The sequence below is a fragment of the Hymenobacter roseosalivarius DSM 11622 genome (assembly GCF_900176135.1).
In the GTDB taxonomy this organism is placed as follows: domain Bacteria; phylum Bacteroidota; class Bacteroidia; order Cytophagales; family Hymenobacteraceae; genus Hymenobacter; species Hymenobacter roseosalivarius.
Genome location: NZ_FWWW01000064.1, coordinates 1 through 57,308 on the forward strand (window position 1 = coordinate 1; position 57,308 = coordinate 57,308).

Annotated in this window: 52 protein-coding genes and 1 pseudogene (1 of these 53 running past the window's edge); 27 read left to right on the forward strand and 26 right to left on the reverse strand. The window is 55.1% G+C overall.

From position 1 onward, the window contains the following. The first annotated feature begins 273 nt into the window (after positions 1-273). Positions 274-690: a response regulator gene (locus tag B9A24_RS09275; RefSeq protein WP_084444893.1), complete on the forward strand. Its 417-nt coding sequence runs from the start codon at positions 274-276 to the stop codon at positions 688-690. 106 nt (positions 691-796) lie between these two features. Here B9A24_RS09275 and floA read toward each other — a convergent pair whose 3' ends face one another. The 3 genes and pseudogenes from floA to B9A24_RS23365 form a co-directional block, all read right to left on the reverse strand. Further along, complete coding sequence (gene floA, locus B9A24_RS09280) at positions 797-1,798, reverse strand: flotillin-like protein FloA (RefSeq protein WP_084444894.1); 1,002 nt, start codon at positions 1,796-1,798, stop codon at positions 797-799. A gap of 77 nt (positions 1,799-1,875) precedes the next feature. After that, on the reverse strand, positions 1,876-2,139 hold the full coding sequence (locus B9A24_RS23360; protein ID WP_449404355.1) for an NfeD family protein: 264 nt from the start codon (positions 2,137-2,139) through the stop codon (positions 1,876-1,878). Next, positions 2,137-2,373 (reverse strand): annotated as a pseudogene (locus B9A24_RS23365) (hypothetical protein); the annotation flags it as partial. The gene B9A24_RS23360 and the pseudogene B9A24_RS23365, both read right to left, overlap by 3 nt. A 90-nt stretch (positions 2,374-2,463) precedes the next feature. Between B9A24_RS23365 and B9A24_RS09290 the strand changes: the two are divergent. Then, positions 2,464-2,718 (forward strand): hypothetical protein, encoded by a 255-nt coding sequence (locus tag B9A24_RS09290; RefSeq protein WP_084444896.1) that lies wholly within the window; start codon positions 2,464-2,466, stop codon positions 2,716-2,718. A gap of 73 nt (positions 2,719-2,791) precedes the next feature. Here B9A24_RS09290 and proS read toward each other — a convergent pair whose 3' ends face one another. Continuing rightward, positions 2,792-4,267, reverse strand: coding sequence for a proline--tRNA ligase (proS, locus tag B9A24_RS09295; RefSeq protein WP_084444897.1), 1,476 nt, complete (start codon positions 4,265-4,267; stop codon positions 2,792-2,794). 193 nt (positions 4,268-4,460) lie between these two features. Here proS and B9A24_RS09300 point away from each other — a divergent pair, with 193 nt between their 5' ends. Further along, complete coding sequence (locus B9A24_RS09300; protein WP_084444898.1) at positions 4,461-5,765, forward strand: hypothetical protein; 1,305 nt, start codon at positions 4,461-4,463, stop codon at positions 5,763-5,765. 61 nt (positions 5,766-5,826) lie between these two features. Then, a complete protein-coding gene (locus tag B9A24_RS09305; protein ID WP_084444899.1) occupies positions 5,827-7,341 on the forward strand; it encodes an OmpP1/FadL family transporter in 1,515 nt (504 codons plus the stop codon). Positions 7,342-7,434: 93 nt separating this feature from the next. On the opposite strand, the gene B9A24_RS09310 is transcribed toward B9A24_RS09305, so the two are convergent. Then, a complete protein-coding gene (locus tag B9A24_RS09310) occupies positions 7,435-8,400 on the reverse strand; it encodes a hypothetical protein (protein WP_084444901.1) in 966 nt (321 codons plus the stop codon). Between the two features lie 185 nt (positions 8,401-8,585). On the opposite strand from B9A24_RS09310, the gene B9A24_RS09315 reads away from it, so the two are divergent. Both B9A24_RS09315 and B9A24_RS09320 read left to right on the forward strand, forming a co-directional pair. Beyond that, complete coding sequence (locus B9A24_RS09315; RefSeq protein WP_084444903.1) at positions 8,586-10,808, forward strand: S9 family peptidase; 2,223 nt, start codon at positions 8,586-8,588, stop codon at positions 10,806-10,808. Positions 10,809-10,948: 140 nt separating this feature from the next. Next, on the forward strand, positions 10,949-12,436 hold the full coding sequence (locus tag B9A24_RS09320; protein WP_084444905.1) for an energy transducer TonB: 1,488 nt from the start codon (positions 10,949-10,951) through the stop codon (positions 12,434-12,436). 23 nt (positions 12,437-12,459) lie between these two features. Here B9A24_RS09320 and B9A24_RS09325 read toward each other — a convergent pair whose 3' ends face one another. Next, positions 12,460-13,461 (reverse strand): glycosyltransferase family 2 protein, encoded by a 1,002-nt coding sequence (locus B9A24_RS09325; protein WP_084444907.1) that lies wholly within the window; start codon positions 13,459-13,461, stop codon positions 12,460-12,462. Positions 13,462-13,593: 132 nt separating this feature from the next. After that, positions 13,594-15,897 (reverse strand): DUF6311 domain-containing protein, encoded by a 2,304-nt coding sequence (locus B9A24_RS09330; protein ID WP_084444909.1) that lies wholly within the window; start codon positions 15,895-15,897, stop codon positions 13,594-13,596. A 178-nt stretch (positions 15,898-16,075) separates the two neighbouring features. Between B9A24_RS09330 and B9A24_RS09335 the strand changes: the two genes are divergently transcribed. The 3 genes from B9A24_RS09335 to B9A24_RS09345 all read left to right on the forward strand — a co-directional run bounded on the left by B9A24_RS09335 (position 16,076) and on the right by B9A24_RS09345 (position 18,880). Beyond that, positions 16,076-16,603, forward strand: a complete 528-nt coding sequence (locus tag B9A24_RS09335) for a carbohydrate binding domain-containing protein (RefSeq protein ID WP_084444917.1) — start codon at positions 16,076-16,078, stop codon at positions 16,601-16,603. Between the two features lie 214 nt (positions 16,604-16,817). After that, positions 16,818-17,321 carry a carbohydrate binding domain-containing protein gene (locus tag B9A24_RS09340; RefSeq protein ID WP_084444919.1) on the forward strand — a complete coding sequence of 168 codons (504 nt, stop codon included), beginning with the start codon at positions 16,818-16,820 and terminating at the stop codon, positions 17,319-17,321. 110 nt (positions 17,322-17,431) lie between these two features. Beyond that, a complete protein-coding gene (locus tag B9A24_RS09345; RefSeq protein ID WP_084444921.1) occupies positions 17,432-18,880 on the forward strand; it encodes a hypothetical protein in 1,449 nt (482 codons plus the stop codon). Positions 18,881-18,893: 13 nt separating this feature from the next. Here B9A24_RS09345 and B9A24_RS09350 read toward each other — a convergent pair whose 3' ends face one another. Then, positions 18,894-19,616, reverse strand: coding sequence for a glycosyltransferase family 2 protein (locus tag B9A24_RS09350; protein ID WP_084444923.1), 723 nt, complete (start codon positions 19,614-19,616; stop codon positions 18,894-18,896). Between the two features lie 224 nt (positions 19,617-19,840). Here B9A24_RS09350 and B9A24_RS09355 point away from each other — a divergent pair, with 224 nt between their 5' ends. From B9A24_RS09355 to B9A24_RS09390, 9 genes are all read left to right on the forward strand, one after another. Further along, the gene (locus B9A24_RS09355) at positions 19,841-20,596 is read left to right on the forward strand and encodes an FkbM family methyltransferase (RefSeq protein ID WP_084444925.1); all 756 of its coding nucleotides are present in this window, start codon (positions 19,841-19,843) and stop codon (positions 20,594-20,596) included. Positions 20,597-20,711: 115 nt separating this feature from the next. Then, on the forward strand, positions 20,712-21,242 hold the full coding sequence (locus B9A24_RS09360; RefSeq protein WP_084444927.1) for a 3-hydroxyanthranilate 3,4-dioxygenase: 531 nt from the start codon (positions 20,712-20,714) through the stop codon (positions 21,240-21,242). A 48-nt stretch (positions 21,243-21,290) separates the two neighbouring features. Then, positions 21,291-22,580: a kynureninase gene (gene kynU / locus B9A24_RS09365; protein WP_084444930.1), complete on the forward strand. Its 1,290-nt coding sequence runs from the start codon at positions 21,291-21,293 to the stop codon at positions 22,578-22,580. Positions 22,581-22,658: 78 nt separating this feature from the next. Next, positions 22,659-23,318 carry a hypothetical protein gene (locus B9A24_RS09370; RefSeq protein ID WP_084444932.1) on the forward strand — a complete coding sequence of 220 codons (660 nt, stop codon included), beginning with the start codon at positions 22,659-22,661 and terminating at the stop codon, positions 23,316-23,318. A 138-nt stretch (positions 23,319-23,456) separates the two neighbouring features. Next, positions 23,457-23,735: a Riean_0653 family protein gene (locus B9A24_RS09375; RefSeq protein ID WP_084444934.1), complete on the forward strand. Its 279-nt coding sequence runs from the start codon at positions 23,457-23,459 to the stop codon at positions 23,733-23,735. Between the two features lie 15 nt (positions 23,736-23,750). Further along, the gene (locus B9A24_RS22055; RefSeq protein WP_159452007.1) at positions 23,751-23,903 is read left to right on the forward strand and encodes a hypothetical protein; all 153 of its coding nucleotides are present in this window, start codon (positions 23,751-23,753) and stop codon (positions 23,901-23,903) included. Positions 23,904-24,029: 126 nt separating this feature from the next. Next, entirely contained in the window at positions 24,030-24,620 is a 591-nt protein-coding gene (locus B9A24_RS09380) for an alpha-ketoglutarate-dependent dioxygenase AlkB family protein (RefSeq protein WP_084444937.1), read from the forward strand. Between the two features lie 141 nt (positions 24,621-24,761). After that, positions 24,762-26,168 carry an FAD-dependent oxidoreductase gene (locus tag B9A24_RS09385; RefSeq protein WP_084444939.1) on the forward strand — a complete coding sequence of 469 codons (1,407 nt, stop codon included), beginning with the start codon at positions 24,762-24,764 and terminating at the stop codon, positions 26,166-26,168. 324 nt (positions 26,169-26,492) lie between these two features. Continuing rightward, a complete protein-coding gene (locus B9A24_RS09390; RefSeq protein ID WP_084444942.1) occupies positions 26,493-26,915 on the forward strand; it encodes a LytR/AlgR family response regulator transcription factor in 423 nt (140 codons plus the stop codon). A 90-nt stretch (positions 26,916-27,005) separates the two neighbouring features. On the opposite strand, the gene B9A24_RS09395 is transcribed toward B9A24_RS09390, so the two are convergent. From B9A24_RS09395 to rpoN, 5 genes are all read right to left on the reverse strand, one after another. Beyond that, entirely contained in the window at positions 27,006-28,730 is a 1,725-nt protein-coding gene (locus B9A24_RS09395) for a sensor histidine kinase (RefSeq protein ID WP_143434872.1), read from the reverse strand. 7 nt (positions 28,731-28,737) lie between these two features. Continuing rightward, positions 28,738-30,516, reverse strand: a complete 1,779-nt coding sequence (locus B9A24_RS09400) for a PAS domain-containing protein (protein WP_084444946.1) — start codon at positions 30,514-30,516, stop codon at positions 28,738-28,740. Between the two features lie 88 nt (positions 30,517-30,604). Beyond that, the gene (locus B9A24_RS09405; RefSeq protein ID WP_143434873.1) at positions 30,605-31,228 is read right to left on the reverse strand and encodes a hypothetical protein; all 624 of its coding nucleotides are present in this window, start codon (positions 31,226-31,228) and stop codon (positions 30,605-30,607) included. 72 nt (positions 31,229-31,300) lie between these two features. Continuing rightward, positions 31,301-31,789: a copper resistance protein NlpE gene (locus tag B9A24_RS09410; protein ID WP_084444951.1), complete on the reverse strand. Its 489-nt coding sequence runs from the start codon at positions 31,787-31,789 to the stop codon at positions 31,301-31,303. A gap of 46 nt (positions 31,790-31,835) precedes the next feature. Beyond that, entirely contained in the window at positions 31,836-33,398 is a 1,563-nt protein-coding gene (gene rpoN / locus B9A24_RS09415) for an RNA polymerase factor sigma-54 (RefSeq protein ID WP_084444952.1), read from the reverse strand. A gap of 192 nt (positions 33,399-33,590) precedes the next feature. Here rpoN and asnS point away from each other — a divergent pair, with 192 nt between their 5' ends. Beyond that, positions 33,591-34,985 (forward strand): asparagine--tRNA ligase, encoded by a 1,395-nt coding sequence (asnS, locus tag B9A24_RS09420; RefSeq protein ID WP_084444954.1) that lies wholly within the window; start codon positions 33,591-33,593, stop codon positions 34,983-34,985. 184 nt (positions 34,986-35,169) lie between these two features. Here asnS and B9A24_RS09425 read toward each other — a convergent pair whose 3' ends face one another. Beyond that, positions 35,170-36,216, reverse strand: coding sequence for a hypothetical protein (locus B9A24_RS09425; RefSeq protein WP_084444956.1), 1,047 nt, complete (start codon positions 36,214-36,216; stop codon positions 35,170-35,172). Positions 36,217-36,492: 276 nt separating this feature from the next. Beyond that, on the reverse strand, positions 36,493-36,978 hold the full coding sequence (locus B9A24_RS09430; protein ID WP_084444958.1) for a hypothetical protein: 486 nt from the start codon (positions 36,976-36,978) through the stop codon (positions 36,493-36,495). A 401-nt stretch (positions 36,979-37,379) separates the two neighbouring features. Between B9A24_RS09430 and uvrA the strand changes: the two genes are divergently transcribed. After that, entirely contained in the window at positions 37,380-40,304 is a 2,925-nt protein-coding gene (uvrA, locus tag B9A24_RS09435) for an excinuclease ABC subunit UvrA (protein ID WP_084444960.1), read from the forward strand. 99 nt (positions 40,305-40,403) lie between these two features. Here the strand turns inward: uvrA and B9A24_RS09440 are convergent, their stop codons facing one another. Continuing rightward, positions 40,404-40,937 carry a hypothetical protein gene (locus tag B9A24_RS09440; protein WP_084444962.1) on the reverse strand — a complete coding sequence of 178 codons (534 nt, stop codon included), beginning with the start codon at positions 40,935-40,937 and terminating at the stop codon, positions 40,404-40,406. A gap of 398 nt (positions 40,938-41,335) precedes the next feature. Between B9A24_RS09440 and B9A24_RS09445 the strand changes: the two genes are divergently transcribed. Genes B9A24_RS09445 through B9A24_RS09460 form a run of 4 tightly spaced genes read left to right on the forward strand, consistent with a single transcriptional unit; the run spans position 41,336 to position 44,904 of the window. Continuing rightward, positions 41,336-41,863 (forward strand): RNA polymerase sigma factor, encoded by a 528-nt coding sequence (locus B9A24_RS09445; protein ID WP_234997156.1) that lies wholly within the window; start codon positions 41,336-41,338, stop codon positions 41,861-41,863. Next, entirely contained in the window at positions 41,860-42,558 is a 699-nt protein-coding gene (locus B9A24_RS09450; protein ID WP_084444966.1) for an anti-sigma factor, read from the forward strand. The genes B9A24_RS09445 and B9A24_RS09450 overlap by 4 nt, the downstream gene beginning before the upstream one ends. Beyond that, positions 42,555-43,490 carry a DUF4097 family beta strand repeat-containing protein gene (locus B9A24_RS09455; RefSeq protein ID WP_143434874.1) on the forward strand — a complete coding sequence of 312 codons (936 nt, stop codon included), beginning with the start codon at positions 42,555-42,557 and terminating at the stop codon, positions 43,488-43,490. The genes B9A24_RS09450 and B9A24_RS09455 overlap by 4 nt, the downstream gene beginning before the upstream one ends. Before the next feature lie 22 nt (positions 43,491-43,512). After that, a complete protein-coding gene (locus tag B9A24_RS09460) occupies positions 43,513-44,904 on the forward strand; it encodes a hypothetical protein (protein WP_084444971.1) in 1,392 nt (463 codons plus the stop codon). Between the two features lie 142 nt (positions 44,905-45,046). Here the strand turns inward: B9A24_RS09460 and B9A24_RS09465 are convergent, their stop codons facing one another. The 6 genes from B9A24_RS09465 to queA all read right to left on the reverse strand — a co-directional run bounded on the left by B9A24_RS09465 (position 45,047) and on the right by queA (position 49,678). After that, complete coding sequence (locus tag B9A24_RS09465) at positions 45,047-45,757, reverse strand: DUF4142 domain-containing protein (RefSeq protein ID WP_084444973.1); 711 nt, start codon at positions 45,755-45,757, stop codon at positions 45,047-45,049. A gap of 150 nt (positions 45,758-45,907) precedes the next feature. Continuing rightward, the gene (locus B9A24_RS09470; RefSeq protein WP_084444975.1) at positions 45,908-46,087 is read right to left on the reverse strand and encodes a hypothetical protein; all 180 of its coding nucleotides are present in this window, start codon (positions 46,085-46,087) and stop codon (positions 45,908-45,910) included. 89 nt (positions 46,088-46,176) lie between these two features. Then, positions 46,177-46,758 (reverse strand): DUF4142 domain-containing protein, encoded by a 582-nt coding sequence (locus B9A24_RS09475; RefSeq protein ID WP_084444977.1) that lies wholly within the window; start codon positions 46,756-46,758, stop codon positions 46,177-46,179. A gap of 235 nt (positions 46,759-46,993) precedes the next feature. Continuing rightward, positions 46,994-47,773 (reverse strand): enoyl-CoA hydratase-related protein, encoded by a 780-nt coding sequence (locus B9A24_RS09480; RefSeq protein WP_084444979.1) that lies wholly within the window; start codon positions 47,771-47,773, stop codon positions 46,994-46,996. A 66-nt stretch (positions 47,774-47,839) separates the two neighbouring features. Further along, positions 47,840-48,523, reverse strand: coding sequence for a 2-C-methyl-D-erythritol 4-phosphate cytidylyltransferase (locus tag B9A24_RS09485; protein WP_084444981.1), 684 nt, complete (start codon positions 48,521-48,523; stop codon positions 47,840-47,842). 105 nt (positions 48,524-48,628) lie between these two features. Beyond that, positions 48,629-49,678, reverse strand: a complete 1,050-nt coding sequence (queA, locus tag B9A24_RS09490; protein WP_084444983.1) for a tRNA preQ1(34) S-adenosylmethionine ribosyltransferase-isomerase QueA — start codon at positions 49,676-49,678, stop codon at positions 48,629-48,631. Positions 49,679-49,864: 186 nt separating this feature from the next. Between queA and B9A24_RS09495 the strand changes: the two genes are divergently transcribed. From B9A24_RS09495 to B9A24_RS09505, 3 genes are all read left to right on the forward strand, one after another. Continuing rightward, positions 49,865-51,130: an ABC transporter permease gene (locus B9A24_RS09495; RefSeq protein WP_084444986.1), complete on the forward strand. Its 1,266-nt coding sequence runs from the start codon at positions 49,865-49,867 to the stop codon at positions 51,128-51,130. Between the two features lie 199 nt (positions 51,131-51,329). Continuing rightward, complete coding sequence (locus tag B9A24_RS09500; protein ID WP_084444988.1) at positions 51,330-52,193, forward strand: LOG family protein; 864 nt, start codon at positions 51,330-51,332, stop codon at positions 52,191-52,193. Positions 52,194-52,264: 71 nt separating this feature from the next. After that, positions 52,265-53,440 (forward strand): lycopene cyclase family protein, encoded by a 1,176-nt coding sequence (locus B9A24_RS09505; protein WP_159452008.1) that lies wholly within the window; start codon positions 52,265-52,267, stop codon positions 53,438-53,440. Positions 53,441-53,580: 140 nt separating this feature from the next. Here the strand turns inward: B9A24_RS09505 and B9A24_RS09510 are convergent, their stop codons facing one another. The 4 genes from B9A24_RS09510 to B9A24_RS09525 form a co-directional block, all read right to left on the reverse strand. Beyond that, positions 53,581-54,579: an acyltransferase family protein gene (locus B9A24_RS09510; RefSeq protein ID WP_084444992.1), complete on the reverse strand. Its 999-nt coding sequence runs from the start codon at positions 54,577-54,579 to the stop codon at positions 53,581-53,583. A 383-nt stretch (positions 54,580-54,962) separates the two neighbouring features. Beyond that, entirely contained in the window at positions 54,963-55,712 is a 750-nt protein-coding gene (locus B9A24_RS09515) for an ABC transporter ATP-binding protein (RefSeq protein ID WP_084444994.1), read from the reverse strand. Between the two features lie 85 nt (positions 55,713-55,797). Next, complete coding sequence (locus B9A24_RS09520) at positions 55,798-56,019, reverse strand: DUF2795 domain-containing protein (protein ID WP_019948259.1); 222 nt, start codon at positions 56,017-56,019, stop codon at positions 55,798-55,800. Positions 56,020-56,160: 141 nt separating this feature from the next. Next, positions 56,161-57,308, reverse strand: the 3' portion of a protein-coding gene (locus tag B9A24_RS09525; RefSeq protein WP_084444996.1) for a DUF349 domain-containing protein. It continues 157 nt past the right edge of the window; 1,148 of the gene's 1,305 nt are visible here — the last part of the coding sequence; the start codon falls outside the window, past its right edge; it ends in the stop codon at positions 56,161-56,163.

A 57,308-nucleotide genomic window follows, 5' to 3' on the forward strand; every position in this document is an offset into this window, starting at 1 on the left:
CCGACGCGCGNGNGCTTTTTTATGAATCATATTTCTCACACTCTATTGTAAAGCTATCCACTAGAAAAGTGAGTTTGGAGTTTATGATAGTGAGGGGTTTGCGCGATCAGCTAAACTATGGCTTCACTTTTATCGTCTACTTCAACGAGTAACCGTACTTCAAATCAAAAACAAAAAGTCAGTGTATCTCTACACAAACAGGGCATTTGACTGTCTGAAGCGGCAGTAGAGCCACGCTTTCCCTACGCTGAACGCCTGATACTACCTCTACCTGTGGATAAGATTTCCTGCACCCTTTTAGTAGATGACGACCGAATTAATAACTTCCTCAATCAAAGGCTCTTGGAAGGGCTTAACATGACGGAGAAGCTGCTCACGGCCCTGAATGGCAAAGAGGCGCTTTCCTTGTTTGAAAAGGAATGTCGTGAGGCTAAATGCCCGGCGCTGATATTGCTCGATGTGAATATGCCCGTGATGAATGGCTTCGAGTTTTTGGAAGCCTATGACCAGCTTCCGTTTACGTCCAAAACGCCGGTCATCATCATTATGCTTACCACGTCGCTGCACCCGCGCGACGTTGAGCGCGTGCAGCGCTTAGGAATCACTGACTTCGTGAATAAACCGCTTACCAAAGAAAAGGTGAATGATATTCTGAAAGCCCATTTTGATAGGGAATTGCCGCAGGAATAGGTAATAAAATACACTACAAAAGAAAGAGCCGCCTGAACATGTAATGTCCGGGCGGCTCTTTCTTTAGTAAAAGTCAGGCTGCAAAAGCACTGATTGCTGCCGCTTATCAGGTCTGGCGGGTCTCGTCGCGACCAGGCTTGACGCTGCCACTTTGCCCCCCAGGATTCGCAATGGAGTCGCGCATGTCGGTATCCGACTGGATGTTGCGCATTTTGTAATAGTCCATGATACCCAGGTTGCCACTGCGGAACGCCTCCGCCATGGCTTTCGGAATCTCGGCTTCAGCCTCTACTACGCGGGCCTTGGCTTCCTGAGTCTTGGCGCGGTTTTCCTGCTCCACGGCCACGGCCATCGCCCGGCGCTCTTCGGCTTTGGCTTCGGCTACTTTCAGATCGGCAGTGGCCTGGTCGATTTGCAGCTTGGCACCGATGTTTTCGCCAATGTCGATGTCAGCAATATCAATTGACAGGATTTCGAAGGCGGTACCTGCGTCCAGGCCTTTGCTCAGCACCAGCTTGGATATCTTATCCGGGTTTTCGAGCACCTCCTTATGGGAGCGCGACGAGCCGATACTGGTTACAATACCCTCGCCCACGCGAGCCAGAATAGTTTCCTCGCCCGCGCCGCCCACAAGCTGGGTGATGTTGGCGCGCACCGTAATGCGGGCTTTGGCAATAAGCTGAATGCCATCCTGCGCCACCGCCGCCACGTTGGGCGTGTTGATAACTTTGGGATTAACGGAAGTCGTGACGGCCTCGAATACGTCGCGGCCGGCCAGGTCAATAGCGGTGGCCTGCTTAAAGGTGAGTGGAATATTGGCCTTATCAGCCGAGATGAGGGCTTTGATAACGCTGGGAATGTTTCCCCCGGCCAGGTAGTGGGTTTCCAGATCATTCGCGGTCAGCTCCAGGCCCGCCTTTGTGCTCGTAATCAGAGAATTGACGATGAGCGTAGGCGACACCTTGCGCACCCGCATGAGTACGAGCTGAAACAGACTGACCCGCACCCCCGAGAAAATAGCCGTAATCCAAAGACCAATGGGAAAGAAGTACAAGAATACCAGCAGAACGACAGCCGCGATGGCAAGCGGGACGAAGGGAAACTCCATTAAGATGGGACGTTGAATTGAGTGGAAGTAGGGAAAGCCGGCTGGGGGGCTTTTTTAAACCAGCCCAGCTTCAAGGGTTATGCTTGTTCTACGATAATGCGGTTCTGTTCAATGCCCAAGACGCGAACCGGGGTGCCGGCATCCAGAAACTCTCCCCGCGTGGCGGCTTCCCGTCGGTCTTCACCAAACAGCACAGTGCCGGCCGGCCGCAGCGCCGAGAGCGCCCGCCCGGCAGTGCCGGGCTGTACGTCGGGGCGGCGCACGTCGCGCACGCGGCCGTCGTTTACATCGGTGAGGGCAAACCTATGCAGATTTTTCGGCCGGAGGCCTATATATAGCATAACCCCCGCAGCTACTACCGAAAACAGCAGCGTGTAGTGGCCCACGGTCGAACCCAAATCGCGGTAGCCCAGCCATACGCCCACCACCAGCAATCCAAATCCAATCAGCCCGACCAGGGTCGTGCCCGGAATAAAGAGCACCTCAACTACCAGAAACAACAGGCCGAAAAGCAGCAGTAGAATAACGGTAAGCCAGTCCATAGAAAGAAAGGTAGGAAGTGTTCTTAAATATACACAAAAACAACTGCTGCCGCCAGACTACGCCCTGTGCAGCTTTTTCAGGTAATGAGCCGACCTTCCACCTAATGCTTTCGTAGGTGGGGCATGACGAAACAACGTGAAATAACAGACCAAGCAAATACCCTTTGGACCTGCGTGCAGGCCTATGCCGGCCTTGATAGCAAAACCGCCGAGCAAGCTACCAAGCTGGCCGAAACCGAAGATGGAATCGTGACGGTAGTCTGTACGCCCAGCGGCGGCGCCCAGACCGTGCGGCTGGAACTGGATAAAAGCTGGCTGGAAGAAATATCGGATGAAGCGCTGGCTGCTGCTATTGAGTCCGCTGATTCAGGTATTTAGCAGAAACAACGGCCACAAAAAAGCCCCCCGCTAGTACTAATGGGGGGCTTTTTTTAAGAAAGAGCAATACTATTTAATACGCTCGCGCAAAGTGAGCGCGCCGGGTGCTGGGCTTGCCAGTCACGATACAAACACCATCCTCATCCGGCTCGGCAAGGGCCAGGCAGCGGATGGTGGCTTTCGTTTCTTCCTTAATGCGCTCCTCCGTTTCGGAGGTGCCATCGTAGTGAGCTACCACGAAGCCGCCGGGGCCGTCGAGCACCTGCTTGAACTCCTCATAGCTTTCCACGCGGGTGGTGTGGGTATCGCGGAAAGCCGAGGCGCGGCGGTAGATGTTGGTTTGAATATCCTGGAGCAGCAGATCGATGCTGCTGACAATATCGGCCAAGGGCAGATTCAGCTTTTCCTTGGTGTCGCGGCGGGCTACCTCTACGGTGCCATTGTCGAGGTCGCGCATACCGATGGCCAGCCGCACAGGCACGCCTTTCAGCTCCCACTCGGCAAACTTAAAGCCGGGCCGCTCGGTGTCGCGGTCATCGAGCTTTACGCTGATGCCCCGCGCCAGCAAGCCCATCTGAATAGGCCGGATGCGCTCCTTCAGCTCATCAAGCTGGCCCGTTTTGTAAATGGGCACGATGACCACCTGAACAGGTGCCAGCCTGGGGGGCAAAATCAGGCCATCGTCGTCGGAGTGCGCCATAACCAAGGCACCCATCAGGCGGGTGCTCACGCCCCAGCTCGTGCCCCACACGTACTCCAGGCCGCCTTCTTTGTTAGCGAACTGCACGTCGAAGGCTTTGGCAAAATTCTGCCCCAGAAAGTGGGAAGTACCCGCCTGCAACGCCTTGCCATCCTGCATCAAACCCTCGATGCAGTAGGTTTCCAGCGCCCCGGCGAAGCGCTCATTTTCCGTCTTCACACCTTTCACCACCGGCAGGGCCATCCACTCCTCCGCAAACTCGGCGTATACGTCCAGCATCTGGCGGGTTTCGGCCAGGGCTTCTTCGGCGGTGGCGTGGGCCGTGTGGCCTTCCTGCCACAGGAACTCGGCCGTGCGTAGAAACAAGCGCGTGCGCATTTCCCAGCGTACCACGTTGGCCCATTGATTAATAAGCAGCGGCAGGTCGCGGTAGCTCTGAATCCAGTTTTTGTACGTGCTCCAGATAATAGCCTCCGAGGTAGGCCGCACAATCAATTCCTCCTCCAGCTTGGCATTGGGGTCCACGCGCAGCTTTCCCGGATTATCGGGGTCTGTTTGCAACCGATAGTGCGTTACGACGGCGCATTCCTTGGCGAAGCCCTCCGCGTTTTTCTCTTCGGCTTCAAACAGGCTTTTGGGTACAAACAGAGGAAAGTAGGCGTTTTCGTGGCCTGTGCGCTTAAACATATCGTCGAGCTGGCGCTGCATCTTTTCCCAGATGGCATAGCCATAGGGCTTGATCACCATACAGCCCCGCACGGCTGAGTTCTCAGCTAGGCCGGCGCGCTTCACTAACTCATTGTACCACAGCGAATAGTCTTCGCTCCGCTTCGGCAAACTTTTACTCATTTTTGGAGTATCTTTAAATAAGCAAATCTGTTCGTACTCTGGTACAACATTTGACACAACAAAAGGCACCGTTTCGGGGCAAATTACGTTATTAAAACCCAAGCAATCCGCTACTTTAGCAGAGAAGGGCATGGGTTCCGATAGGTTCCGCTTATTCTCTTCCTTCTTGGTCCACCCTTTCGCGCCAGCAGTCATGAAAAATTTCCTCCCTGCCTTATTGCCCGCCTTAGCCTTGCTTACGCTCGGTGGCTGCGTGGGCACGTCGGCGCTTACCTCTACGGAGAGCGACGGCGTTTATTATACTTCCCAGGATAAGACCACGCTCGTTGCTTCAACGGCATCTGCCTCGTATGAGGAGAGCAGCTACGAGGCTACCACCGACGAGGCCGCTAATCCTGACTACAATGGGAACGCCTCATCTTCGGCCCGCGGCGGCTCTAATGAGTACTACGACGAAGAATACGGGTATTCCACTCGTATTCGCCGCTTTCATCAGCCGTATCGGGGCACGGGCCTGGGTTACTACGACCTCGCCTATACCGATCCTTTCTGGTACGGAGCCAGCGCGTATGGAGGGGGCTTTTCCCCTTATGGCGGCTTCTATGATCCCTTCTACAGCCCTTACGCTTTCGGCGGCGGCACCTTTATTAACATCGGCTTCGGCTTCGGCAATCCATGGTCGCGGCCGTGGCGCGGCGGGTATGGCAGCGGCTTTTACGATGGTTATTACACTGGCCTGTATAGTGGTGGGTACAACCCTTATTACAACCGGGTAAACTACGGCGGCTATTATAGAAACAACCTTGGCGCTACGGTGCGCAACAATGTGCGCTACGGCCCACGTAGCAGCCGCAGCTCCGAGGCAACGGAGGCAGGTGTTACCAGCAGGGGCGGTCGGAGCCGTAGTACGGAGGGTGGCTTAGTGGCACCCCGTACCAACACCGGCGGCGTAACTACGAATTCCGACGGTTCGCAACCTAATGGCCGCTTCCGGCCCCGCGTGCAGGAAACCGTAACTGACGGCACTACCCCTGGCTCGCGCACGAACCAAGCTGGTGCTCAGCCGGGCCGGACGCGGGCCATGACAGAGGAGGAAGTAGCGCAGCGCGAAACCCAAACACGGACCAGCCGCTTTGGTCAGCCCTCCCAAACCCCGGCTGGTGAGTCATCGGCGGAGCCTGTCCGGGCCAACAGCCGGCGCTGGCGTACAGTGGAGCCCGGTACCAGTGGCTCGGCTCAGCCTGCTACGCCGGAATACTCCCAGCCCCGCCGTAGTCGGTCGTGGGGTGGGGGCAGCGAGCAGAGCAGGGGTAGCCAACCCAGCGAGTCGCGTTCGCAGCGTAGCTACGAAGCACCCCAGCGCAGCGAGGCCCCCCAGCGTAGCTACGAAGCGCCACAACGTTCGTATGAGCAGCCTTCCCGCTCCTCATCTGAGCCCTCACCCAGTTCCAGTTCGCCGAGTAGTGGTGGGCGCGGGGGGCGCGGCCGGGTAGAATAGTGCACTAGCCCTAGGAATTCTTTATGATGGGCCATACATCGGTCCTCTTCCTTTCCTTCAAATGAAAAACCTGAAATATGCCTTTGCCCTCTCGTTGCTGAGTGTGGCCAGTCAGGCCTTTGCCCAGTACGAAGTAGATGCACTACGCTTTTCGCGTACTCAGTTTGGTGGCCCGGCCCGCACGCTGGGTATAGGTGGAGCCAACGTGGCGGTAGGCGCTGACCTCGGCAACTTAAGCAGTAACCCCGCCGGATTGGGTCTGTTTCAGCGCTCGGAGTTCAGCTTTACACCTGGTACGGGATTGGGCAATACGGAAAGTACCGGCCTGGGCGCTACCACTACTGACTCGCGCAATAGCCTGCATGTTGGGAGTCTGGGCGCTGCCTTTACTAATCGCCGCCCCGATTCTGATACTGCCAATCCGTGGCGAGCGGGCACCTTTGCCGTTGGTCTTACTCGTCTCAACGATTTCAACACCAGCTTCCGCTATAATGGGCGGGCCGAGGTGGGTAGCGATATTTTCGAGCGCTTGAGCCAGGACCGGGGTCAGACGCTGGATGACTTGGCTTTTAACACCTACCTCACCGACACGGACTCGCGGAATCGCACCGTTATTTCCCAGCCCTTTGAGAACGTAGGAGCCAATGCCGGTTATCTGAACCAAAGCGAAACAGTAGTGACGACTGGTTCGCAAACCCAGTTTGATTTTGGGTATGGTGCCAGCTACCACGACAAGTTGTACATAGGCGGGGCTATTGGCATCGTGAGTACGCGCTACAACTCCACGAGCACCTTCCAGGCCAACGACCCTGACCCCGGCACAGGGCCAGGCACCTCGTTTAGTAACCTGACCCTGCGCGACGACCTACATACCCAAGGCAGCGGCTTTAACGCCCGGCTTGGGGTTATTTACCGGCTCACCGACATAGTACGCCTGGGTGCGGCTGTGCATAGTCCTACCTACATGCGCTTAACAGAAAGCTACAGTTCGTCGTTGCAGGCCTCGTTTAACCGACCTGTTACCGTGGATGGGCAACAGTACAGCTCGGCCAGCGACCAAAGCGATTTGGGCGATTTTGATTATACCCTCACCACGCCCTCCCGTGCATCAGGCGGGGCAACAGTATTGGTAGGCAAGTATGGCTTCCTGAGTGGAGATGTGGAGTACGTAGATTACAGTCAGGCCCGCCTTAGCAACGACAACACCGCCGAGGACCCCAACAACACGGGCAGCAGGTATGATTTCGGCCCTCACAACGACGCTATCCGTAGCTTGTACCGCTCGGCCGTAAACCTGCGCGTAGGCGGCGAGGCCCGCTACGACGCGTTTCGTTTTCGCCTCGGCTATGCCCGCTACGGCGACCCATATCAAGCTAACGATTTTGACCGCACCCGGCAGTACGTTACAGGTGGGCTGGGTCTGCGCCAGAATAATTTCTTCGTGGATGTGGCTGGCGTCTATAACACTGACAAGCGTTTTTATCGCCCCTACGAGTTGACTAATGGTCGGGGACCTGTTATTTCGGTAGACGCCAACCGCTTCACTACTTCTGTAACTGCTGGCATTACTTTTTAGACAGACATACCAACCAGGCAAAAAGGCTGCGTCCTGAAAGGGAGGCAGCCTTTTTGTTTAGTAGACACAGAAAATCTGCCCCCCAACGCTACGTTACGGCTGCTGCTTCGTGACGCGTACCTGCAAATCAACAGTCGGCCGGTCGGAGGTGGGAAGCTTGGATACCTGTAGCAAGCCGGTTTGCCCCCCGGCGGTTCTGAACGCATACACCTGATTCAGGACCAGCGCGCCGGTGCGCGTGATGGTGATATTCTGAGCGTTATCGAAAGCGGCGATAATGGCCTGATTGCTGGTTGCGCCGGTGAAGCCGGTTGGGGCGAGGGTCGTGAACTTGAGTACCGTGGCGTTTCTTGTTGGCCAGACGTTTAGGCCCAATATCTTGTTCGTAGCAAAGAGGGGGTCGGCGGGCGTAACCAGAATCGGGGTGTTGCCCGCGCCCGGAAAGTACAGCAAATCAATGCGCCTCTGAACGTCGGGATTGGTACGGACGGCCGTTTTTGGAAACAGCAAGCCCGCGCCCAGATCCAGAAAGCTAAGCGTGCGGGCGTTGATAGGTGCCTGGAGGCGCGCGAGGTAGGCGTGGTAAGGGACGGTCAGGGAAAGGGAGTCGGCATTACGGGTGGTGAGCTGGAAGCGACGGCTGGCCGCGCGGCCTTCCGCATCGGTCACCTCAAAGCGCCAGGTTTCGCGGCCCGACGTAGTGCGGGTGCCAAAGGTGAATTGGTAGGCAAACTTGCGAGTCGTAAGCGTAGAATCAAGGTACACTACGCTGTCCTTGGGGGCCAGTCCGGGGTCATACGGGCTGGCGTACACGAAGGGCCGCGACTGGGGCTCGTACTTCACCGTGATGCGCAGGCGCTGGAGCAGCGGCCCGGTGGCCGAGTCGCGGTTGTCGGCGAAGATGCGGGTGGAAAGCGTATCGCCGGGGGCCGTCACGAGGCGGTTGTTGCTCACGAAGCGGGTAGTACCCACAAAGTCAATCCGCGGGCCGGAGCCGGGGTCGGGAGTGCAGGCTGCCAGCAAGCTCAGCAGCGACAGAAGAAACGAAGACAAACGCATAGACAACAAAGGTCGGGGATGGCGGGCGAATGCTAACGACCCCAAGGCAGAGGCTAGTACGCAACCGACGGCGCAACGTCGGCGACTTTAGTCCAAATTGCCCCCCAGGGTCCAAATTCTACCACCGGTTTGATTAATTGGATACCTTTAACCCACATAACTCCGCCGTCTTTTTATTTCACTCTATGAAGTTTCGCTCCTTCGGGCTGGCCTTGTTGCTCACCACGGCAAGTCCGGCCTTAGTACCCCAAATTGCCCCCCAGGCCGTTGCCCAGCAAAAACAAGCCATTACCCTCGAAGATATTTGGTCGAAACCCACCTTCCGAGCTCAGTCCGTACCCGGCTTCAACTGGATGCGCGACGGCCGTTACTATTCGGCCCTCGATGGCGGCAACCTGGTACAGTCAGATGTGACTACCGGCAAGCCCGTATCCACGTTGGTTTCTGCTCAGGACCTGCGCGTGCCCGGCAGCAGCGAGCCGCTGGCCGTAGATGGCTACAGCTTCAACGCCGATGAGCAGAAAATTCTGTTCTGGACGGCTGAAGAGCCTATTTACCGCCGCAGCTCCAAAGCCAACTACTTCGTGTTTGACCGCGCTACCAAGAAGCTGACGCCCCTTAGCGCGGGTGGCAAGCAGAGCTACGCTACCTTCTCGCCTGATGGCAAGCGCGTCGCTTTCGCCCGCGACAACAACCTGTTCGTGGTCGATCTGGCCACGATGCAGGAAAAAGCCGTGACCACCGATGGCGTTGTCAACAAAATCATTAATGGCTCGGCCGACTGGGTGTACGAGGAGGAGTTTTCCTTTGCCCAGGGCTTTTTCTGGTCGCCGGATAGCCGCCAGCTGGCTTTTTATACCTTCGACGAAAGCCAGGTGCCCGAGTACAATATGCAGGAGTGGGGCGAGCTTTACCCCAAAGACTACCGCTATAAGTACCCCAAAGCTGGGGAGAAAAACTCGGTGGTAAGTGTATCGGTGTACGATGTAGCTGCTGGTCGCACTACCAAAATGGATGTAGGTCCCGAGGCCGATCAGTACATTCCGCGGGTACTCTGGACCAAAACTCCCAATATGCTCAGCATTCAGCGCATGAACCGCCTGCAGAATAAGCTGGAGCTGCTGCACGCCGATGCCGCCACCGGTAAAACTCAGGTGGTACTCACCGATACCGACCCCGCCTACGTGGACGTGGCCGACGACCTGCGCTACCTCAGCGACGGCAAGCAGTTTATCTTCAGCAGCGAGAAAGACGGCTACCGCCACCTCTACCTGTATGATATGAAGGGCAAGCTGGTGCGGCAGCTCACGAAAGGCAATTGGGAAGTAATTGGGGTTGAAGGTCTCGACGAGAAAAACGGTCAGTTGTACTTCACCAGCACCGAGGCCTCTCCCTTGCAGCGCCACCTCTACCGCGTGAGCTTAAAAGGCAAAGGCAAAAATCGGCTGGGTGAAGCTGATCGTGGTGTTGACATCGTGAACCTGAGCCCCGATACCCGCTACTACCTTAACTACCATTCCGCCGCCGGCGAGCCTACCACCGTGAGTCTGCGTAGTGGCCAGGATGGTAAGCTGGTGAAAGTGCTGGAAGACAATGCCGCCCTGCGCCAAACTCTGAGCCAATATAACCTCGGTAAGGTAGAGTTCTTCGACTTCAAAACCTCCGAAGGCACTACCCTCAACGGCTGGATGATCAAGCCCGCGAACTTCGACCCCAGCAAGAAGTATCCCGTGCTCATGCACGTCTACGGCGGCCCCGGCTCCCAAACGGTGCTCGACAATACGGGCGGCGGCGTGGCCTTCACCAACTACCTCTGGCACCAGATGCTGGCCCAGAATGGCTACATCGTGGTATCGGTGGATGGGCGCGGAACGGGCGCGCGGGGGGCAAAATTCAAGAAAAACACTTACGCCAACCTGGGTAAGCTCGAAACCATCGACCAGGGCGAGGGCGCCAAATACCTGAGCACGCTGCCCTACGTGGATAAAGGCCGTATCGGTATCTGGGGCTGGAGCTTCGGGGGCTATATGGCGGCCCTGGCCATGACCAAGCAGGCCGATCTATTTAAGGCGGGCATTTCGGTGGCACCCGTCACCAACTGGCGCTACTACGACACGGTGTACACCGAGCGTTTCCTGAAAACGCCTCAGGAAAACCCCAGTGGCTACGATGACAACTCGCCCGTGCAGTTCGCGGAGCAGCTAAAGGGCAAGTACCTGCTCGTGCACGGTACCGGCGACGACAACGTGCATTTCCAGAACTCCGTGGCCTGGACCGATGCCCTCGTGAAAGCCAACAAAGACTACCAGACGCTCTACTATCCCAACCGCAACCACGGTATTTCGGGCGGCAACACGCGCCTGCACCTCTACCGACAGATGACTGATTTTATCTTGAAAAACCTATAATGGAGCGGTAGCGCGGAAATCCGTTCCGCGTCGAGCAGCGCGAGAAACGACGCGTTGGCGCGGCATTAAATTCTCGCTTGTGCTCGACGCGGAACGGATTTCCGCGCTACCGCTCATTCCTTCACCAGTAGGCTTTCTCCATGGCTCAACTAAAATCGGTTCTCTGCTCAGTTGCCTTATTACTGACGATAAGCAGTTGCCAGCGCGACAAGCCAGTTATTACCGAAACCCTGGAACCAGAGCTGGCACAGGCAGAGGATTTTTTGGATACCATTCCGGCCGCCACCCCGCTGGATACTACGTCTGGGTCGTGGCACCGCCTGGCCCGGCGCACGAACCCTAACGCACCGCTATTGAGCCGCCGAAGCCTGCGCGGCGCCATCAAATTGTCCCCCGGCGTGCCGCCACCCGAGGCGGAGCTGCACGATATCACGCTGAAAGCCAGTGAGTATTTTCGCATAGACCCTACGCAAGCCAGTGAAGTACACGGGCGCGAGGGTACCATCGTGCGCATTCCGGCCGGCTCATTAGTAACGGAAAAGCAAGCTCCGGCTCGCGGCCCCGTATGGGTAGAGCTGAAGGAATGCTACTCCATGGCTGATATCCTGCTCTCCAACCTCTCTACCGTTTCCGACAACAACGACTTGCTCGAAACCGGCGGCATCGTACTGGTGCAGGCCTCGGCTCAAGGACAGCCCTTGCGCGTGGCCGAAGGCCAAACAATTCAGATTGATATGCCTGCCCCACGCCGCCAGCCTGGAATGCGTCTTTCGCGTGGGCAAGGCGACCGGCGTAAGCTGCTGCGCTGGGTAGCGCTTACCCCGGATTCTGAGCCAGCCGAAGACAAATTTTATACGGAGCCCGAAAAAATGCCTGCTTACGGCAAAGGTCCGGCTGATATCAATAAGCTGATCCGGTACCCCAAGCAGGCTATTGCTAATCAAACGCAAGGACTGGTTTTCGCCGCTTTTGTAGTGGATGAGGCCGGCCGCGTGGTGAGTCCCAAGATTGTACGGGGCATCGGCGACGGCTGCGACGAGGAATTGTTGCGTGTGCTGCGTCAAACTTCCGGCAGCTGGAAACCCGGATTGCAGGCCGGCAAAGCCGTGAAAGTGAAAATGGTGCTGCCCGTGCGATTTGCATTCCACGCGGGCTTAGCCTCTTCCCCCGATAGCACCGCCACAACCGAAGCTACTTCCGACTCCACAAGGGAGTTGGCAACAGAAGAAATGCCCCCCAGTGAGCCAAGCTTCAAAGCAGAGCCCACCGACCGCTATTTATTCAGCAGTGCCCAGCTCGGCTGGCTCAACTGCGACCGGGTGTGGCACGCCACCGGCAGCCCCGCCACCGACCTCCTGGCCACCACCGACCCCGACCCGGTGACCAGCGTATACCTCATGTTTCGGGAGGCCAAAACCCTGGTGACGGGCCAGCCGGAAGAAGGAGGCTATGCCTTTCGCAATGTGCCGGCCAACAAGCGCGCCGTCCTCATTGGCATTCGCTACCAAAACGATATTCCGTTCGTGGCCCTGCGCGAAACTACTACCGGCCGCCACGCCACCGAAGCCCTGGCCTTTCGCGAAACGACGCTGGAAGAACTGGAGCGAATGCTGGAGAAGATAAGGTAGCCTCGGCTTACGCGAGTTAAAAACTACTTACTGATTGTGTAGGGCTGCTGATAGCTGCCTGCGGCGTATGTTGGGCCCGGCGTCGGGTTCTGAGGCTGTGCCGTGGGAATGTTGGTGTCGGAAATAATATAGAGCGGCCGGTGCCGGACGTTGGCACCTATGCGCGAGATATATTCGCCGATGATACCGATGGCGATGAGCTGCACGCCCCCCAGAAACAAGATGCTGACCATTAGCGAGGTCCAGCCTGGCAGGTAGCTATTATCAAAAAAACGCGACCAGAAAGCGTACATCATCACTAAAAAGGCGATTCCCGACACGAAGAATCCGCTCACGGTGGCCACCTTTAAAGGCACTTCGGAATAAGCCGTCAGGCAGTCGATGGCCAAGCGCAGCATCATGCGGTAGGTCCAGGCAGTTTGCCCCCCGGCGCGTTCAGCGCGGTCAAATTCAATGGCCGTCTGCCGGTAGCCGATCCACGAAATCTGCCCTCGTAGAAACCGGTTATGCTCCGGCATCTGCCGTAGCGCGTCTACTACTTTGTAAGAAATAATCCGGAAGTCACCAGTATCCAGCGGGATAGAGATATTAGTGAGCTTCGCCATTGCCCGATAAAACAGCTTGGACGTGATGCGCTTGAATATGCTCTCGCCCGCCCGCCGCCGCCGCTTGGCATACACCACCTCGTACCCTTCCTGCATTTTGCGGTGCAATTCGGGAATCAGTTCTGGTGGGTCCTGCAAGTCGGCGTCAATAATAACGGCAGCTAAACCAGTGGAAAGGTTCAGGCCGGCGGCTACCGCGTTTTGCTGCCCAAAATTGCGGCTGAAGTCAATGTAGCGCACCCGCTGGTCATGCTCGGCTAACTCCCTAACCAGCAGCAGTGATTGATCCCGGGAGCCGTCATTCACAAAAATGAGCTCCGTTTGTCCGTTCATCGAATCGATAACACTCCGCAGGCGCTTATACAGGGCCGGAATATTAGCTTCTTCGTTGAAAATCGGAATAATGATAGAGAGATCCATAAGCAAGTGAACGGGAACAGAAAGCTTAAGCAAATGAGAGTATCAGACGACGCGCAGGCGGCACCAAGCACCTCAATAACCTGACAAAACTACTACAACTTCTGGTCAGGGCGGAAACGCTGGTTATAGGGTTTAAGGTTCTAAGGAGTAGCCATTTAGAATCAGTCGGCGCTTAGCGTCAAACCAATATACATCCGTATCCAGCGGCCGGATAAGGAAGTCATCAACCAGCAGTTCGCTATTATCATAGAGTACTTCCAGGCGGTCTGTGCCCGGCTTTATATGTATTGGTACAGCTACCCGCACCCAGTCGCCGTCTATTTCGGTGCTGTGCCGGGCGTCGGCTACCTGATGATCGATCAGTGCGCCATTGGCATACTGCTTTACCTGCATGTTGCCGTAGCCCTCGGGCATTTTGCCGTTCATCCACACGCTCACCTCATAGCGGCCCGTATCGGCTGGGGCTGGCACCGGGCCATCATATAAGATTGAGAACTTCCAGTTGGGCTCATAAAAGGCCCCCGCCCCGAGCCGGCCCCGGCGGTCTGGGCTGGTAGCAAAAGATTGGAGCAATACGCCTTTGGAGGTGGTGGCGCGCAGACCACCAGAGCGCACTGGCAACGTTGGCAGTAGCGTAGCAGCCTTTGCTCGCTCCTGAGCCCGCGTGGTGGCAGTCAAAGCGGCTAATGGCAACTCGTAGAGCTTGACCTTAGCCGACGCGACGAGCGGGCGGGCCAGACCAACCAAACGCTGTTCCGCCGGCGACAGCACCCCATTTGCTACTAACAGCAATAAGGGCTTGTCTGATGGAAACTGCTGTACCAACGGCTTACTCAGCAGCGGGCTACTCAGCAGCTGCACATGCCGCAGCACCTGATCTACGGATGGCCGCGATACGTAGCTGGAGAGCTGCGGCAGCCCCGTCGCGATGGATAAGCGGTGCGTTTCGGCGATAGAAGCTTCGGAGCCAGGCAAGGCAATCTTGTCGCTGCCGTTGTTGAAATAAGGCACGGGCAGAATAGCCTGAAAATCACTTGGCTCCCGGCCAGCCCAACCTAAGTAGTTGACCAAAAGGTTATTGTCTCGATCCATAAAAGCCCGCGCCCCCGCTCCCTGGGCTACTTCGCGGGCCTTGGCCGATACATTTATCCAGGCCTCACTGGCCCAAATAAGCAGCAGGAGCGGTAGCCAGGGCAAGGCCAGCAGCGACACGTCATGCTGGCGCTGGTAGCGCCAGAGCCGGAACAGATAGTAGGCGGCATACGTGGTGAAAACGTAGTAAAAGGGCCAGGCAAAGCGCCCCAAAGCCCGCAGCTGCTTGACGGGGCCTAGATACTTTACCAAGCCGGAGAACCAGGGAAAGATAAAAGGCACCCCGAACGAGAATAGCAGCAGCAGGCCCGCGGCCCATAATCCAGTATACAAATGGGTGGGCATAGCCCGACGAAGGCGCAGCCCGTGGCCGCGGCGCTTCCACATGTGCCGGACCACCCGGAAAGCCGAAACCAGTGCTATGCCCGTAGCCACCAGCCCCACATACGACATGGCCTCGAAGCTGATATCGCCGGCGGGCAGCAGCGCGGCCCACAGCTCGCGCAGGGGTGAGAGGGCTGGGGTAAATACCCCGCTCGGCGTTGCCATGTACACCAGAAAACCGTAGGGATTCGGCGGTCGGTCGGTAGTAAGGTCAGTGAGCCACAGCCAGCCCCGAAAAAGCAGCAACGGCAGCAGGGCCGCCAAGGTCATGCGCCAAAGCATAGCCAGTGGGCGGGGGCGCTGGAAGCTGAGCACCAGCACATGCGCCAGCAGAAAAAAGCAGCCACAGGCCAGGAAATACACCATTACAAGCCCCATAAGCAAACTGCTAACGCCAAAAATGACATACCAGCGGAGCTGATCGGGCGCTTCCTGCATGCGCAGAATGCAATACCACAATATCGGCACGAAGCAAGGGTAGCTCAGCGACATATGCCCCCCAAGGCGCTGAATCTGAGGAGATAAAAAGCCGATAAGCAATGCCATCAGGCTGGCGTATACGACCGGCATGCGCAAGCGCCGCAGAATAGCATATAGTACTAAAGGCGTCACCCAGACGGCCAGCAAGGCCAGCAGATTGGTAATGGCTACCGTGTGCTCGGCCGCGGGAACGCCCAGGCGTTGCAGAAGATTGATGCCCACCGCTAGCAGCGGTTGTAGGTTTGGGTAGGTAAAGTTTTCCCCAAACGGGTAATTCATCCCGCTAAAGTGGTGGCCGGTATCATAGAAGGCGTAGTAGGCGGTGGCGTAATAACTTTGAAGCCCATCGCCGGCCGGCAGGAAAAAGTAGTCGTTAGGATTGGCCAATACAAAGGAGAAAAGCGCGACCAGGAGCACGGTAGTAGCTACTCCCACTCCAGCCATGCCCAGCCAGTGCGCGTTCCGACGAGTTATAATCATACGTAAAAGCAGTACGCTGTCAATGTTTCTAGCAGGCTGCCTGCCAGGTGCGGAAAGCGGACGAACAACAGCGTGCGGGGGGCAAAACTACGGTATTGCGATCATAGCCTCCCGCAGTACTTGTAGCGCATCCGTCTATATTTGTCGCAGAGTACATCTGCATCCCTATTTCCTTTTTATGCGCCATTTGGCTATTGGACTCGCTCTTGTGCTGCTGACCACCGCTTGCTCGCAGAACGCCGGCGAGAAAAATTCGGCGGCCGGTACCGGTCGCGTGTTGGTCGACACAAGTTTTGAAGACCTGGAGGGCTGGATACCCGAGAACCCATCGTTGACCCAAGAGAAGGCCCATACCGGACGATATTCTATTAAAATAGATCCTGGCACGGAGTTCAGCCTAACCTATATCAACCAGCTGTACCGGCTTTCGCCCAAGCGGTTCAACACGGTGCGCCTCACGGCCTGGGGCCAGCTTACGGCCCCCGGTGCGGCCGCCGTGGTATTCCAGATTACGCGCGCCGACCAGACTACCGCCTTTTATGAGAAGATTGACATCAAGGAGGTGAATGAGTGGGGGCAGATAAATAAAGTACTGACTATGCCGGCCGTGCTGAACCCGGCGGATCAGGTGAAAATCTATCTGTGGCGCGCTACGGCTACGGCCCCCGCTTATCTGGATGACCTGACGCTCAGCGTCGAGCCCTAAAAAAGCCCCCCGGTCGACCTGCCAGAGTCTGCTGCTCGGCTTTCTCCTGGCGCTGCTCACCCGTAGGGCAACCAGCGGCGTTGATTAGCCACTTTAAATCATTGCCAGACAACTCCTGCTTGAAGCCGGGTTGAACCTTGCCTTATTAGTAATACGAAACCAAAAAATGCGTCTTATCACTGCCTTTTTAACCCTTTCACTCTCTAGCTTCCTCTTGTTTGATTGCAACGGTAGCGGCTCAGGTCAGACGGCCTCCGCTAATGACAAAACGCTGGTTAACACTGACTTTGATGAATTTCGGGGCTGGGTTAGCAATGCGGATAGCTCCCTGAGTAACCGGCAGGCCCACAGCGGGCGCTACTCCCTGACGGTCGGGGGCGGGCGAGAATACGGTATGACGTTCAAATATCCCTTGGGTGAGCTGGCCGCCGTCAAGCCCCGCACGCTGCATGTGCAGGCGTGGGTGAGGGTGGAAGAAACGACTACGCCCGCGCAGCTAGTAGTGGAAGTTACCAAGCCCGTCACCAGTGAGCGGGTATTCTGGCGAGGCGTGCATCTGTTTGGGGGTAGCAAGCCGGGCAAATGGACAAAGCTGGAAACTGACCTTGTCATGCCGGATAACATTGCCTTCGATCAAATCTTGGGGGTATATATGTGGGGCAACGGCGCCCAAAAACCCGTGTACTTAGACGATTTGCGCATTACCAGCGGCGATTAGAAAGCAGTCACTGAGCGTCTGTCCCTCGCGCGCTTAAAAATTTTATATTCTAATTTCACAGCTACTTACTTTGGCCCGGTTGGTCATTTCTGGGTCGGCTCGGCAATATTATGCTGCAAAATAAATATTCTAAGCTGCGCTTTTATTGGTCGAAAAGATATGGTAACTGGGTTTGGTTTGGTGTTGTCTTTCTGCTTTTCCTAATTCATCTATTAACCTCGCGTTATCATGATCTCTATTATGATTCGTCGGGCTATTGGTTTTTAGCCAATACTTTCGATCAGAAGGGCGCGAGCAGATTTTCTTTTTATAATTTCAATAGTGCTTTACGCGGCTACTTGCTGCCGCTGCTGCATTATCCGGCGGCGGTTATCGTTCGCGAGTTTTTTCCTGATGCAGTGTCAGAGGCTGCCAAAAGTATGGGCGCTTTATGGGCGGGGTCGGTATTTGGTGTGGTAGGTCCAGTTGTATGGGAAAAGGTCTCGGGCAAGGCCATTAGCAACTTGCGGCGGCTATTATTTGCGGGCGTCGGCTTCGTGCTGTGGCGAGATTATTTCAATTTTCCTCTGTCTGATTTTCCAAGCGTCTTAGCGCTGCTACTTGCGCTGCTGGTAGCTTACCGCTCCCAGAATTATCAGTCGGCACTAGCTACGGGGGCTTTTGTGGCCGCGGCTGTGTACATCAGGCCGCTCAGTTTGCTGGTCGTGCCTTTTGTAGCGGGTCTCTTGTTGCTTGGGCCAAGTGGACAGGATAGCACAGCAGGAATTAAAATATCGTGGCTGAAACAGGCTGTGCGCTTAGGCTTATTTTCTCTGGCTTTTTTGCTGGTAGGAATACCTCAATATGTAATAAACTCTAATAATTATCAGTCGCCTGATCTGCTGATTTTAGGATTAGGTGATGGTGATTTTAGAATAAATGAAGTAGATAATGTGTATTTATTTAAAATAAACGAAGGGCTGGATAAGCAGCGCTACGAAACCAATATCGGCACCGATTATCCTATCCCGCAAGCTATCTATCTTGACGCGGCAGGCCGGGCGCTACTGGAGCGTAATGGTAATCCGGTGTTCGATTCTTATTATAAATATCTTGTTTTCGTAGTAAGTCATCCGGCTGATATGGCGGCGTTGTATACACGTCATTTTTTCAATGGCTTGGACGTGCTGTATCCGGGCCCTTATGTAAGTAAGATATACGGTTCTACGCTGCCGCTCTCACTGGTAAATTATACCGTCTTATTCGCGGCTTTGCTGGTGATTTTGCTTCGCGTGCGGCAGCTGCAAGCAAGCCATTGGCTCTTGGTCGGTGCTCTGTTTATCACCTGCCTTGCGTCGATGCCGCTGATGATTGAAACCCGGTATTTTTTGCCCTTGAATCTGCTGCTTTACGCGGTGGCCTGCTTCGGGTGGCCCACGGAGTGGCAGTGGCGTATGGTACCCAGAAAGCATGTTGTGTCGGTGGCTTTAGCCTACTGCTTCTTTCTGGCAATCTGCCTAACCTTATCTGGCAACACCCAGGCTTCGTTGTCATTAAAGCCTAAAACGCTACAGCCTTAGGGATATCTGCCTGTCATCGGCCCAAGCCGTAGCGAAGAATACACCACAAGGCCCAAAGACCGTCGCGCCAATTGATTTTTTTGCCCTCGGCGTAGGTGCGGCCATAGTAGCTGATGCCCACCTCGTAGATGCGAATACCGGAAATGCGCGCCATTTTCGCGGTTACTTCGGGCTCAAAGCCAAACCGCTTTTCCCGCAGTGCCAGCACCTGAAGGATGTCGCGCCGAAACAGCTTATAGCCGGTTTCCATGTCCGTCAGATTCAGGTCGGTGAACAGGTTGGAGAGGAAAGTGAGGACGGCGTTGCCGATGCTGTGCCAGAAGAACAGCACCCGGTGCGGTTTGCCCCCCATAAAGCGGGAGCCATACACGACATCGGCAAAGCCGCGTACTACGGGCTGAATCAGGGCGTTGTAGTCGGTGGGGTCGTATTCGAGGTCGGCATCCTGAATGATGATGTAGTCGCCGGTGGCCGCCCGGATACCCGTGTGCAGGGCGGCACCTTTGCCCTGATTGGTTGTGTGCCGTAATAACCGCAGTTCTAATTGTGGGTGCCGGGCCGCGTAAGCGGTAATAAGCTCAGCCGAGCTGTCCGTTGAGCAATCATCTATCAGAATGATTTCCTTCCACATATTCCCCACCAACTCCAGCTCGCGCAACATATCCAGCACCTGCGTGACGGTGCTGGCCTCGTTGTAAACGGGAATAAGAATGGTGAGCGTATCGAACTTTACCAAAGCATAAAAGCTAAAACAAGCGGCTCCGCGAAAGTAGAAGGTTATGACCGGAGTACCCGTTTGGTGGCCGCACGACTTAATAAATTCAATAACGTATTAGGGCTATATCGCATCTGTAGCTAATTGACCTCAACCAAAACAAAAACAAGGGAGTGGAAACGGGCACGGCAGAGTTGTTTACTTTTGCCCCTACTAATAACCTACGATAGTTTCAGAGCCCTTTCATGAAGGAGTTGGCCAAAAGGATTTTAAAACGTTTACCTATTGCTTTTACTAAAAACCAGCAATACGACCGCGACACGGAGCGGGTGTTGCGCGCTGTGTGTCACCCACGGGCAAACTGCGTGGATGTGGGCTGCCACAAAGGCGAAGTGTTGGAGCTGATGCTTAAATATGCCCCCCAGGGCCAACACTTTGGCTTTGAGCCCATTCCGGATTTATACGTGAAGCTGACCTCGCATTTCGTGGGCTACGACAACTGCTACTTTTATCAGGTGGGCCTTAGCAACGTGACTGGCGAAACCTCCTTCAACTACGTACTCACCAACCCGGCTTATAGTGGCTTCGTGAAGCGCAAGTATGACAAAGCGGACGAAGTAGATACGCTGATTACGGTCCAGAAAAAGCCGCTCGATCAAATTTTGCCCCCCGGCACGCGCATCGACCTGATCAAGATTGACGTGGAAGGCGCGGAGCTGGAAGTATTGCAAGGGGCGTTAAAAACCATTCAGCAGAGCCGGCCGGTTATAATTTTTGAGCACGGCCTGGGTGCCTCCGATTGCTACGGCACGCGGCCCGAACAGGTGTATGAGCTGCTCACGGACGACGGCCACCTGCACGTATCCACGATGGCGCGGTGGCTGACCGGACAGCCGCCCTTCACCAGCGCTGAGTTCGTGGAGCAGTTCGAGAAGTCCCTCAATTATTATTTCATGGCTTATCCAGAAGAGAAGACCCGCAACGGTCAGGCCGCTGAATAGAAAAGCACCCCAAATAACCTTTTGTTCGGAGGTAGCTACGGACCAGCTGGTTACGTAAAACTGGCCGGTCTTTCTCCCTGTTAGCTAGTTGCATTTTACTTAAGCCGGAAACCCTATGGCTCTCGCCCGTCCCTTCAATTTTCAGCAGTGGATTGATGAACACCGCCACTTGTTGAAGCCGCCCGTTGGCAATCAGCAGGTGTTTACGGACAATAAAGACTTTATCGTGATGGTGGTGGGTGGGCCCAACGCCCGCAAAGACTATCACTACGACGAGGGTGAGGAGCTTTTCTTGCAGCTCGAAGGCGACATCGTGCTCAAGGTAATCGAAGATGGAAAGCCGGTCGATATTCCGGTGCGGGCCGGTGAGATGTTTCTGCTGCCGGGCGGCGTTCCTCATTCACCCAGGCGCCCGGCCGGTACCGTGGGGCTGGTGCTGGAGCGCTACCGTACTGCCGGCGAGCTGGACGGCTTCCTGTGGTTTTGCGAGAACTGCGGTAATAAACTGCACGAAGAGTACGCCGAAATCACGGACATCGTGCGGCAATTGCCCCCCATCATGAACCGCTTCTGGCAATCGGATGAGCTGCGCACTTGCAGCAGCTGCGGCACGGTGATGGAGAAGCCGGCGCCGGTGCCTGCCTAGTAGTACTTTTGGGTTGGGGCAGCAACCCCATTGTGGCTATCTTTGCTGATGATGACCACTTTCCACGCCACCCCCGAGTTCGCCGCCACCCTTGACGCCCAGGATCCGCTCCGCCGCTTCCGCGAGCAGTTTCATATTCCGCCCACCCCGGACGGCGGCGAGAGTATTTATTTCTGCGGCAACTCCTTGGGCCTGCAGCCACGCACGGTGCGCGCCGCTATCGAGCAGGAACTGGAATCGTGGGCGCAGCAGGCCGTGGAGGGGCACTTTCATGGGGTGTCGCCCTGGATATCCTACCACGAAACCATGGCCGATGCCACGGCTCGTCTGGTAGGGGCCAACCCCTTGGAGGTCATTGTGATGAACAACCTGACCACCAACCTGCACCTGCTGCTCATTTCCTTTTACCGCCCCACGGCCACGCGCTACAAAGTGCTGATGGAAGGGGGGGCTTTTCCTTCGGACCAATACGCGGTGGAGTCGCAGGTGAAGCTGCACGGCTATGCGCCCGATGATGCCATTGTGGAGCTGGTGCCCCGGCCCGGCGAACACACCTTACGCACCGAAGACATTGAGGCCAAGATTCAGGAAATAGGCGAGGAGCTGGCATTGGTGCTGCTGGGGGGCATTAATTACTACACGGGCCAGGCATTTGATATGCAGGCCATTACTAAATCGGGTCACGCCGTGGGTGCCACGGTCGGCTTCGACCTGGCCCACGCGGCCGGCAATCTGGTGCTGCACCTGCACGACTGGGACGTGGATTTTGCCTGCTGGTGCTCTTACAAATACCTCAACTCCGGCCCCGGTGGCGTAAGCGGCGCCTTTGTGCACGAGCGCTTCGCCAACCGCCCCGATCTGCCCCGCCTCGCCGGCTGGTGGGGTCACGACGCCTCCGAGCGTTTTCAAATGAAAAAAGGGTTCAAGCCCATGACTGGGGCGGCGGGTTGGCAGCTGGCCAACGGCCAGATTATCGCGCTGGCCATGCACCGCGCGGCGCTGGCGTTGGTCGATGAGGCTGGGGGCATTGCGGCGCTGCGGCGCAAAAGCGAGCAGCTCACGGCTTACTTGGAGTTTATATTGCGCGGCCTGAATTTGCCCCCCAGCATCCTCGAAATCATTACGCCCTCCGAGCCGCAGGCCCGTGGCTGCCAGCTTTCCCTACTTGTGCATAAAGATGGCCGTGGCTTGTTTGACTACCTGTCTGAGGCCGGGGTAATTGGCGATTGGCGCGAGCCCAACGTGATTCGGCTGGCGCCGGTGCCACTGTACAACACCTTTGGGGAAGTGCAGCGCGTAGGCGAGTTGATGGCTGCTTGGGCAGAACGGGTGCGTTAGCTGTTCGTTTTGGCGTGAATTTACGTAGAAGGATTTGTGGCTGTCTTTTTTTCAGCCTCCTCGCCCTTCATTACTAAGATGACTGAAGATTACGTGGCCAAAATGGGCCGCAAAAGCCTCGCTGAACTCCAGCAGTATGTAAGTGGCCGCGCTCAGTACCGCGAAGATGCCGTGCTGGCTGCGCTCGACGAGTTGACCCGACGCGGTGAGCCGCACCCCGACGACGCTCGGCTGCGTCCAGAGTTGGAAACCGAGGTTCGTAAGCAGGTCGATCAGGTAGCAGAGGCTCAGCAGCGGGCCGTAGATGCTACCGCCGCGGAAGAAGCCACTGAAACGGGCCCAACCCTTTACTCGCCCAGCACCATTACTTTGTTTTCGGTGGTATTCTCGATGCTGGCGGGCGGGGCTTTGCTGGCACTCAATTTTCGCGCCCTCAAGCGGACCGGGGCGACCGTGCGGCTGGTGTTGTTTATAGTGGCTTATCTGGTGGTCGGGGGGCTAATATTGAACTGGGTCGTGCAGCGCTATGGTCTGAACCCCTGGTTTGGTGCTTTCTTCGATCTGCCGGCCATTGTGGTATATATCTTCTGGTTTTGGCCGCGTTACGTGGGCGCTACGCCTTACCAGAGCCGGAGCTGGCTCTTGCCTTTTATCATTTGCGCGGCTATAAAAATTGGTCTGACCTTATGGGCGGCTAGTTTTCTGGCTAAGTTTCTCGGCACGCTACCGGGGCGGTAATTCATCGCCGGGTAGCACTCGTCGCCCGACTTGCGCTTCCTACTTCTAATGCCTCATCTTCAACGGTTCTGCTTCGCGGCATAGTCGTTGAAGATGAGGCATTTTCTTTTCTCGGTGTTTTCCTTACGTTCTATCCCTATGAAATATATTCTTATTATCATCAGTACCAGCCTTATAGGATTAAGCGCCTGCAAAAAAGAAAAGAACCCGCTCGATACCCTGCCCGAAGCCACGCAAACCGGCGCTAATACCGTGGGCTGGCTCCAGGATGGTAAGGCCTATCAACCCACCACCAACGCTTTCAATAGCCGAGCTATCATTGCCTCGCGTTTCTCGGATGGCGATATACGGGTTTCCTTCTTTCACGATAATAGTAAGCTCAACCGCTTCATTGTCTTCAACATCCGTCGGTTATGAGAGCCCGGTATCTATGTGTTGGATCAGGTGGCGCGGCCCGCCTTTCCCCGCACCACGCCGGCCTACGCGAGCTATATCACTTATAACCTCGAGCCCAGCGGCGAATACCTGACCAGTCCCACGGCCACCGGCCAGCTCACGGTCACTCACTTCGACTCAGTGGCTTAGGTCGTTTCTGGCACCTTCGAGTTCACGGCCCAGAAAGTCAGGAGGGAAGGCCCGGAAACCGTGCATATCACGAATGGCCGCTTTGACTTACACTACCCGCAATAGCCCGTTACTCCACCGATACTAATGCCACTTACCCTTCTGCCTTTGCCTGACGCGGAACTACTGCTCGACCCGCGCTTTTTGCCCCCCAGCGCGGCTGAAGCTGTTTTTCAGGAACTGCTTGAAACCATTCCGTGGCGCCAGGAACCCATTAAGCTGTTTGGCAAAGCGGTGATGCAGCCGCGCCTGACCGCCTGGCACGGCGACCCAGCCGCGCGGTACCGCTACTCCGGCCTCAGCCTGGAGCCCCAGCCCTGGACACCAGCCTTGCAGCGCCTGCGTCAGCAGGTAAGTGAGGCCACGGGTGCCGAGTTCAATAGCGTACTGCTCAACCTCTACCGCACCGGCCAGGACAGCATGGGCTGGCACGCCGACAACGAGCCGGAATTGGGCTTAAACCCCATTATTGCCTCCGTGAGTCTGGGTGCTACCCGTCGCTTCCGGCTGCGGCCCGGTGCTGGCATGGCCCCGCATGCCCCCGTTGGGCTGGATTTGCCCCCCGGCAGCCTTCTGGTCATGCGTGGCCCCACCCAGCAGCGCTGGCAACACGCCCTGCCCAAAACGGCCCGCTCGGTGGAGGCGCGTCTGAATCTGACTTTTCGGCGTATTATTTAGGCTGAGAAAGCCGCCGAAGAAAGCAAAAATGCCCCCCAGCGGCCGTTCGTGCGCATTTGCTTGTTCGCCGGGCCGAATAGGTCGTAAACAGCTACTTTTGCCGTCCGCCGGTTTAGCTGACGGCTGTTAGTTTCTTTGCTTATGAGTACGCCTTCTTCCGCCGCCACGGCCACTGCCCCCGATCTGTCTCCTTGCACCATTATGGGAGCGGGGCTGGTAGGGTCACTGCTGGCGCTCTACCTGGCCCGGCGCGGCCACGTAGTGGATGTATATGAGCGCCGCGCCGACCCGCGCCTGAGCGGGGCCGTGGAGGGCCGGTCCATCAATCTGGCGTTGTCGGATAGAGGCTGGCGGGCGCTGGAAGGAGTAGGAATCAGCGAGCAGGTACGGGAGGTAGCTATTCCCATGTACCGGCGCGTGATGCACGACCAGCAGGGCCGCCTCACGCATCAGCCCTACGGCCGCGAAAACCAGGCTATTTACTCCGTGTCGCGGGGTGGACTGAATCGTACGCTGCTCAATCTCACGGAAGCCGACCCGCGCATCCGTATGCACTTCAATGAGCACTGTCAGCACGTCGATCTGCGGGCGCGGCGCCTGGAAATGCATAACACGCTCACCGATCAGGAGCAAACGCTCCCGTTTCGGCGGCTGTTTGGTGCCGATGGTGCCTACTCAGCCGTGCGCGGTGCCATGCAGAAAACCGATCGCTACGAGTTCTCGCAGAGCTATCTGGAGTATGGCTACAAGGAGCTGACTATTGAAGCCGGGCCCAACGGCGAGTGGCAGCTGGAGAAAAATGCCCTGCATATATGGCCCCGTGGTCAGTATATGATGATTGCCTTGCCCAATCTGGACGGCTCTTTCAATTGCACGCTATTTTTCCCCTACGAGGGCCAGGAGTCTTTCACGGCCCTGGAAACGCCGACGCAGGTAGCTGCTTTTTTTCAGGAAAGATTTCCCGACGCGATGCCTTTCATGCCGGATCTGGTCGAGGAGTTCATTCAAAATCCGACGGGCTCTCTTATCACGGTGCGGTGCTTTCCGTGGACGCATAAGGATGAAGTAGTATTGCTCGGGGATGCCTCCCATGCTATCGTGCCCTTCTATGGCCAGGGCATGAACTCCGGCTTCGAGGATTGCAGCGTGCTGGATGCCTTACTCAATCAGTACGGCGAGGACTGGCACACGGTATTCAGTGAGTTTCAGCGCCAGCGCAAACCCAACGCCGACGCGATGGCCGACCTGGCAATCTATAACTTCGAGGAGATGCGCGACCGGGTAGCCAACCCCCGCTTTCTGCTTCAAAAGAAAATCGAAAGCAAGATTTCGGCTCAGTACCCTGATCAGTGGCTACCGCTCTATTCGCAGGTTACGTTTTCGGCTACGCCCTATGCTGATGCCTGGGCCAACGGGCAGCGGCAGGAAAGCATTATGCAGCGCCTTATGCCGCATATCCACACTGAGGCAGACTACGATTTGCCTGCCGTGCAGGAGATGGTGCGGCAGGAAATGGAGAAAATCGATGCGCTTTCCAGCTTAGCCTAGCGCCCATTTTTTCCAAAAAAGCCCCCTGGACTATTAGGAGGCCGAAGCGCTAAAGCCCCGGAATTATTCTGAAATCGAAAGTTTCGTTTGACAGTCAGTTCGGGTTATTTCCTGCTGGAAAATATGTGTAAGAGCCTGATGCTTAGCGCGGTACTCGGATCAGTATGCTGATGTTTTTCAATCAGCCTGCCGCTCTATTGCATTATATTTATCAAAAAGTACTTAATCCGGTAATATGGCCGGTAATTTGGTTGTTTTTTGGGCTGCTTTGCAGGAGTACTTTCTGATGGTTACTGTTTTTTCTGCTGTCCTGCTTGTTTAGTTATGTTGCTCGAAGACATCGTCACGCCCCGCCTTTTAACCTGTGCTATCATTGACGACGACGAGATTAACCGCTTAACCTTGCAGCATTGCATTGGCCTCACTAGCTCCCTGCACCTGATTGCCTCCTTGAAGGGCGGCGTAGAAGGGCTGAACTTCTTCAGTCTGGGTCGCCGGGTCGATGTGCTGTTCCTGGATGTGGAAATGCCCGATCTGAACGGCATTGAGATGATACGCCTGGTTCCCGAACCGCCGGAAGTAATTTTTACGACCGCTTACGAGAGCTTCGGCATGGAGGCTTACGAGCTTAATATTGCCGATTACTTAGTCAAGCCCTTTTCCTACGGCCGCTTTCAGCAGGCTGTACAGCGGGCAGCTGAGCGGTTACATCCGGCCCTGCCGGTCAAGTTAGATCTGCGGCAATAATCTCTTTATCAGTTGCTTATAAAGACAAGCCCGGAGCCAGCCCAGTATGATGGGAGCGGCTCCGGGCTTGTCTTGTTAGATAGATAATGCTTACGAAAGCTTTTGCCGACGTTTCTCCAGGGCACGGAGCAGCTGTGGTAGCAACCCAATAAGTTGTTCAGTTGCCTTGGCGCGCTCTTCCCGCATAAAGTCGGGCGCTTCCAGCGTTCGGATAGGTGCCAGCAGCTCGTGGGCGTGCAGTACCTTAAGCGAAGGCTTGATCTTGTGAACCAAATCGCCAACCTGAGTCCAGTCTGAAGTCTCGGCGGCGGCGGTAAGCTGAGATATTACCTCTGGCGTACTTTCTAAGAACGAGTCGAGGATGCTCTGCACAAAGCTCGTCTGGCCGTGCGCCATCTGATACAGCTCACTTAAGTCGAACAAGGGCAGCGTAGCCTGCTTAGAGGTCTGATGCAGCGCGCTCATTTCTGCCAGCAACTCAGCCTCCTCAAAAGGCTTGGTCAGGCAATCATCCATTCCAGCAGCCAGGTACTGTTCGTTGGCTTTTTGGAAAGCATTGGCTGTGAGGGCAATAACAGGCGTGCGTGCCCGGCCGGAGTCAGCGTGCTGGCGGATTTGGGCGGTAACCTCCAGCCCGCTCATGCCGGGCATCTGAATGTCCATCAGAATCAAATCGTAGCGTTGCTCCCCGAACAGGCGGAGCGCGGCGGCACCATCAGGCGCCGCATCTACCACTACTCCGTAGTTAGCCAGAATAAGCTGGGCTACCTGGCGGTTAATATCATTGTCCTCTACCAGCAGCACGCGCATACCATGCACTGCGGCGGCATATTCGAGCTCTGCGTCAGCTTGGCCAGTGATAATAGTGCCCTGGGGGGCTTTTTCGAAGGTAAGCGTGAAGCTAAACGTGCTGCCTTGCCCCGGCTCACTACACATCAGCAAGTGCCCACCCAACTGCTCCACTAAGCTGCTGCTGATGGTAAGACCCAGGCCCGTTCCCCCGAACCGCCGTGTCGTGTCGGCATAGGCCTGCGAGAAGCTGGCAAAGATGGCCTCCTGTTTATCAAGCGGTATACCCGGTCCCGTGTCGCTCACCTGAAAGCTGATCGTAACCTTCCTGGCCGTCTCAGCGAGCAGCTGGCACGCCAGCGTAACGTGGCCCCGATCCGTAAACTTAATGCTGTTGCTGAGTAAGTTAAGCAGTACTTGTTTGAGCCGATATGGGTCGCTGAGCACGAGAGGCGCGGTGAGAGCAGGAGGCGCTACAGCGAAGCCGATTTCCTTCTCGGCAGCCTGAAAGGCGACGGTTTGAGCCGCCGTTTGCAGGGCTTGGCATAAGTCGAAGGGGGTGCGCTCCAGCTCCAGATGCCCGGAGGTAATTTTGGCTACATCCAGCACATCGTTCAGCACGCCCAGTAAGTGCTGCCCGGAACTGCGAATAATGTCGAGATACTCGTGCTGCTGGGCATTCAGCTCGGTGCGGGCCAGCAACCCAGCCATGCCCAGCACCCCGTTCATGGGCGTGCGAATCTCATGACTCATGTTAGCCAGGAAGTTCTCCCGCGAGCGGGCCGCTGATTCAGCTACCAGCTTCGCCCGCCGCAGTTCATCCTCGGCCAGGATGCGCTCCGTTATGTCCTGAGCGTAGGCAATAACGTAGGGCCGTTCGCCCGCCTCGGCCACTAAGCAATTGTGGTACAGCAAGTAGCATGGGCTGGAGCTGCCCAACGGCTTCACGCTCACAATACCCGATACTTCCCGCTGCTGGCGGAAGGCAGCCAAGTACGCTTCCAATTCTGTGTCCTGCTCCACCACAAGGCCTTCAGCCAGGGTTTCTGCCCACCATGTTGTGAACTGAGACGCCCATAAGGTTTGCCAGGGCCGGATTGGCAGAAAGAATAACCCCGTCCAGGTCGTGGGTACAAATCAGGGCCTGCGTGTACTGCATCAGGTCGCGGTACTGCTTGGCCTTGCGCTCTAGAGTATGACGAATGCGCTTCACTTCAGTGATGTCGGTGCTGACGGTGAGCACCTGCACCGTGCCTTCAGGGCGAATCAACGGCCGCTTTACTACCTGATAATGGCGTACCTCGCCGCTGGCCAGGGTGAAGAGCATTTCGGCTGACTGCTCTTGCTGGCTGGCCAATACCTGCCGGTTGAGTGCAGTAAATTGACGCATTTCGAAAGCCTCGGGTGCACTTTCCGCGTCCGTTCCCACGCGGTCGTGATTGCTGCGGCTAACAAGATCATCGAAGGCCATATTGGAAAACATAATGTCTCCCGCCTCATCATTTACATAAAGCAGATTAGGAATAGTATCTACTATCTGACGAATAAACTCCTGCTGCTCGCGCACAATCAGCTCGCTGCGGCGATGCAGCTTCTCGGCCTGATGGCGCTCTGTAATATCGAGGCCATAAGCCAGCATTAAATGCAGGGTGCCATTGGGGTAAAACACGGGGTGAAAGCGCCGCAGAACGTAGCGCGGCCCGTGGGTGCCCGCCGCCGATTCCTCCCACGTCACCTGGCTCCGCTCGCGCACGGCTCGCTCAAACATGCGCTGCCGATTCTCGGCCACGTCGGTGGCATGCTGGCGGTACGCGCAGTGCTCCAGCTCAGTCTTGCCTATTATCCACTCCCGGATGCCCGGATCTTGTATGCTCACCGGATTCACAAATACATAATGACCGTGGGCATCAAGCACTTCTATATCGGCGGGCAGCTGATTAAGAACAGTTTCGTAAAACTCACGCTGCGCGCCCAGCTTCTCTTCTGCCCGGTGGCGGGCCGTAATATTGGTGAAGTATAAGCTAGCGTAGGTCTCGCCGGGCACGGGAGCCACAATAAGCAGATAGTGCTCATTAGCTACGCTGATCTCGCGCTGGTGATGAGAGGCTGTGCGGAGCGCCAGCGCTACCAGGGCAACCAGTTGAGTGTGCAACTCATTAGGGCTGCCGTCCAGCTTATATAGTTGCGCGAGCGGATATGCAGCCGGATTAGCATACAACAGCTCACCGCCGGGCGTAAGGCGCAGAATGGGGTTAGGGCTTTGCTGCGCCAGCAGGGAAATAGTATTTGCGCGGGCATTGCGGCGGTAACGAATCGTAATATCGCGGTAGCAAACCAGCCGGCCAGCCAGCGCGTCATCCAGTACTATGTAGTCGCGCTCCAGTACCCGGCCGTCAGCCAGTATTACTTCCTCGTTCATCAGCGTACGACCGGCGGCCCTTAGCTCGACTACCCGCGCCAGATAGGCGGCGGGGTCGGGATGATTATGCTGACTGCGCGCCGCTATTTCCAGGCCCGTGGCACCATATAAGCTTTCCGGGGCCTCGGAAATGCCAAAAAGCTGGCAATAGGGGCGGTTGATCATAAGCACGCGGGCAGCGTCGTCCACGAGCATTATGCCCATTTTCAGGTTTTGGGCTAGCGCCGTAAGCCGCGACTGATAGCGCAGCGCATTAGCCTGGGCTACGTGTAGCTCATGCCGCAGAGCAGCAAGCTCCTGTTCGGCCCGCTTCCGGTGGGTTCGCTCCTCGTACAGTTTTGCGAGTAAAGCTTCTGCGGGGTCAGGAGCGACCGATAAAGTAGAAAGGGACATGCGCGGTACAGGCGACGGTTGGGTGGTCGGTAAAGATACACCAGACAAGGCAGCGGCCAAGGGCAAAATTTAGTACGAAAGCAAGGATCTACAAAAAGGCGACTCCTGCCACGAGGCTCATAACCACACTGATTCCCAGGCCCAGGCCGGCCCAGGCTTGCGCCGGCGTATGCGCGTCAAGGGCCAGGCGGGCACCAAGCACGGCGAGGGCCAAAATTGCAGCTGCCAGCAGCCACCAAAAGCCGGCCGGGCCCGCCGCATTTGTAAGATGCAGTAGTACAAACAGCCCAAAAGAGCCCCCCACTCCCACGCCGTGAGCACTGATTTTCCAGCGTAGCGAGATAAGCAACGTCAGCAGCACGGCCATGGCCATGCCGAGCATTATGCGGCTTAGCAGGGGAGAAAAAGGCAGCTGGTGCAGCAGGAAGGCAGCACCGGCAAAGCTGAACGTAGCCAGCAGCAGCGGGAGCGGCCGCTGGGCCCGCTCGCGCAGAAGCAGCGAATCGAGGCGGCCGAACCAGAATAAAGCGCCCGTGCCTAGCGCGGGTAGTAAAAACGTGAATCCGAACACTACGGCCAGCACTATCCAGCGGTCGGGCAAGGCAGGCTGCGCTACCACTGGCAGCTGGTAGCAGACCACGTAAAACAAATAGGAGGGTACCAGCAACGGATGAAACGCCAGCGAAAGGGCCGTCGCCAATGATTTATTCAACAGAAAAGAAAATAGTATGATTATGAGATCTAAGCTCTAAGCTACGTTGCCTTTGGCTTCGATTTCAAGAAATTAGAAGCTACCTACCTGTGCTAGAACGTAGCGCTCGGCCAAATCACCGGTTATTTCTTGCCCATCCAGATCCAGCTGTTGCAGGGCGCGGGGACGCATACGGTAATCGGTGGGACCAGCCGCGGAGCGTCGCGTGAGCCGTACCAGATTGGCCGATACCTGCGCCCAACGGCCAGAGCTTACCTGATCGTTGTTGCCTTCCTTGGGCTGATCCAAGTAGGTTCGGCGCTCCATGTAGGTGCTGTCGGGATAGAGGTAAAGCACCGTTTCAATACCGGCGCAGTCGGCGCACGGCAGCAATCCCTGATAAATGCCCCCCAGACCTTCAGTAGCCAATGCAATGGATGGCGCGCCCGTGCTGGGCGACGCGGAGCGGCCTACCATACCATCGGCTGGGAGCGAGGCATCGGTGGAATCCGCCGTGGACCCGGTTGGCCGGTCGCAGGCGGTAGCGAGTAAAAGCAGGCAAGGAAGCAGAAGAAGTCGCATAAGCTGAGTAGGTTAAGCGTAAAAAAAGCCCCCCAGCTGCCCCAATCTACAACTCCTTGCGAAGTCGGGCTACCGGAATATTGAGCTGCTCCCGGTACTTGGCCACCGTACGCCGGGCAATGTTGTAGCCGCGGGCGTTGAGCATCTTCTCCAGCTTATCATCGGAAAGCGGCTTGCCTTTGCTTTCCCCCTCAATGATTTCCTTCAGAATATGCTTCACCTCCCGCGAGCTGGCGTCCTCACCCGAGTCGGTGGCAATACCTTCGGAGAAAAAGTACTTCAACGGATAGATGCCGAACTCGGTTTGCACCGACTTGCTATTTGCCACCCGGCTCACGGTCGAGATATCCATGCTGATTTCCTGGGCTATGTCCTTCAGGATCATCGGCCGGAGCTTGCTTTCGTCGCCTTCCAGAAAGAACTCGCGCTGGTAGCGCACAATGGCGTCCATCGTGCGCAGCAGCGTTTGCTGCCGCTGCCGGATAGCATCAATAAACCACCGGGCCGCGTCGAGCTTCTGCTTCACAAACGTCACGGCCTCCTTCATCTTCCGGTCCTTTTTCGACGCCTTATCATAAGCCTGAAACATCTCGGTATACGCCGGTGCCACCCGCAGATCGGGCGCATTGCGGGAGTTCAGCGTCAGGTTGAACTGGCCGTTGTCGTTGCTGAGAATAAAATCGGGGATGATGTATTGTACCTTGCCCAGGCCCGTTGGGCCGCTGCCGCCGGGCTTAGGATTTAGCTTCAGAATCAGGGCAATGGCCTCCTTTAGCTCGTCATCTTCCAGATCCAAGCGCTGCTGAATGCGAGGGTAGTGCTTCTTGGTAAACTCATCGTAGCATTCACTTAGGATGCGCTCAGCGGCCTCCACCGTATCATCTACGGGGCGGCGCTCCAGTTGCAGAAGCAGACACTCGCGCAAATCGCGCGCCCCGATACCAGCCGGGTCGAAGGCCTGAATAATGTGCAGCACCCGCTCAATCTCAGGCGGAGTAGCTTCAATATTTTGGGCAAAAGCTAAGTCGTTGGCAATGGCCGATAGGTCGCGTCGGATGTAGCCGTCGCCGTCGATGGAGCCCAGCAGCTGGCGGCCAATGGCGAGCTGCTTCTCATTGAGATCCGCAAAGCCCAACTGATCGAAAAGCGAGTCAATGAGCGTAGAGCCCGTATCGGCCAGAGGCATTTCGCGGTCGTCCTCGGCGTCGCCGGGGCCGTCACCCTGCATTTTGTAGCCAGCAATCTCATCGTCGTTGAGATAGTCGCTCAGGTCCAGGTCCTGGTTGTCCGGCGCTTCGGCGATGTCGTCTTTAGGCAGCTCTACTTCGGGCTGTTCTTCCGAGCGCTCGTCAAAGTCTTCGTCAAGGGTATTATCGTCGTTATCGAACTCAGAGTCGGGATCATCAAAATCCTCGTCGCTATCGTCGTCATCGTCGTGTTCCTGCTCCTCTTCATTCTCGTCGCCTTCTTCCAGCGCTGGGTTTACTTCCAGCTCTTCCTTAATGCGCGTCTCTAATTCCGCCGTCGGAATTTGCAGCAGCTTAATGAATTGGATCTGTTGGGGAGACAGCTTCTGCGAGAGAAGCTGCTTCATATCAAGTCGTTGCATACACAGAAATAGCAAAAAGCCCCAGCGACGGTGAAATGGGGCACTACTTCAAATGTAGCGTATTCTCTACTTGAGTTGAAGTAAAAAAATTGAGGGCTTCAGAAAGGACTAAAGAGCAGCACAAATTTATGCGCTACTGAAAACCTCTACCTTTGCCCCCAATACATTATAAACCACAGAAATCTGAGTCCGATGTCCGTCAGAAGGTCGAGCGTACAGCAGCTGCTTCAGAGCCAGGAGCTGGAGCGTGAGGTAGTAGTAAAAGGCTGGGTGCGCACCCGCCGGGGCAATAAGTACGTGCAGTTTGTCGCCCTGAACGACGGCTCTACCATCCATACTATTCAGGTAGTAGCCGACGCGGAGAAGTTTCCGGAGGAAACGTTGAAGGACGTAGCTACTGGTGCCTGCCTGTCGGTGCGCGGCCAACTAGTCGCTTCCCAAGGCAAAGGCCAGGCCGTGGAAATTCAAGCTATTGAAATAGAAGTGCTTGGCACCGCTGATCCGGAGGAATATCCGTTGCAAAAGAAAGGACACTCCCTGGAGTTCCTGCGCGAAATAGCGCACCTGCGGCCGCGCACCAACACCTTCGGTGCCGTGCTCCGCGTGCGCCATGCCCTAGCTTTTGCCGTGCATCAGTACTTCAACGACCACGGCTTCTACTACGTGCATACGCCCATCATCACGGGCTCCGATGCCGAGGGTGCTGGCCAAATGTTTCGGGTCACAACTTTGCCCCCCGAGCACCCGCCCCGCACCGCCGACGGCTCCGTGGATTATAAGGAAGACTTCTTCGGTAAGCAAACCAACCTGACCGTTTCCGGTCAGCTGGAGGCGGAAGTAGCGGCTATGGCCCTGGGCAAAGTGTACACCTTCGGCCCAACTTTTCGCGCCGAAAATTCCAACACAGCCCGTCACCTGGCCGAGTTCTGGATGATTGAGCCCGAAGTTGCCTTCAATGACCTCCAGGACAACATGGATCTGGCCGAGGATTTCCTCAAAAGCCTCGTGCGTCAGGCCCTGGAGAAATGCGCCGACGACCTTCAGTTCCTTAACGACCAGTACGACAAGGAGCTGCTCAATCGGCTGCGCTTCGTGATAGAGAATGACTTTCAGCGCCTCACCTATACCGAGGCCGTGGAGATTCTGAAAGTGGCCAAGCAGAAGTTCGAATTCCCTGTGGATTGGGGTACCGACCTGCAAAGTGAACACGAGCGCTACCTAGTAGAAAAGCATTTCAGGAAGCCCGTTATCCTGACTGATTATCCCAAGGATATCAAGGCCTTCTACATGAAGCTCAATGACGACGGCCGCACCGTGCGCGCTATGGATGTGCTGTTTCCCGGCATTGGCGAAATCATCGGCGGCTCGCAGCGCGAGGAAAACCTGGAAAAGCTGCGGACCCGCATGGAGCAGATGCATGTAGAAGAACACGAGCTGTGGTGGTATCTGGAGCTGCGCAAGTTCGGAACTGCCCCCCACGCCGGCTTTGGCTTAGGCTTTGAGCGACTGGTGCTTTTCGTGACGGGTATGGCTAATATTCGGGATGTAATTCCCTTCCCGCGCTTCCCAAAGAACGCGGATTTCTAGAGTCGCTCATTGTTATGGAATACCAAAAAACGGCAGCCTCTTCAGGAGCTGCCGTTTTTGGTATTTGTACTATGTAGAACCGCGGGGCTGACCACAGCGGAGGTGGCATAAGTGAAGTGTTAGGAGGCTAAGTCCGTTACAACGAAGTCCTGCGTCTACCTTATACTGCCTGCGTTGCCTGCTTTTACACCCGTGATAATTTCTTTTTTGCACGTTTTCGCAAAGCACGGTAGTAACTGAGCACGTAATACTTAGCTCTCATTGATATTGGCAAGTGAGGGATACCTAATGTGTTTTGAGCAATCAATCTATACTGCTTGTCACTAAGGGAAAATCCAAAATCTTGACGTTTGTTAATTAAGATATCGTATAAATCTCCCAGCCCAAACTGCTTTTCTGATGGCAAATGCCATACGGCTACATCGGTGTCAGTCTTTTCAACATTTCTAAAGAAAACAGGGTTTGTCCAAATTCTCTTTAAAAGCGTTTTTTTAGCGGAAGACGTAAATTCGTTTTTATAATACAGGTAGCTTAGTGTCTGCGCTTCTTCATTAAATTTTGGCAGGCCCAGGCTATTGCGCCGTAATAATTCTGGCCATAGCTCAAGAAATCCTGAAAATATTAGGTTGATATTCTTAACGCTAGCCAGAAAAAACTCGCCTAAATGGTATCCTGGAATTTCATTAATTTTTCTATGTAGAAGCTCCCCATATAATACCTGCATATTCATTTTGCTCAAGCCGTTAATTACTTCCTCCGGAGGGCACTCATATTCGAAAGATAAAAACCCCTTATCGCCGGCCTCAACAAATAATTCATCAGTTGCTCTTAGAAAGATGCAGTCTGAGTCTAGTATTAGGTATTTGTCATTCTCATTCTTGTTGTTGTTGGCTATATATTCAAGAATCGAAAACTCGTAAAACTGATTTTGAAACATTTCAAAATATCCTTTCGGAGTTTTGTATTTAAAATCAGTAAATATCACGTCAACCTGTAATTCCGTAAGTAAATCGCTTACATTTTTGCCATCTACTTCAGGAAGATATTTTACATTAGTAAAAAGGATATGCTTCTCCTTTTTATTAAAGCGTCTGCTGGTCGCAAAGAATAAAGTAAGACAGCGCCAATATATGTTTTGATGGCTCTGGCTGGATGATTTCTGTCCTGTTTGCGGAAAGATGCTTTCTTCCCCTTTTTCATCAGCACACAACCACGTGCATATAAAATTCATAGTGAGTATTTTCAGTTTGTGATTATGGACTATTGCAACACCCCTGTGAGCGGTGTATAGCGCAATCTGCGTTGAGAAGCGTGTGCTTCGTTTAAGTCGTATTCAAAAGTAATTATACTCGGTTTTTCTGGAAAGAGTAGGCACACACAAGTATAATTTAAGCACATTGGCACTCCGGGTAGAGTCTGGCTCGTAAGTTCTTATAAGTGCTCAAACGCAAAAAGCCCCAATTGGATGGTCAATCGGAGTGTTTTGCCAAGCGGCAAAAAAGCAATGTTAATACTTGCCTTTTCCTTTGCTATGACCATTTCCGTGGCCCTTACCAGGATGGCCATCACCTTGCTGTACTACGATTACGTTGCCAGCAGGATAGACTGAGCGCATCTTTTTGGCCTGGCCGGGGGGCATTCCGTGCGGATGACCCATGTGCTTGGGATACTTCACCTTATGCTCCCGGATCAGAACCCAAGGCTGGGCACCCATGTAGTTGATAACTACGGGGTGAAAATTGTTGGGGTTGTAGTTGGAGAGGGTGGCCACGCGCTTCCATTTGCCTTCGCGTTGTACCACGTACTGCCTATCGCGTAAATCGTAGTAGCCTCCTACTTCGGGTATATAATAATACTGTGTGCCAGCGGGAGCAGCCGGGCCCCAGGACGGGGAGTTTATATTAATATCTACCTGAGCCTGGGCTAGTTCGGTAGTACCTAGCAGAAGTAGGGTAAAGGCACCAAAAAGGGTGAGTTTGGGTAGTAGTGACATAGGGGAGAATGATAACATGAAGGAATTGTCCTACTATGGGCAAGAACAGCGCCAAACGCTGTAGCGTACTCAATATCTAGTGTGTGGCGGCAGTAAACCTCTCATCAAACTACTTAAGCTCTACCCTGAAATAGTATCAATACTACATTGTGCGCCTTTCGCTCGCCTAATAATTAAGCTTCGTGGTCGGCGTTTCGCGGCTGACCTAGTTGAGGCTTATTGATGATTACAGTACTGAAAGTGGTAGTGGTGCGCGGCCTTGGTATAAGGTTGAAGAACTGAAGTTTTAGTTCCTTCAACAGACCTGTATATTCTACTAAACCCTCTGGCAAATAAGCTATTCCAGATAGCGAAAGGGTTGAGTTTTGCCTACCTTTGCGGCCTTATTCGATCTGCATTGCATGGCTAAGAAAACAACGGCGGCCCCGGTCCCCGAAATTGCCCCCCAGCTACTCGTTCCAACGGCTGCCAACGGGCACGCGGCCGACGTGGAGACGCCTTTCATTGAGGTGTACGGGGCGCGGGAGCACAACCTGAAAAACGTCTCGGTCAGGATTCCGCGGGGCAAGCTGGTGGTGTTCACGGGTATTTCGGGCTCGGGCAAATCCAGTCTGGCGTTCGACACAATTTATGCCGAAGGGCAGCGGCGCTACATGGAGACGTTTTCGGCGTATGCCCGCTCGTTTATGGGCGGCCTGGAGCGGCCCGACGTGGACAAAATCGAGGGCTTGTCGCCGGTTATCAGCATTGAGCAGAAGACGACTTCGCGCAACCCGCGCTCCACGGTGGGCACCATCACCGAGATTTATGACTTCCTGCGTCTGCTCTACGCCCGCACGGCCGAGGCCTTCAGCTACGCCACGGGGGCCAAAATGATCCGGCAGAGCGACGAGCAGATCATCAGCTATATCTTAAAGCACTTCGCCGATAAAAAGCTGGTCGTGCTGGCCCCGGTGGTGAAAGGCCGCAAGGGTCACTACCGGGAGCTGTTTCAGCAGGTGGCCAAGCTGGGCTTCGCCAAAGTGCGCGTCGATGGTGAGCTGCTTGACCTGACGCCCAAGATGCAGGTGGACCGCTACAAAATCCACGACATCGAAATCGTGATTGACCGGCTGGTGGTGAAGCTGGAGGACCGGTTCCGGCTCTCTGGCTCCGTGCAAAACGCACTGACCCACGGTAAGGGCACCATGCTCGTGCTCGACCCGGACACGAAGAAGACGCAGTTTTTCTCGCGCTTTCTCATGGATCCGGCCACCGGTATTGCCTACGACGACCCGGCCCCGAATACGTTCAGCTTCAACTCGCCCTACGGGGCCTGCCCCACCTGCAACGGCCTGGGCGAGGTGCAGGAAATCACGGAGGACTCGGTATTGCCCAATAAGAAGCTGAGTATCAGTCGGGGTGGAATTGCCCCCTTGGGCGAATACCGCGACATCTGGATTTTTCAGCAGCTCCAGCTTATCCTCAAAAAGCAGAAGTTCAGCCTCTCCACTCCCCTCGACAAGCTACCCGAAGACCTGGTGGAGCGCTTGCTTTACGGCGTGCCCGAAGACGAAGATGCGGACCCTAAAAAGGCGAATTATACAGAGCCTTTCGAAGGCATTATCCCGTTTCTGCGCCGGCAGATGGAGTCCGATTCGGAGAACATCCGCGCCTGGATTCAGGAGTACACCCAGGCCCAGGAGTGCCCCGAATGCCGCGGCTACCGCTTGAAGAAGGAGTCGCTACACTTTCTGATTGCTGGCAAAAACATTGGGGAGCTGTCGGTGATGGATATTAACCAGCTCAGTCAGTGGTTCGTAGGCCTGGAAGAGCGGCTGACCGAGCGGCAAAATGTCATCGGGCGGGAGTTGCTCAAGGAGTTGCGCAAGCGCATTGGCTTCCTGCTCGAAGTGGGCCTGGAGTACCTGAGCCTGCACCGCTCGGTGCGGACCTTGTCGGGGGGCGAGTCGCAGCGGATTCGCCTAGCCACCCAGATCGGTACCCAGCTCGTGGGCGTGCTCTACATCATGGATGAGCCCAGCATCGGCCTGCACCAGCGCGATAATGAGCGGCTGATCAAGGCCTTGCAGCACCTGCGCGACATCGGCAACTCCGTGATTGTGGTAGAGCACGACAAGGATATGATCATGAATGCCGACCACGTACTGGACATCGGGCCGGGCGCGGGCATTCATGGGGGGCATATCGTGGCCGAAGGCTCACCCACTGAGATATTTAAGTCGGGCAGCCTGACCTCACAGTACCTGAGCGGGGAGCGCCACATTGAGCTGCGCAAGAAAAAGCGCAAGGGCGAAGGCAACACGCTGACCTTGAAAGGCGCTACGGGCCACAACCTGAAGAACGTAACCGTGAAATTCCCGCTCGGCAAGCTCGTGGCCGTGACGGGGGTGTCGGGCTCGGGCAAGTCCTCCCTCATCCACGACACGCTATATCCTATTCTGAATCAGTACTTTTTCAACGCCAAGCGCGACCCGCTGCCCTACGCGGGCATTGAAGGGCTGGAGTTGATTGATAAAGTAATTGAGGTAGATCAGTCGCCCATTGGGCGGACGCCGCGCTCTAATCCGGCTACCTACACGGGCGTCTTTACTGAAATTCGTAGTCTGTTTGCGTCGTTGCCGGAGGCTAAAATCCGGGGCTACGGGCCGGGGCGCTTTTCCTTTAACGTGAAGGGCGGGCGCTGCGAAACCTGCGAGGGTGCCGGCCTGCGCACCATTGAGATGAACTTCCTGCCCGACGTGCACGTGCCCTGCGAAACCTGCAAAGGCCGCCGCTACAACCGCGAAACCCTGGAAGTGCGCTTCAAGGGTAAAAGCATCACCGACGTGCTCGACCTGACGGTGGAAAAAGCCGTGGAGTACTTCGAGAATCAGCCCCGCATCATTCGCAAAATTCAGGTGCTCAACGAAGTAGGGTTGGGCTATCTGACGCTCGGCCAGCAGGCTACCACCCTTTCCGGCGGCGAAGCCCAGCGCGTGAAGCTGGCCACGGAACTGGGCAAAAAGGATACTGGCAAAACCTTCTACATCCTCGACGAGCCCACCACTGGCCTGCACTTCGAGGACATCCGCCACCTCTCCGACGTGCTCCAGAAGCTGGTCGATAAAGGCAACTCGGTCCTTATCATCGAGCACAACCTCGACCTGATCAAAGTAGCCGACCACGTCATCGACCTCGGCCCGGAGGGCGGTGGGGGCGGCGGCACCATCGTGGCCCAGGGTACGCCCGAGCAAGTGGCCAAGGCCGGCAAAGGCTACACTGGTAAGTTTCTGGCTGAGGAGCTGAAAGTGAGCAAGTACGCCGAGGAAAAGGCGGTGCTGTAATAGCATTAGCCTCGTGAGTAGCTGCTAACTATTGAGTTAAAAAAGCCCCCCAGTCAGTTCCTGGGGGGCTTTTTTAGCTACACATATAAAAATGTTGGCTTAATGCGATACCTCAGTTTGGGTAGCGACGAAGAGGGGCGTAGTGCGTCCGGCAACGGCTACATACGTGGTAGTCCCAGTAGACTTGCCGTCGGTTAATAGCTCACAAATTACCTGATAGCCTATTCCAGAGCCAGGCGGTGAGGCCTGCTCCTCCCAGATGGTGACCGTAATTTTCGGTCTGGTTACGTCAGCATAAGTGACAATGGAGGGCAGCTGCACTTCTTTGAGTGCAGAAGTTACCTCCTGCTCATGATGCTGGGTGTTGGCCTCCAGGAGTTTGTAAGCGGAATTTCCCTGTGGCACGACCCGCTCATAGTCTACCGTAATATTGGGGGAGATGGTCGGTAGCTGAAAAGTACTGTCTAACGCTTCAAGATGGTAGCGCACCGCGACGGTGTGCATTTTGAGTGGAGTTGCCACTACCCGCACGGGCTCGGTTGGCTGGGGGGCATTTTCTTCTTGGTCACAACTACTAGCCAGTAGGGCGAGGGCGGCAAATGCGAGGATCCGCAGAGTAGACAAAGGAAGCATAAGAGTAGGAGGAAAAAGAGTAAGAGAATGAGAAGTAAGTTCACAGCTCTGATCCTAGCTGTAGGTGTGCTTTCAAGGAAATGGCGTTACCGATGGATTCAGGGCGCAGTGACCGCCTAACAGGCATAATAGGCTTAGCTTCTAATCCACTTTCAAGCTGCTCGCTGGTATGCTAGAGTGGAGGCAACCGGAAGAATGGTTGGTCGGGCTCGAATAAATTTTTTTGGCGCCTCTACACCACCTGTATCCTGCACCTATGAATTCAGCAGTCTGCTGAGAGAGGCTAATACAGGCCAATGAACTGGTAGGAAAATATATTTTTCAACTCGACCAACCTTCTGGGGCCAGCTTTACACTTTAAGCCGAAGTTCAACTTAGCCGCCGCCGCTCCCTTGCTTTTGCCTCCCGAAGAACAGCGCTTATTGACCGCCTGCCTGACCCAGGATCGGCAGGCACAGTATCAGCTGTACCAACGCTACAAAACGGCTATGTTCTCCACGGCGCTGCGCATGCTGGGAGGCAACCGGGAAATAGCGCAGGATGCATTACAGGAAGCCTTTGTGGAAGTATTTCAGCACCTAGCCGACTTCCGGCAGCAGTCGACACTGGGTGCTTGGATTAAAACCATCGTGGTGCGGCGGGCGCTGCTTACCCTGCGGCGCGAGCAGCGCATGGAAGTGTACGACCAGGATCGCCACCCCGAACCTCTGGTGGCCTGGCACGACAACCTGACCGGCGAGGCCCTGGACAAAGCCATCGGCGAGCTGCCCGCGGGCTACCGGGCCGTGTTCTGCCTGATAGAAGTGGAAGGCTACGCCCACCGCGAAGTGGCCGAACTACTCGATATCACGGAAGGCACCAGCAAGTCGCAGCTCTACCACGCCAAGCGCCTGCTCCAACGCAAACTACATTACCTCTACGCATGAGCCAGACTCCCAAACTACCCGAGGCTGGTGGGCACAACCTACAACGAGCCCTCAACAGCCTACCCACTCACGAACCCGACCTGGACACGTGGCCCCAAATCGAGGGGCAGCTCGCGGCCGATGAAGCGTTTTCTGGCCTTGTTTCTACTCTCCCCGCGCACGAGCCCGACGACATCCTGTGGGATGCCATTGCTGCTCGCCTTAATGAGAACGCTCCGGCAACTGCTTCGCCTGTACCAGCGGAAGCGACGAAAGTCCGGCCCACGTGGCCTGCTTATACACTCCGCCGGGTAATGGCTATTGCGGCTAGTGTGCTGATACTTTTGGGGGTATGGTGGCAGCAACGACTGACTACAGAGCCAATGGCTGCTTCTGGCTTCCGCGAAACGGTGTCTTTCAGCGAGGAAGTAGTTGCTGCTCCGCTGCCTTCAGCAGTGCCTGTTTCGGAGGATCCGCTGGAGCAGGAAGGACAATCGTTTATTGATGCGCACTGTTCGTCGCTGCCCACGGTGTGCCAATCGGGGGAGTTCAAATCCTTGCGCACCCAGCTGACGGAGCTGGAAGAAGAGGAAAAACAGCTGCGTCAGGATGCCCGTCGCTTCGGCGAGTCGCCGGAGCTGCTGCGCCAACAGGCTCAGCTGATTAGCTTGAAAGCCACCGTCACCCGCGAACTGGTTCAACTCCTTATCTCATGATGTTCCTCTTTATTTCATCTCGAACATGGCCGCGCTTCGGGCTGCTGGCCCTGCTGCTGGGGTTGCTGGCGCCGGAGGCATGGGCCCAGCAAAAAGTACAGGTCGTGACGCGCACCCTGGAGCAAAGCTGGAATTGCCCCCCAGGCACGACAGTAAACATCCGGGCCGAAAAGGCGACGGTGCGCGTAAAGGGCTGGGATAAGCCAACGGTGCAGGTGGTGCTACGCCTAACCGCCCGCCACCCCGAGCGGGCCGTGGCCGAGCAGGACTTGCCCGTAGCCCAGTACCGCCTGCAGCAAAGCGGCAACACGCTCTATCTGCTCAACTTTTTCACGCTGCCCACCGGTGCCCCGGCCGTGCGCAGCGACTTACGAGCCGAATACACTGTGCTGATGCCCGCCGGCAATCCCATCCAGATAGTGAATACCTACGGTCAAACTGAGCTGACCGACCTCACAGGCCAGCAGGAGCTAGAGCAAAGCTTCGGCAAGATTGCCCTGCGCAACCTGCGTGGCACCCTCACCGTCACGGCCCGCTACACTGATCTGATGGCGAGTAACATACAAGCCAAATTTATTTGCAATGCCACCAAGTCGGCGGTGCAGTTGCAAGAGCTGGGGGGCAATTGTACCGTGAACAACTACTTCGGGAGTATTCGCCTTCAGCCCGCGGCTACGCTGAGCAAACTAACGGTAGTAGCCGACCGCACGGAAGTCATTATCAGCGCTCCGCAGCCCGAGCTATTCGCTTATCAGCTGGCCGTGCAGCAAGGCACGCTTACGGTACCACCGGCTTACGCGGCCAGCAAAAAAGGCTCTGCCAGCCGGGCCACGTTAACGGCCTCAAAAGCGGCGTCGGGGCGAGTGGTGCGCGTGACCACGTCCTACGCACCCCTGACTTTGCAAACCGAACCTCTCTCGCCTCAACTCTAATCCACAGTTGTATCCCACGTCCATGTCCTACTTGTATTCCTTTCGCAGCTTTCGACGCCTGCTTGGGGTAGGCCTGCTTGCCGCCACTTGTTTCCGGGCCAGCGCCCAAACTGCTCCCGACACCACCCGTCTGAGCTACGGCGAAGAAATAGTGGCAACGCCCGAGACCGACGTGCCGTTACGCGTGCAGCCGGAGGACCGCAGTTTATGGAAGCTAGGGCTAAACAACCTCACGGTGGGCAACAGCTTGCTTGGCTCCGACAAGTACTACACGCGCTACGGACTACACATAGCCTACGAGCGCCGACTCAAAACTCCGGCTTGGACAGTATTGGCCGAGGTGAGCCCCGCCATAACGCACTACCGCGCCGAGCCCAGTGCTGACCTGGTTCGGGGGTTGGGAGTACGCACCCAAGTGGCGGGTCGGTACTACTATAATATCGAGCGGCGCCTACGTTTGGGGAAGAACATCAGCAACTTCTCGGCTAACTACGTATCGGTGGCGCTGGGCGCGGGAACGGGTCTAGGCCGGCCCGCACGTGATACGCCCTATTACTTCCTCACCAATAATGAGCGGAGAGTAGCCGCAGACGTTGCGGTAGTATATGGGTTGCAGCGCCGGCTGGGGCGGTATGGTTTTATTGATGCAAATATTGGCGTAAGTAGCTTTCTGTCAACGCCAAAGCCAAAGCTGGCAATTAGCAATAGTCTTCGCATTGGCTTAGCAATCGGCTCCCAATCGGCTGCCAACTACTCGCCCCGAGTGGTGCCTGTTGATGAGGATGAATCCCTGCAGCCCAAGGCCTACGCGGGGTTTCTGCTCGGCGCTTACCTGTACCGCGTGCGCTACTCCGCGACCAATCCGTACCGGGGGGCAATTTCGCCTCCCAAGGCAGGAGTTGGCACTTATAACCAGGAAATATTAATGCCCTATGCCTATGCGGGCTACTACGTGCGGCCGCACCTGGCCGTGCAGGTAGGTATGCAACGGCAGCGGGAGGAGTTTCGCGGCAGCGCCACCGATTTTTCGGGGCTTTCCAGGGATAGTATTACTAACAAAAATGACCTTGCCTTGCCCGTTATGCTGCGCTATTCGCTCACGCGCTCCTTCCTGAAGCGGTGGCAGTTTGATGTGGTGGGCGGCGTGGTGCCCCACTGGTCATCAGTGCGTTTTCAGGAGCAAGAGTTTATCAACGAGCAGCTTACCAATGAAGTTGGCTTCCGGCGCAGTGCCTTTGGAATGCATGCTTCGGCGGGTTTACAAGCGAGCTACGGATTTGGCCGCCGGCGCCACTTGCAGGCCACCACGGAATGGGTGCTCACCAAGGATCTGCGCTCCAACTTCCAGAGCGGTGAATCCTTGCAATGGGGCTTCAGCTTCATTGGGCTACGCTACCGCTTTGGTTACCAGTAGCGGCTGGGCTGACATGGCGACCGCTGTACCTGAGTAGCAGGTAAGTGTCGGGCTGGCAGCCCAAAGCTTTTAAAGCAAAAAAGCCCCCCAGCAATGTCCTGGGGGGCTTTTTTGATGAAGTAACTCACCTAGCTCTTGCCGCTTACATCTTCATGTTAGCGTGCTGTTTCGACATATCTAAATGCTTCTGAATCACAGGCGTCGTTTTCGTAATGAAGCCTTGCAATTCCGTGTCCTTGGTCATGGCTTTGTGGGCCTGCATGGTATTGAGCGTCTTCTGGTGGTCGGTTACCATCTGCTGCATAAAACGCTGCTCCAGCTGCGGGCCCGACAACTGGCGCATTTGGGCGGCAAGAGCCTTGTGCTCGGGGTCCATGTCAGTAGGCAGAGTTACATTCTTCTTTTGGGCAATAGCCTTCAGATCCGCCGTCGACTTAGTATGATCAGTAATCATCATGTTGGCGTGGTCTTTCGCCATACCCGTCACGCCTTTTTCCAACACCAGGCGGCTCAGTTGAATCTCATTCTGGTCGCTGTGCGCGGCCGACTTCATAAACTCCGGGTCGTCTTTGTGCGGAGCCGTAGGGCCGTTCGGGTTAGCACTATTGGCGTTCATGCCGCTGGGAGCAGTGCCCGCCGCCGCCGCCGAACCTCCGGCCATTGTATCAGAAGGCATGGTGGCGGTAGCACTATCGGTGCCGCCGGTGGCGGCATTCATGTAGTTGTCACCGGCATTGCCTCCGGCCTCTTCCGAGTCAGTGGGCGTGTTGGTGGAGGCGGTTTTTTCGTTGCTGCAAGCACTGGTCGCTAGTAGCATACCTGCGCAAAACAGGCTTATGAGTGTACGTTTCATAGCGGTAGGAAAAGGATGGAATGGTTGAGCTTGTACTTTGAAAAAATTAGTCTGCCGCTAATCATCGACTTAGCAAGTCAGCGATTAACGGCAGAAAACAGTTGAGCAAAAGCTCGTAGCTGGTAGTGTACGGGCCAGAGTAGCCGAAGGTTAGTCGTTGTCGAGTTCTTCAACCGAGTCGGCATCGGCGGTGACAGTAGCGCCCGCTTCGTTGTCGATAACGGTAGCATCGGCTTGTACACCGCCCTGGGCGGCAGCCTCCTCCTGGCCGACTACGGCTTCGCCGGCGGTGCCATCAGTACGTTTTTCAGCATTGCCACAGCTTGCCAAAGACAACGCAGCGAAAAGGGTAAGAACAGAGAATAAGCGGTGTTTTGGGAAATGAAACATGGGTCAAAGTTCAGATGAGAGATGAAAAGTTAAGGTAAGTCTTCTAGTTGGTCTTCCACGACGCCCACTTCTTCCTGGTGCTGCTCAAGCGCGGGTAAAAATTTGGCGGCAAAGCCGCGAATGTCACCATCGTATGCGTCTTTGCTCATATCCTCGAACGCATCTATGTCGGTTTTGTGCGTCTCCAGCAGCATCTCTACATACCGCTTGTCGAATTGCGTACCGGTCAGGGCGCTTAGGTCGGCGTATTGCTTTTGCTGGTCGCTGCCAAGGCCGCTGGGCAGCATCAGGTTCTTTTGCTGCGCCAGGTTTCGCAACGCGGTGCTTACCTGGCCATGCTGTTGCACCAGGCGCTGGGCTAAGCTGCGGACCGCGGGAGTAGCTGATTTTTGCTGGGCCAGCTTGCTCATTTCCAACTCCAGCATGCCACTACTGGCGGCATTTACCATAAACTCCGCATCGCGCTCCTGCCGCTCAGTCACGGCGGCTTCCCCAATGCGCTTTTCGTTCTGAAACCTGGCTTCCGCTACCGGGTCTTTTTGGCTGGCATCGGGCGAGCAGGCCCCTAACAAAACGCAGCATCCGAACAGCAGAAAACGGGCAGAAGCCATATCACACAAACAGTTAGAAGAGTTGAAAATAAGCTATTGCCTATACGGGAGCCTAAGCAGGTGGTTATCGGAGGGCGCTGGAATGCAGTTGATTGCAGAGAATAAATCGAAGACAGGGGGCTTTTTCCGATGGTAGCGCGGCGCGCAACACGCTCGCGCTGTCTCAAAGCAAAACCGCCACCTTGCCGTAAGGTGGCGCTTTCAGCAAGCTAAACTTGCCGCTTGCTTACCAGAATTAAGCCCCCCGGAACTGCGGCTTGCGCTTCTCCAGAAACGCTTGCACGCCCTCCTGATAATCATCCGACTCGCCCGCAATCTGTTGGCAGTACGCTTCGTAGTCCAGCATTTCATCGAGAGTCGAGGCGCTGGCTTTGTTGAGCATTTGCTTAATCAGGCCAATAGATTTGGTGGGTGCCGCGGCATAGCGCGCTGCCAGCGCATAAGTCACCTCATCGAGCTGCTCGGGCGCCACTACCTGGTTTACCAATCCCAGCCGCAACGCCTCATCAGCCGATACCTTGGAGCCCAGCGTACAGAGCTCAAATGCCTTCAGCGTGCCTACCAGGCGTGGTAGGAAGAACGAGGAGCCCGAATCCGGCACCAGCCCGATATTGATGAATACCTCAATCAGCGAGGCGTCGGTGGAGGCAATCAGCGCGTCGCAGGCCAGCGCCAAGGAGCAGCCGGCGCCGGCCGCTACTCCATTCAGCCGCCCGATAATAGGCTTCGGCAGCGCACGCATAGCCCGAATAATAGGGTTGTAGCGCTTGTGCAGAGAATCATAAAAAGACCGTTTCTCTTCACCCTGCGCTGCTTTCAAATCTTGCCCGGAGCAAAAGGCCCGCCCGGCGCCGGTAAGCACCACGGCCCGCACCGCGGCATCACGCGCTACTTGCTTCAGGGCATCCTGCAGCTCATAGCTCTGCGGGTCGTTGAAGGCGTTGAATACATCGGGCCGGTTGAGGGTAATGGTCGCAACACCGTCGCGCACGTCGTAGAGCAGGCAGGTATACATAGTATAGTAGAGAAAACCGGGGGAATAAAAGAGTAGGGCGAAAGTAGCGCGGAACGGATTTCCGCGCTACTGACTACGCAGAATAGCTTCGGCCAGCAGCATATCCTCCCGAGTCGTGATTTTAAGGTTGCGATAGTCGCCCTCTACCAGATGAATGGGGTGCAGGTCTTCCACCACGCTTGCGTCATCGGTGAAAGTAGGCAGCTCGGGCAGTCTATAAGCTCGTCGCAGTAGCTCCAGCTCAAAGCATTGGGGAGTCTGAACCAAGCGCAGGTGGGAGCGGTCGATGGCGTAGGAACCTTCTTTGGATAGGCCGCGCACCGAGTCTTTGGGCGCTACGGCGGCTATGGCCGCGCCGTGCTCAGCAGCGGCAGCATACGTATTCTCAATAACCGCCGCCGACACGAGCGGCCGCACGCCATCATGCACGGCTACAATGCCTTCGGTAAAAGCGGCCAGATGTTTCAGGCCATTACGTACCGAAGCCCAGCGGGAATGCCCACCACCCACCACCGCGTGCGGAATCGAAACCTGATGCCGGGTGCAGAGGTGGTGCCACGTATCGAACTGATCGGGGGGCAAAACCACCACGAATTGCTGCACGCCCAGGCTGCTTGCGGCAAAGCGGCGCAGGGTATGCAGCAGTACTGGCTTCCCAAGCAATTCCAGGAACTGCTTCGGCTGACCAGCGCCCATGCGCGTGCCGCTGCCGCCAGCCACAAGTATAGCAAACCGATTTGGAGACGACATGAGAAGTGAAATGGTGAGAGGTGAAATGGGGAAATAGAAAGCCCGGCTACCAAAGGTAGCCGGGCAACATGGGAGGTAAGAAGAACAACTTCACAATTTCACCACTTACAGAATCAGCATAGCGTCGCCGTAGCTGAAGAAGCGGTACTTCTCTTTGATGGCTACCTTGTAGGCCTCCGCCAATAGATCATAGCCAGCAAAGGCAGCCGTCATCATCATCAGCGTGCTCTCCGGCGTGTGGAAGTTGGTGAGCAGGGTATTAGCGATTTTGAACTCGTACGGAGGGAAAATAAACCGGTCGGTCCAGCCCTGGTTGGCTTTCAGACGATTGTGCGCCGATACCGACGACTCCAAAGCCCGCATGGTAGTAGTACCTACCGAGCAAACGCGATTTTTAGCATCCAACGCCTTATTTACAACAGTGGCAGCCTCTGCGGGCACGATAAAGTTCTCCGAGTCCATCTTGTGCTTGGTCAGGTCTTCCACATCCACGGGACGGAAAGTGCCCAAACCAACGTGCAACGTGACAGCGGTAGTTTCTACTCCTTTGATTTCCAGGCGCTTCAATACCTCGCGAGTAAAGTGCAGACCCGCCGAAGGAGCGGCCACCGCGCCAATGTGCTTAGCGTAAATGGTCTGATAGCGCTCTTTGTCGGCTGGCTCCGCATCGCGGGTGATAGCCTCGCGGGGCAGGGGCGTTTCGCCTAAGTCGTGCAGAGCTTTGTAAAACTCATCGTCGGGCCCATCAAACAAAAACTTGATGGTACGGCCCCGGGACGTGGTATTGTCGATAACCTCGGCCACCATGTCGCTTTCGCCGAAGTACAATTTGTTGCCCACTCGGATTTTACGGGCCGGATCAACCAGCACGTCCCACAGGTGGCTTTCCTTGTTCAGCTCGCGCAGCAAAAAAACTTCAATTTTGGCTCCCGTCTTTTCTTTATTGCCATACAGACGCGCCGGAAACACCTTCGTGTCATTCATCACGAATACGTCGCCGTCGGAGAAGTATTCGATGATATCTTTGAAAATACGGTGTTCGATTTTGCCAGTATCACGGTGTAGTACCATCAGGCGCGACTCGTCGCGGTTTTTGGCCGGGTGCTGCGCCAGCAGGTTCTCGGGCAGGTCAAATTTAAACTCGGACAGTTTCATGGTCGGATATGGGCAATAGGAGGGGAAGCTAACAAAAATTTTAGGGGGCAAAAGTACGTAGAATGGCCGGATTAATCGTTATTTTTCGCCCAGAGTGGAGGGTGAAGTGGTGAAATGTGAAGTTGTGAACAGGCGGAGCATTACCATTTTACCCTTTGGCCCTTCACAATTTCACCCATTCACATTATGCTCGCCCTGCGCCTGACTCTGGAAAGCTTCCGCTTCGCGTGGCAAGCTCTCAAATCCAACCTGCTGCGCACCATTCTCTCGTTGCTGGGCGTCACGGTGGGCATATTTGCCATTATTGCCGTTTTCACCGTCGTCGATTCATTGGAATCCAACATCCGGCAAAGCATGGATTTTCTGGGTGAAAAGGTGATTTACGTCGGCAAGTGGCCTTGGAAATTCGAACCTAATCAGCCCTGGTGGAAGTACTTTAACCGCCCCGTGCCCACCCAGCGCGAATTTCGGACTATTGAGCGTACGCTCGACCCCAATAGCCATATGGGTATGGCCATCGTGGCTAACACAGGCGGAAACACGTTGAAAGCGGGTACTAACAGTCTCACCGACTGCAATTTGCAGGGCGTAAGCTATGAATTTCAGCAGGTTTCGAAAGTCCCCATTGCTGAAGGCCGCTACTTTACCCCCCAGGAAATGGACCTCTCCCGCAACGTAGCCATTGTGGGGGCCGACATTGCCGAAAACCTGTTTGGCGGCGGTTCCGCCCTGGGCCGCGAGTTCACGGCCCGTGGGCGAAAGTTTACCGTGATTGGGGTGATGAAAAAAGAAGGCAAAAAGCTGATTGATACGCCCAGCAATGATGCTAATTGTCTGATTACCTTCGGCATGTTCAGCCAGATCTTTGCCATCAATAACGGCAGCGGAAGGAGCGGGGTAACGCCCAGCATTATTGTAAAAGGCCGCGAAGACGATCAGAACCTCACCAATCTGGAGTCGGAGCTGCAGGGAGCGCTGCGTAATATTCGGGGGCTCAAACCCCGGGAGGAAGACAATTTTGCCCTGAATCGGCCCGAAATGTTTGGGGAGCTTATCTCCAAGCTGTTTTCGGTGATTGGGGTGGCTGGTGCCGTTATTGGCAGCTTCGCCATGCTGGTGGGAGGCTTTGGTATCGCCAACATTATGTTCGTGTCGGTGAAGGAGCGCACCAACATTATTGGCATTCAGAAGTCGCTGGGAGCTAAAAACTACTTTATCCTGTTTCAGTTTCTGTTCGAAGCCATCTTTTTGTGTTTGATCGGCGGCGCGGCCGGTATTTTCCTGGTCTTTCTGATCACGCTGGTCCCGCAGGAATCTTTGCCCTTGTTTCTCTCGGCCGGCAACGTGACGTTGGGGCTCACCGTATCGGTGGTCATCGGTATCCTGGCCGGTATTATTCCGGCGGTGCTGGCTTCCAACCTCGATCCGGTTATTGCCATCCGCTCGAAGTAAAGCAGCCACAGGAAGTAAGCCCCTCCCCTTGCACAATAGAGTCAAACCCCTATCTTGCACGCCCCGGTTTTGGGTGGAGGGCATTTGCGCGTTTTGGTCGCTAGGCTTCTAATTATTTCTCTTTTTATCTTTAAAACAGGCCCGCGGCACCAAAAAGTGCTTCCTAATTCCCATAAGCGGGCTCAAAAGCGCAGTACCAATGACTAAGCTTAAAAAAACCAGTCGGACCAAAGTCCACGACGAAAACCTGAATGCAGGTAGCGGGCAGACCATCAGTCAGCCCAATGTGAATGACAACAAAGTAACTTCCATCAGTGAAATTCGGGAGCAAACGAGCGGACAGCGCACTCTGCAGCTCGATGACGAGCAGCGCATCCGCCGCGCGTTCGTTGATAAGGACTGGAATGAGATTAAGATTGCCGACTCCTGGCAGATCTTCAAGGTAATGGCCGAGTTCGTAGAGGGCTTTGAGAAGATGAGCAAAATCGGCCCCTGCGTGTCTATTTTCGGCTCGGCCCGCACCAAGCCCGAGAATCCGTATTACAAGATGGCCGAGGAAATCGCGGCCAAGCTCGTGCGCCATGGCTACGGCGTAATCACGGGCGGCGGACCTGGCATCATGGAAGCCGGCAACAAAGGCGCACGCGCCGAGGGTGGCCGCTCAGTAGGCCTCAACATTGAGCTACCATTCGAGCAGTTTCACAACATCTATATCGATCCCGATAAGATTATCAACTTCGATTACTTCTTTGTGCGCAAGGTGATGTTCGTGAAGTACGCGCAGGGCTTCATCGGGATGCCCGGCGGCTTCGGTACCCTGGACGAGCTTTTTGAGGCCATCACACTGATTCAAACCAAGAAAATCGGGCGCTTCCCCATCGTGCTGGTCGGCTCTCGCTATTGGGAAGGCATGTTTAAGTGGATTGAGGAAGTGATGCTGCACGAGGAGCACAACATCTCGGCTGAGGATATGCAATTGGTGCAAATCGTGGATGATGCTGCATCGGCCGTTAAAATCATTGACGATTTCTATTCCAAGTACCTGCTGTCGCCCAACTTCTAATCCAGAAACAAGCTCAGGTATTAAGCCGTTATTTGAACCGGCGACGGAGATGTTTCCGTCGCCGGTTTTTTGTGTCCGTGCAAGCTGATTTTGATTATTTGATAGCGGGAGGCGGAGCCGCTGGCCTGAGCTTCGCGTATGCCGTGGCCCAAGAGCCTCGCCTGTGCGACAAGCGCGTGCTATTGCTGGAACCAGCCGCCAAAGACCAGAATGACCGCACCTGGTCATTCTGGGCCGACGAGCCGTTGCCTTTCGATAGTATTGTGGCCCACGAGTGGCAGCAGCTGGCCTTTCGCAGTCCGGGCTTCGAGCAGGTTTTTCCGCTCAGCCGGCACCGCTATAAGATGATTCGGGGGCTGGACTTTTATCAATTTGTACACGCCGCGCTGGCCGCCAATCCACAGTTTACATTGGTGCGCGCCACTGTTGAGAGTCTCGAAAATTTGCCCCCCAGCGGTGTGGTAGCCCATACATCAGCCGGGAAGTTTACGGCCCGCTACGCCTTCGATAGTCGCCCGCCAGCTATGCACAAGCGGCCCGATAAGCACCGCTACCTACTTCAGCATTTTGTAGGCTGGGAAGTGGAAACCGAGCAGGCTGTATTCGACCCGGAAACCGTGGAGTTTATGGATTTTCGGGGGGCGCAATACCAAGAGCCGCGCTTTATGTATGTGCTCCCTTTCAGTCCGCGCCGGGCACTGGTAGAGTACACGCTGTTCTCAGGCGAGCTGCTGCCTAAAGCCGCCTACGAGGCTGCCATACACGACTATCTAATCACCACGCTCAGCGTGCGGCAGTACCGCATAGAGTCAGAAGAGGTGGGAGCCATTCCGATGACGGATCATCGGCTACCCGCCCGGCGGGGGGCAAATATCATCAATCTGGGCACGCGCGCCGGGCGGGCGAAGCCGAGTACGGGCTACGCCTTTAACCGTATTCAGGCGCATACGGCCCGCCTCGTGGCCAGCTTGGCCGCCACCGGTGCCCCACCCGCCGATCTTACCGGCGACCAGTGGCAATTTCGCCTCTTCGACACCTTGCTGCTCGATATCATGCAGCGCCAGGGAGAAACCACCCGCGACATCTTCACCGAGCTGTTTCAGCACAACCCAGTGGAGCGCATCTTCGACTTTTTGGATGAGCGTACCTCTTGGGTCGAAAACTTTCAGGTGATGAACTCGGTCACGCCGTGGCCATTTTTACGCTCCATTGGACAGGTGTTGCGGGGTCAGCCAGGGCGACGTTAATCTACGCGCTGATTCTTAAAAGAGGCTTTAAATGATAAAGTAACCCCTGCTCTTTTCCTAATTCTCTTTGTCAATCAATACGTGCTATCGTTTGCGGGATTTGCGCCTAATGTGTATTAAAATATTTACTTTTATATAGTTTATATATTTACAATTTTGTAAACCTTGCCTATCATCTTTTGATAATAAATCGAGATCATATAAGTTGTTATTAAAGCTACGGTAATGACTGCAAGCATTGGTATTCTGTCGAGATAAATTTTCGCGAGGAATAGAATTATTATATGTAATAAGTAGAGAGAGAATGATATAGATCCTGTAAAAATAAAAAATCTGTTTATCTTATCAATATTTAACTTGTAGACCCAAATAGCTATTGAAGAATAGCCAATTAAAGAAGGAAGGTCATTTATCATTTTTCCTACGTAACCACCTTTGATAGCTAAAGTGCCATATAGTATACAGTTTAGGACACCTATTAATAAAATATGGATGGGCTTAATGTCAAAATTTATTTTATAATCATTCTTAAAAAGCTTACTAGCTATGACCATGCCTAAGGCAAATTCCCACAGATATTGCAGAAAAAAACTTTGCCATATTCTTTCCGCTTCCTTACCTAAGGACACGACTATCACAATCCAAACCAAGCTTATTACGGAGCATATGATTATAAAATATTTTGTGCTTAATCTTTCTGCCAGAAATGCTATCGCATAGAAAGCAATATAAAATTGTAATATCATCGAAACGAACCATAACTGGTATCCATAGGAAGACATAATACTCTCATCAAACATCTTATATAAAAAAATATGCCCCCCAAGAGTATAGAGAGAGTTTTTATAAATAGGAATGAAAATCGAAATTATAGCTATGATGAGTATAGCTATAATATAAGGCACATATACTTTGACAACCCTTTTCTTAAGAAAATTAAAATAAGTTAACGGTTTATTCAAGTGGGATAGGTACATGCCTAGCCCAGATAGCAAGATGAATAAATGGACACCAGCCCCTCCAAAAAGTATAAGATTATCGAAGGGACTTGGGAGATTAAGTTCTTGTGAGAAATGGTAAATAATTATAGTAAAAATCGAATAGCCTTTAAGGAATTCAATAATTTCAAGTCGTTTCATTACCGGGGTATTTATTGTTCGTTACTTGAGTAAGCGCCACTAATTTAATTGTGTGCCACCGACATGTGCGTAATCTGAATTAAAATGATGAATAACAAACATACAAAACCTGCCTTCCAATAACAAGCTTTTGTAATATCTTCGGAATATGCAAATAAGAAAAACGAAATAAGCAACCGATTTTATTTGTCTTTTTCATCACTCAAACATCAGTTTACTCCTCCACTATACGCCAATGATAGAATGGAGTCTAATACTTTATGTATACCCTTGCCATTTCTCATATATCGATAAAAAGGTCTGCTGGTCACGCCAGGGTTTAGTTGATATCCTAATTGGCGGCTACTATAAAAGTAATCAAGTAGCACTTCTAGGAAAACGAGCTACGGAATAAGCTCAGCCCGCAGGCTTCCTTCGCTTTCCAAATACGCTTTTGCCCCCCACACGCTTTCCGGTGTCAGCACCTCTAACTCTGGCTTGGGCAGCGACAAATTCAGCAGATAGCCACGTAGGGGGGGCAAATTGTCGAGGTCGTGGGTGATGCAGAGCACGGTTTTGCCGGCCTCCAGTACCCAGCTTTGCAACAAATCGAACACGCGGCGGCGGTAATACACGTCGAGCTGTTGGGTGGGCTCGTCGAGCAGGTAAAGCTGAGCGTCTTGCAGAGCCAGCTGAGCCAGCCACACCAGTTGCTGCTCCCCGCCGGAGAGCAGAGTGAAGTCGCGGTAGGCGAGATAGGCGGCGCCCACGCGGGCCAGGGCCTCATCAGCCTGGGTATAATCGTCAGGTCCGTAGGCGCTCAGGAAGCGCTGGTGGCGGAAGCGGCCCATTACCACCAGTTCGCGCACTTCAATTGAAAAGCTGACGGTGTTGCGCTGAGGCAGGTGCGCCAGTAAGCCGCTGGCGGCTGGCTGGCGCTCCGTGCGCAGATCGTGGCCAAATACGTGTACGCTGCCCTGATACGGTAAACGCCCGGTGAGTGCTCTGAACAGGGTACTTTTGCCGCAACCATTGTGCCCCACGATGGCTACAAAAGCCGGTGTGGGCACGCACAAAAAAAGATTGCGGAGCAGAACACGCTGTTCATACCCCGCAACCAGATTTTCTATGTGGAGAGGTGAGAAGTGAGACATGAGAATCGTTGAATATATGACCAGCCTACTCAGCTAATCAGACCAAAATACTCACCTGTCACTTCTCGGTACCCACTTCTGCTACCTAGTACTCGTCTTCATTAAACATGAAGTCTTCCTTGGTCGGGTAGTCCGGCCATACTTCTTCGATATTCTCGTAGGGTTGGCCGTCATCTTCCAATGCCTGCAGGTTCTCCACCACCTCCATCGGGGCACCCGAGCGGATGGAGTAATCAATCAGTTCATCCTTGGTGGCGGGCCAGGGGGCATCTTCCAGATAGGAAGCAAGTTCCAGAGTCCAATACATAATGGTGTGCTACAAAAAAAGTGGGCAAAAAGAAGTTATAAGAAGGCAGTGAGCAAAAACCCGGCCGACGGAAAATGCCTGCCAAAGCGGCGCAACGGCGTTTGCTTCCCGACAACGTAAAACGCAGGCGAAGGTTTAAAGTTAAGCAGCTAAGCGCTGCCGCAGCAGTTCGATAAGATCGGTTTTTGTGCGGATTTTTCTTTCAAACCCCCGGATTTTGCCCTCCAGCATATTGCGGAAAGTTTCGTTGCCAGGCGAGTCGCTGAGCTTGCCCAGGTTCTCCTGTAGCACTTCCTGCTCCTGCTTATCATACTTGATAAAGTCGCGCAGGGCCTGCACGCGGGCGTTGATGCGGTCTTCGGCCGAGCCCGACTCCTGGCCGTTGGGCTGGCGCTTGCGGATAAAGTGCTCCAGGGCGCTCATCTCAAACACCTTATCGCAGGCCATGATGAATTGCTCCCATACCCGGTCCGACTCTTCGCCGCGTACCGGACCCACCTTTTTCCAGGCCGCCTGCAACTCTTTGGCCCGCGCCACCGCCGCCGACATTGGCTGGTTGAGAAGAGCTGCGGCCTCGGCTACCAAAGCGCGCTTGCGGCTCAGGTTATCGTCCATGTAGCCATCTTTGGCGTCCACGCGCTTCGTGCTGATATGCTCCTTGAGGCGGTCGAAAAAGTGGTTGTGAGCGGCCCGGAAGCGTGTCCATAACTCATTAGCCTGCTTGCGGGGCAAGGAGCCGCCCACTTCTTTCCAGTCTTGTTGCAATTGCTTGAGCTGGCGGGTAGTCTCTTCGTAGTCTTCGGAGTTCTGGATGGCCTCCGACTTGCGAATCAGGTCGCGGTACTTATCCAACACGCGGTTCGACATGGCCTTTTTATCGGCCAGAAAGTCCTTTTTGCGCACGAAAAACTGATCCACGGCTTCGCGGAAGCGGTTTTCGAGCTCTTCGGTGAGGTGTTTCTCGACGGGACCAGTCTTTATCCAGGCCTGGCGCAACTCCTGCAGCTTCTCGCCAGCTGCCTGCCAGTCGATGCTGTCGCGCAGGGCTTCAGCCTCCTGAATCAGGCTGATCTTGGTGTTCAGATTCTTCTCGCGGTTGCGAGCTACGGTCACTTTAATGCCTTCCTCGGCCTCGGTAAGGCGGTGATGCAGACTCTCAAAGTCGCCCAGCGCATCGTAGGAGGCCATCTGCTCCTTCAGGTGCAGGGCCTTCATCAGAAAAGAACCTTTATTCTCCGATTCCTCAATCTTGGCCAGTAGCTCTTCTACCTTGGCCCGAAAGCTCTCGA

Coding starts and splice junctions, on each gene's coding strand:
- floA (WP_084444894.1), bottom strand. CDS start 1,798: ATGGAGTTTCCCTTCGTCCCGCTTGCCATCGCGGCTGTCGTTCTGCTG.
- B9A24_RS23360 (WP_449404355.1), bottom strand. CDS start 2,139: ATGCTATATATAGGCCTCCGGCCGAAAAATCTGCATAGGTTTGCCCTC.
- B9A24_RS09290 (WP_084444896.1), top strand. CDS start 2,464: ATGACGAAACAACGTGAAATAACAGACCAAGCAAATACCCTTTGGACC.
- proS (WP_084444897.1), bottom strand. CDS start 4,267: ATGAGTAAAAGTTTGCCGAAGCGGAGCGAAGACTATTCGCTGTGGTAC.
- B9A24_RS09300 (WP_084444898.1), top strand. CDS start 4,461: ATGAAAAATTTCCTCCCTGCCTTATTGCCCGCCTTAGCCTTGCTTACG.
- B9A24_RS09305 (WP_084444899.1), top strand. CDS start 5,827: ATGAAAAACCTGAAATATGCCTTTGCCCTCTCGTTGCTGAGTGTGGCC.
- B9A24_RS09310 (WP_084444901.1), bottom strand. CDS start 8,400: ATGCGTTTGTCTTCGTTTCTTCTGTCGCTGCTGAGCTTGCTGGCAGCC.
- B9A24_RS09315 (WP_084444903.1), top strand. CDS start 8,586: ATGAAGTTTCGCTCCTTCGGGCTGGCCTTGTTGCTCACCACGGCAAGT.
- B9A24_RS09320 (WP_084444905.1), top strand. CDS start 10,949: ATGGCTCAACTAAAATCGGTTCTCTGCTCAGTTGCCTTATTACTGACG.
- B9A24_RS09325 (WP_084444907.1), bottom strand. CDS start 13,461: ATGGATCTCTCTATCATTATTCCGATTTTCAACGAAGAAGCTAATATT.
- B9A24_RS09330 (WP_084444909.1), bottom strand. CDS start 15,897: ATGATTATAACTCGTCGGAACGCGCACTGGCTGGGCATGGCTGGAGTG.
- B9A24_RS09335 (WP_084444917.1), top strand. CDS start 16,076: ATGCGCCATTTGGCTATTGGACTCGCTCTTGTGCTGCTGACCACCGCT.
- B9A24_RS09345 (WP_084444921.1), top strand. CDS start 17,432: ATGCTGCAAAATAAATATTCTAAGCTGCGCTTTTATTGGTCGAAAAGA.
- B9A24_RS09355 (WP_084444925.1), top strand. CDS start 19,841: ATGAAGGAGTTGGCCAAAAGGATTTTAAAACGTTTACCTATTGCTTTT.
- B9A24_RS09360 (WP_084444927.1), top strand. CDS start 20,712: ATGGCTCTCGCCCGTCCCTTCAATTTTCAGCAGTGGATTGATGAACAC.
- kynU (WP_084444930.1), top strand. CDS start 21,291: ATGATGACCACTTTCCACGCCACCCCCGAGTTCGCCGCCACCCTTGAC.
- B9A24_RS09370 (WP_084444932.1), top strand. CDS start 22,659: ATGACTGAAGATTACGTGGCCAAAATGGGCCGCAAAAGCCTCGCTGAA.
- B9A24_RS09375 (WP_084444934.1), top strand. CDS start 23,457: ATGAAATATATTCTTATTATCATCAGTACCAGCCTTATAGGATTAAGC.
- B9A24_RS09380 (WP_084444937.1), top strand. CDS start 24,030: ATGCCACTTACCCTTCTGCCTTTGCCTGACGCGGAACTACTGCTCGAC.
- B9A24_RS09385 (WP_084444939.1), top strand. CDS start 24,762: ATGAGTACGCCTTCTTCCGCCGCCACGGCCACTGCCCCCGATCTGTCT.
- B9A24_RS09390 (WP_084444942.1), top strand. CDS start 26,493: ATGTTGCTCGAAGACATCGTCACGCCCCGCCTTTTAACCTGTGCTATC.
- B9A24_RS09400 (WP_084444946.1), bottom strand. CDS start 30,516: ATGTCCCTTTCTACTTTATCGGTCGCTCCTGACCCCGCAGAAGCTTTA.
- B9A24_RS09410 (WP_084444951.1), bottom strand. CDS start 31,789: ATGCGACTTCTTCTGCTTCCTTGCCTGCTTTTACTCGCTACCGCCTGC.
- rpoN (WP_084444952.1), bottom strand. CDS start 33,398: ATGCAACGACTTGATATGAAGCAGCTTCTCTCGCAGAAGCTGTCTCCC.
- asnS (WP_084444954.1), top strand. CDS start 33,591: ATGTCCGTCAGAAGGTCGAGCGTACAGCAGCTGCTTCAGAGCCAGGAG.
- B9A24_RS09425 (WP_084444956.1), bottom strand. CDS start 36,216: ATGAATTTTATATGCACGTGGTTGTGTGCTGATGAAAAAGGGGAAGAA.
- B9A24_RS09430 (WP_084444958.1), bottom strand. CDS start 36,978: ATGTCACTACTACCCAAACTCACCCTTTTTGGTGCCTTTACCCTACTT.
- uvrA (WP_084444960.1), top strand. CDS start 37,380: ATGGCTAAGAAAACAACGGCGGCCCCGGTCCCCGAAATTGCCCCCCAG.
- B9A24_RS09440 (WP_084444962.1), bottom strand. CDS start 40,937: ATGCTTCCTTTGTCTACTCTGCGGATCCTCGCATTTGCCGCCCTCGCC.
- B9A24_RS09450 (WP_084444966.1), top strand. CDS start 41,860: ATGAGCCAGACTCCCAAACTACCCGAGGCTGGTGGGCACAACCTACAA.
- B9A24_RS09455 (WP_143434874.1), top strand. CDS start 42,555: ATGATGTTCCTCTTTATTTCATCTCGAACATGGCCGCGCTTCGGGCTG.
- B9A24_RS09460 (WP_084444971.1), top strand. CDS start 43,513: ATGTCCTACTTGTATTCCTTTCGCAGCTTTCGACGCCTGCTTGGGGTA.
- B9A24_RS09465 (WP_084444973.1), bottom strand. CDS start 45,757: ATGAAACGTACACTCATAAGCCTGTTTTGCGCAGGTATGCTACTAGCG.
- B9A24_RS09475 (WP_084444977.1), bottom strand. CDS start 46,758: ATGGCTTCTGCCCGTTTTCTGCTGTTCGGATGCTGCGTTTTGTTAGGG.
- B9A24_RS09480 (WP_084444979.1), bottom strand. CDS start 47,773: ATGTATACCTGCCTGCTCTACGACGTGCGCGACGGTGTTGCGACCATT.
- B9A24_RS09485 (WP_084444981.1), bottom strand. CDS start 48,523: ATGTCGTCTCCAAATCGGTTTGCTATACTTGTGGCTGGCGGCAGCGGC.
- queA (WP_084444983.1), bottom strand. CDS start 49,678: ATGAAACTGTCCGAGTTTAAATTTGACCTGCCCGAGAACCTGCTGGCG.
- B9A24_RS09495 (WP_084444986.1), top strand. CDS start 49,865: ATGCTCGCCCTGCGCCTGACTCTGGAAAGCTTCCGCTTCGCGTGGCAA.
- B9A24_RS09500 (WP_084444988.1), top strand. CDS start 51,330: ATGACTAAGCTTAAAAAAACCAGTCGGACCAAAGTCCACGACGAAAAC.
- B9A24_RS09510 (WP_084444992.1), bottom strand. CDS start 54,579: ATGAAACGACTTGAAATTATTGAATTCCTTAAAGGCTATTCGATTTTT.
- B9A24_RS09515 (WP_084444994.1), bottom strand. CDS start 55,712: ATGTCTCACTTCTCACCTCTCCACATAGAAAATCTGGTTGCGGGGTAT.
- B9A24_RS09520 (WP_019948259.1), bottom strand. CDS start 56,019: ATGTATTGGACTCTGGAACTTGCTTCCTATCTGGAAGATGCCCCCTGG.